At 63.0% G+C, this 54,451-nt stretch carries 55 protein-coding genes and 1 pseudogene (2 of these 56 only partly in view); 18 read left to right on the top strand and 38 right to left on the bottom strand.

Features of this window, described 5'->3' with window-relative positions; genetic code table 11:
- Window positions 1-31 carry the 5' portion of a TetR/AcrR family transcriptional regulator gene (locus tag ACTORR_RS26335; RefSeq protein ID WP_054887295.1) on the bottom strand. The gene continues 641 nt to the left of window position 1, outside the view, so the window shows 31 of its 672 coding nt (coding positions 1-31); its start codon is at window positions 29-31; its stop codon lies off the left edge, out of view.
- A 273-nt stretch (window positions 32-304) separates the two neighbouring features.
- On the opposite strand from ACTORR_RS26335, the gene ACTORR_RS26330 reads away from it, so the two are divergent.
- Window positions 305-553 (top strand): CsbD family protein, encoded by a 249-nt coding sequence (locus tag ACTORR_RS26330; protein WP_054887296.1) that lies wholly within the window; start codon window positions 305-307, stop codon window positions 551-553.
- A 78-nt stretch (window positions 554-631) separates the two neighbouring features.
- Here ACTORR_RS26330 and ACTORR_RS26325 read toward each other — a convergent pair whose 3' ends face one another.
- Together ACTORR_RS26325 and quiC are read right to left on the bottom strand one after the other, a co-directional pair.
- Window positions 632-790, bottom strand: a complete 159-nt coding sequence (locus ACTORR_RS26325; protein WP_082433687.1) for a DUF2256 domain-containing protein — start codon at window positions 788-790, stop codon at window positions 632-634.
- Window positions 791-1,146: 356 nt separating this feature from the next.
- Window positions 1,147-3,054: a 3-dehydroshikimate dehydratase QuiC gene (gene quiC / locus ACTORR_RS26320; protein WP_054887297.1), complete on the bottom strand. Its 1,908-nt coding sequence runs from the start codon at window positions 3,052-3,054 to the stop codon at window positions 1,147-1,149.
- A gap of 476 nt (window positions 3,055-3,530) precedes the next feature.
- On the opposite strand from quiC, the gene ACTORR_RS26315 reads away from it, so the two are divergent.
- Window positions 3,531-4,904, top strand: coding sequence for an MFS transporter (locus tag ACTORR_RS26315; protein ID WP_099814570.1), 1,374 nt, complete (start codon window positions 3,531-3,533; stop codon window positions 4,902-4,904).
- Between the two features lie 121 nt (window positions 4,905-5,025).
- Here ACTORR_RS26315 and ACTORR_RS26310 read toward each other — a convergent pair whose 3' ends face one another.
- The 4 genes from ACTORR_RS26310 to ACTORR_RS26295 all read right to left on the bottom strand — a co-directional run bounded on the left by ACTORR_RS26310 (window position 5,026) and on the right by ACTORR_RS26295 (window position 9,874).
- Window positions 5,026-6,438, bottom strand: a complete 1,413-nt coding sequence (locus ACTORR_RS26310) for a DOPA decarboxylase (protein WP_441344072.1) — start codon at window positions 6,436-6,438, stop codon at window positions 5,026-5,028.
- Between the two features lie 202 nt (window positions 6,439-6,640).
- On the bottom strand, window positions 6,641-7,585 hold the full coding sequence (locus ACTORR_RS26305) for a LysR family transcriptional regulator (RefSeq protein ID WP_313364987.1): 945 nt from the start codon (window positions 7,583-7,585) through the stop codon (window positions 6,641-6,643).
- 136 nt (window positions 7,586-7,721) lie between these two features.
- A complete protein-coding gene (locus tag ACTORR_RS26300; RefSeq protein WP_054883200.1) occupies window positions 7,722-8,432 on the bottom strand; it encodes a YebC/PmpR family DNA-binding transcriptional regulator in 711 nt (236 codons plus the stop codon).
- Window positions 8,433-8,557: 125 nt separating this feature from the next.
- Window positions 8,558-9,874 carry an MFS transporter gene (locus ACTORR_RS26295; protein WP_441344071.1) on the bottom strand — a complete coding sequence of 439 codons (1,317 nt, stop codon included), beginning with the start codon at window positions 9,872-9,874 and terminating at the stop codon, window positions 8,558-8,560.
- Window positions 9,875-10,118: 244 nt separating this feature from the next.
- On the opposite strand from ACTORR_RS26295, the gene ACTORR_RS26290 reads away from it, so the two are divergent.
- Together ACTORR_RS26290 and ACTORR_RS26285 are read left to right on the top strand one after the other, a co-directional pair.
- Entirely contained in the window at window positions 10,119-10,988 is an 870-nt protein-coding gene (locus ACTORR_RS26290) for a LysR family transcriptional regulator (protein ID WP_054883202.1), read from the top strand.
- Window positions 10,989-11,305: 317 nt separating this feature from the next.
- A complete protein-coding gene (locus ACTORR_RS26285; RefSeq protein ID WP_099814567.1) occupies window positions 11,306-11,671 on the top strand; it encodes a DUF2784 domain-containing protein in 366 nt (121 codons plus the stop codon).
- Here ACTORR_RS26285 and tam read toward each other — a convergent pair.
- Window positions 11,668-12,444, bottom strand: coding sequence for a trans-aconitate 2-methyltransferase (gene tam / locus ACTORR_RS26280; protein WP_054883204.1), 777 nt, complete (start codon window positions 12,442-12,444; stop codon window positions 11,668-11,670). The genes ACTORR_RS26285 and tam overlap by 4 nt on opposite strands.
- Window positions 12,445-12,540: 96 nt before the next feature.
- On the opposite strand from tam, the gene ACTORR_RS26275 reads away from it, so the two are divergent.
- Complete coding sequence (locus ACTORR_RS26275) at window positions 12,541-12,720, top strand: hypothetical protein (RefSeq protein ID WP_054883351.1); 180 nt, start codon at window positions 12,541-12,543, stop codon at window positions 12,718-12,720.
- Between the two features lie 3 nt (window positions 12,721-12,723).
- Here the strand turns inward: ACTORR_RS26275 and ACTORR_RS26270 are convergent, their stop codons facing one another.
- Entirely contained in the window at window positions 12,724-14,133 is a 1,410-nt protein-coding gene (locus ACTORR_RS26270) for an amino acid permease (protein WP_054883205.1), read from the bottom strand.
- A gap of 325 nt (window positions 14,134-14,458) precedes the next feature.
- Between ACTORR_RS26270 and ACTORR_RS26265 the strand changes: the two genes are divergently transcribed.
- Window positions 14,459-15,883, top strand: coding sequence for an aminotransferase-like domain-containing protein (locus ACTORR_RS26265; RefSeq protein WP_186604397.1), 1,425 nt, complete (start codon window positions 14,459-14,461; stop codon window positions 15,881-15,883).
- 367 nt (window positions 15,884-16,250) lie between these two features.
- Here ACTORR_RS26265 and ACTORR_RS26260 read toward each other — a convergent pair whose 3' ends face one another.
- From ACTORR_RS26260 to ACTORR_RS26250, 3 genes are read right to left on the bottom strand one after another with little or no spacing between them, the layout of a single operon-like run.
- Window positions 16,251-17,273: a histone deacetylase family protein gene (locus ACTORR_RS26260; protein WP_054883207.1), complete on the bottom strand. Its 1,023-nt coding sequence runs from the start codon at window positions 17,271-17,273 to the stop codon at window positions 16,251-16,253.
- On the bottom strand, window positions 17,273-18,514 hold the full coding sequence (locus ACTORR_RS26255; RefSeq protein WP_313365667.1) for a Zn-dependent hydrolase: 1,242 nt from the start codon (window positions 18,512-18,514) through the stop codon (window positions 17,273-17,275). The genes ACTORR_RS26260 and ACTORR_RS26255 overlap by 1 nt, the downstream gene beginning before the upstream one ends.
- A 30-nt stretch (window positions 18,515-18,544) precedes the next feature.
- Window positions 18,545-19,849, bottom strand: coding sequence for an MFS transporter (locus ACTORR_RS26250; RefSeq protein WP_313365668.1), 1,305 nt, complete (start codon window positions 19,847-19,849; stop codon window positions 18,545-18,547).
- 288 nt (window positions 19,850-20,137) lie between these two features.
- Between ACTORR_RS26250 and ACTORR_RS26245 the strand changes: the two genes are divergently transcribed.
- Window positions 20,138-21,058, top strand: a complete 921-nt coding sequence (locus ACTORR_RS26245; protein WP_054883210.1) for a LysR family transcriptional regulator — start codon at window positions 20,138-20,140, stop codon at window positions 21,056-21,058.
- Here ACTORR_RS26245 and ACTORR_RS26240 read toward each other — a convergent pair.
- Both ACTORR_RS26240 and ACTORR_RS26235 read right to left on the bottom strand, forming a co-directional pair.
- Window positions 21,055-21,336, bottom strand: coding sequence for a type II toxin-antitoxin system RelE family toxin (locus tag ACTORR_RS26240; protein ID WP_054883211.1), 282 nt, complete (start codon window positions 21,334-21,336; stop codon window positions 21,055-21,057). The two genes, ACTORR_RS26245 and ACTORR_RS26240, sit on opposite strands and share 4 nt — an antisense overlap.
- On the bottom strand, window positions 21,326-21,571 hold the full coding sequence (locus tag ACTORR_RS26235; RefSeq protein ID WP_054883212.1) for a type II toxin-antitoxin system Phd/YefM family antitoxin: 246 nt from the start codon (window positions 21,569-21,571) through the stop codon (window positions 21,326-21,328). The genes ACTORR_RS26240 and ACTORR_RS26235 overlap by 11 nt, the downstream gene beginning before the upstream one ends.
- Window positions 21,572-21,786: 215 nt before the next feature.
- Here ACTORR_RS26235 and ACTORR_RS26230 point away from each other — a divergent pair, with 215 nt between their 5' ends.
- Together ACTORR_RS26230 and ACTORR_RS26225 are read left to right on the top strand one after the other, a co-directional pair.
- Window positions 21,787-22,329: a WYL domain-containing protein gene (locus ACTORR_RS26230; protein ID WP_099814564.1), complete on the top strand. Its 543-nt coding sequence runs from the start codon at window positions 21,787-21,789 to the stop codon at window positions 22,327-22,329.
- 207 nt (window positions 22,330-22,536) lie between these two features.
- Window positions 22,537-23,988, top strand: a complete 1,452-nt coding sequence (locus ACTORR_RS26225) for a catalase (protein ID WP_262110390.1) — start codon at window positions 22,537-22,539, stop codon at window positions 23,986-23,988.
- Here ACTORR_RS26225 and ACTORR_RS26220 read toward each other — a convergent pair.
- Window positions 23,957-25,003, bottom strand: coding sequence for an AraC family transcriptional regulator (locus ACTORR_RS26220; RefSeq protein WP_099814562.1), 1,047 nt, complete (start codon window positions 25,001-25,003; stop codon window positions 23,957-23,959). The two genes, ACTORR_RS26225 and ACTORR_RS26220, sit on opposite strands and share 32 nt — an antisense overlap.
- Window positions 25,004-25,171: 168 nt before the next feature.
- Between ACTORR_RS26220 and ACTORR_RS26215 the strand changes: the two genes are divergently transcribed.
- From ACTORR_RS26215 to ACTORR_RS26205, 3 genes are read left to right on the top strand one after another with little or no spacing between them, the layout of a single operon-like run.
- A complete protein-coding gene (locus ACTORR_RS26215; protein ID WP_313364820.1) occupies window positions 25,172-26,356 on the top strand; it encodes an acetyl-CoA C-acyltransferase family protein in 1,185 nt (394 codons plus the stop codon).
- Between the two features lie 11 nt (window positions 26,357-26,367).
- On the top strand, window positions 26,368-27,216 hold the full coding sequence (locus ACTORR_RS26210; RefSeq protein ID WP_054883217.1) for a 3-hydroxybutyryl-CoA dehydrogenase: 849 nt from the start codon (window positions 26,368-26,370) through the stop codon (window positions 27,214-27,216).
- A 12-nt stretch (window positions 27,217-27,228) separates the two neighbouring features.
- Window positions 27,229-27,810 (top strand): TetR/AcrR family transcriptional regulator, encoded by a 582-nt coding sequence (locus tag ACTORR_RS26205; RefSeq protein ID WP_054883218.1) that lies wholly within the window; start codon window positions 27,229-27,231, stop codon window positions 27,808-27,810.
- 103 nt (window positions 27,811-27,913) lie between these two features.
- Here ACTORR_RS26205 and ACTORR_RS26200 read toward each other — a convergent pair whose 3' ends face one another.
- The 5 genes from ACTORR_RS26200 to ACTORR_RS26180 are packed head-to-tail and all read right to left on the bottom strand — an operon-like array spanning window position 27,914 to window position 34,413.
- Window positions 27,914-28,291, bottom strand: coding sequence for a response regulator (locus ACTORR_RS26200; RefSeq protein WP_054883219.1), 378 nt, complete (start codon window positions 28,289-28,291; stop codon window positions 27,914-27,916).
- Window positions 28,292-28,335: 44 nt separating this feature from the next.
- Window positions 28,336-29,562, bottom strand: a complete 1,227-nt coding sequence (locus ACTORR_RS26195) for a hybrid sensor histidine kinase/response regulator (protein ID WP_313364819.1) — start codon at window positions 29,560-29,562, stop codon at window positions 28,336-28,338.
- Window positions 29,556-30,131: a chemotaxis protein CheB gene (locus ACTORR_RS26190; protein ID WP_054883221.1), complete on the bottom strand. Its 576-nt coding sequence runs from the start codon at window positions 30,129-30,131 to the stop codon at window positions 29,556-29,558. Before ACTORR_RS26190 ends, ACTORR_RS26195 begins: the two co-directional genes overlap by 7 nt.
- Entirely contained in the window at window positions 30,128-30,949 is an 822-nt protein-coding gene (locus ACTORR_RS26185) for a CheR family methyltransferase (RefSeq protein WP_082433368.1), read from the bottom strand. Before ACTORR_RS26185 ends, ACTORR_RS26190 begins: the two co-directional genes overlap by 4 nt.
- Window positions 30,946-34,413 carry a response regulator gene (locus ACTORR_RS26180; RefSeq protein WP_099814557.1) on the bottom strand — a complete coding sequence of 1,156 codons (3,468 nt, stop codon included), beginning with the start codon at window positions 34,411-34,413 and terminating at the stop codon, window positions 30,946-30,948. Before ACTORR_RS26180 ends, ACTORR_RS26185 begins: the two co-directional genes overlap by 4 nt.
- A gap of 254 nt (window positions 34,414-34,667) precedes the next feature.
- Between ACTORR_RS26180 and ACTORR_RS26175 the strand changes: the two genes are divergently transcribed.
- Window positions 34,668-35,018, top strand: coding sequence for a response regulator (locus tag ACTORR_RS26175; protein ID WP_054883224.1), 351 nt, complete (start codon window positions 34,668-34,670; stop codon window positions 35,016-35,018).
- 96 nt (window positions 35,019-35,114) lie between these two features.
- Here ACTORR_RS26175 and cobF read toward each other — a convergent pair whose 3' ends face one another.
- Window positions 35,115-35,864 (bottom strand): precorrin-6A synthase (deacetylating), encoded by a 750-nt coding sequence (cobF, locus tag ACTORR_RS26170; protein ID WP_054883225.1) that lies wholly within the window; start codon window positions 35,862-35,864, stop codon window positions 35,115-35,117.
- 21 nt (window positions 35,865-35,885) lie between these two features.
- On the bottom strand, window positions 35,886-37,175 hold the full coding sequence (locus tag ACTORR_RS26165) for an OprD family porin (RefSeq protein ID WP_313364818.1): 1,290 nt from the start codon (window positions 37,173-37,175) through the stop codon (window positions 35,886-35,888).
- Between the two features lie 357 nt (window positions 37,176-37,532).
- On the opposite strand from ACTORR_RS26165, the gene ACTORR_RS26160 reads away from it, so the two are divergent.
- The 3 genes from ACTORR_RS26160 (at window position 37,533) to ACTORR_RS26150 (ending at window position 38,987) form a co-directional block, all read left to right on the top strand.
- Window positions 37,533-37,892, top strand: a complete 360-nt coding sequence (locus ACTORR_RS26160; protein WP_054883227.1) for a histone-like nucleoid-structuring protein, MvaT/MvaU family — start codon at window positions 37,533-37,535, stop codon at window positions 37,890-37,892.
- Window positions 37,893-38,120: 228 nt separating this feature from the next.
- Window positions 38,121-38,648, top strand: a complete 528-nt coding sequence (gene gloA, locus ACTORR_RS26155) for a lactoylglutathione lyase (RefSeq protein WP_054883228.1) — start codon at window positions 38,121-38,123, stop codon at window positions 38,646-38,648.
- Window positions 38,649-38,744: 96 nt separating this feature from the next.
- Window positions 38,745-38,987 carry a hypothetical protein gene (locus ACTORR_RS26150; RefSeq protein ID WP_054883229.1) on the top strand — a complete coding sequence of 81 codons (243 nt, stop codon included), beginning with the start codon at window positions 38,745-38,747 and terminating at the stop codon, window positions 38,985-38,987.
- 146 nt (window positions 38,988-39,133) lie between these two features.
- Here ACTORR_RS26150 and ACTORR_RS26145 read toward each other — a convergent pair whose 3' ends face one another.
- The gene (locus tag ACTORR_RS26145; protein ID WP_054883230.1) at window positions 39,134-39,955 is read right to left on the bottom strand and encodes a shikimate 5-dehydrogenase; all 822 of its coding nucleotides are present in this window, start codon (window positions 39,953-39,955) and stop codon (window positions 39,134-39,136) included.
- Window positions 39,956-40,116: 161 nt separating this feature from the next.
- Between ACTORR_RS26145 and ACTORR_RS26140 the strand changes: the two genes are divergently transcribed.
- The gene (locus tag ACTORR_RS26140; protein ID WP_099814553.1) at window positions 40,117-40,458 is read left to right on the top strand and encodes a hypothetical protein; all 342 of its coding nucleotides are present in this window, start codon (window positions 40,117-40,119) and stop codon (window positions 40,456-40,458) included.
- Between the two features lie 94 nt (window positions 40,459-40,552).
- Window positions 40,553-40,735, top strand: a complete 183-nt coding sequence (locus ACTORR_RS26135) for a hypothetical protein (RefSeq protein ID WP_054883232.1) — start codon at window positions 40,553-40,555, stop codon at window positions 40,733-40,735.
- 476 nt (window positions 40,736-41,211) lie between these two features.
- Here ACTORR_RS26135 and ACTORR_RS26130 read toward each other — a convergent pair.
- The 15 genes and pseudogenes from ACTORR_RS26130 to ACTORR_RS26060 all read right to left on the bottom strand — a co-directional run.
- Window positions 41,212-41,511 (bottom strand): annotated as a pseudogene (locus tag ACTORR_RS26130) (hypothetical protein); the annotation flags it as partial.
- Complete coding sequence (locus tag ACTORR_RS26125; protein ID WP_441344070.1) at window positions 41,508-41,801, bottom strand: hypothetical protein; 294 nt, start codon at window positions 41,799-41,801, stop codon at window positions 41,508-41,510. The pseudogene ACTORR_RS26130 and the gene ACTORR_RS26125, both read right to left, overlap by 4 nt.
- Before the next feature lie 75 nt (window positions 41,802-41,876).
- Entirely contained in the window at window positions 41,877-42,101 is a 225-nt protein-coding gene (locus ACTORR_RS26120; protein ID WP_054883235.1) for a hypothetical protein, read from the bottom strand.
- A gap of 12 nt (window positions 42,102-42,113) precedes the next feature.
- Window positions 42,114-42,611 (bottom strand): DUF2514 domain-containing protein, encoded by a 498-nt coding sequence (locus ACTORR_RS26115; RefSeq protein WP_441344069.1) that lies wholly within the window; start codon window positions 42,609-42,611, stop codon window positions 42,114-42,116.
- Window positions 42,608-43,051, bottom strand: a complete 444-nt coding sequence (locus ACTORR_RS26110) for a structural protein P5 (protein ID WP_441344068.1) — start codon at window positions 43,049-43,051, stop codon at window positions 42,608-42,610. The genes ACTORR_RS26115 and ACTORR_RS26110 overlap by 4 nt, the downstream gene beginning before the upstream one ends.
- A gap of 56 nt (window positions 43,052-43,107) precedes the next feature.
- Entirely contained in the window at window positions 43,108-43,650 is a 543-nt protein-coding gene (locus ACTORR_RS26105; RefSeq protein WP_371033958.1) for a tail fiber assembly protein, read from the bottom strand.
- Between the two features lie 2 nt (window positions 43,651-43,652).
- Complete coding sequence (locus ACTORR_RS26100) at window positions 43,653-44,492, bottom strand: hypothetical protein (RefSeq protein WP_441344067.1); 840 nt, start codon at window positions 44,490-44,492, stop codon at window positions 43,653-43,655.
- An 11-nt stretch (window positions 44,493-44,503) separates the two neighbouring features.
- Window positions 44,504-45,364 (bottom strand): hypothetical protein, encoded by an 861-nt coding sequence (locus ACTORR_RS26095; RefSeq protein WP_441344066.1) that lies wholly within the window; start codon window positions 45,362-45,364, stop codon window positions 44,504-44,506.
- 11 nt (window positions 45,365-45,375) lie between these two features.
- Entirely contained in the window at window positions 45,376-45,690 is a 315-nt protein-coding gene (locus ACTORR_RS26090) for a hypothetical protein (RefSeq protein WP_441344065.1), read from the bottom strand.
- The gene (locus tag ACTORR_RS26085) at window positions 45,687-49,322 is read right to left on the bottom strand and encodes a phage tail protein (RefSeq protein ID WP_441344064.1); all 3,636 of its coding nucleotides are present in this window, start codon (window positions 49,320-49,322) and stop codon (window positions 45,687-45,689) included. The genes ACTORR_RS26090 and ACTORR_RS26085 overlap by 4 nt, the downstream gene beginning before the upstream one ends.
- 54 nt (window positions 49,323-49,376) lie before the next feature.
- Window positions 49,377-49,961 carry a tail assembly protein gene (locus tag ACTORR_RS26080; protein ID WP_441344063.1) on the bottom strand — a complete coding sequence of 195 codons (585 nt, stop codon included), beginning with the start codon at window positions 49,959-49,961 and terminating at the stop codon, window positions 49,377-49,379.
- Entirely contained in the window at window positions 49,958-50,740 is a 783-nt protein-coding gene (locus tag ACTORR_RS26075; protein WP_441344062.1) for a C40 family peptidase, read from the bottom strand. Before ACTORR_RS26075 ends, ACTORR_RS26080 begins: the two co-directional genes overlap by 4 nt.
- Window positions 50,741-50,743: 3 nt before the next feature.
- Window positions 50,744-51,445 carry a phage minor tail protein L gene (locus ACTORR_RS26070; protein WP_029885683.1) on the bottom strand — a complete coding sequence of 234 codons (702 nt, stop codon included), beginning with the start codon at window positions 51,443-51,445 and terminating at the stop codon, window positions 50,744-50,746.
- Between the two features lie 34 nt (window positions 51,446-51,479).
- On the bottom strand, window positions 51,480-51,827 hold the full coding sequence (locus ACTORR_RS26065) for a phage tail protein (protein WP_441344061.1): 348 nt from the start codon (window positions 51,825-51,827) through the stop codon (window positions 51,480-51,482).
- Window positions 51,827-54,451 carry the 3' portion of a phage tail tape measure protein gene (locus ACTORR_RS26060; RefSeq protein WP_441344060.1) on the bottom strand. It continues 780 nt past the right edge of the window, so the window shows 2,625 of its 3,405 coding nt (coding positions 781-3,405); its start codon lies off the right edge, out of view; the stop codon is at window positions 51,827-51,829. The genes ACTORR_RS26065 and ACTORR_RS26060 overlap by 1 nt, the downstream gene beginning before the upstream one ends.

Below are 54,451 nucleotides of genomic sequence, written 5' to 3'. Positions count from 1 at the left end.
GCGGGCTGAGGGGGGCTACGGGGTCGGTCATGGGGGCTCACGGGGGTGATTATTGGAATTGGAGAGGGATTATCCGTGAGTGGGGGGATGCAGGGAAGCGGGCTGTTGGTCGAAGGGTCGCAGGTAGCAGGTGTGTGGCCTCTGGGGTATGCAATACCTTGTCGATGGCATCCATGCGCACGTACTGTTGAGCGGCAAGCATGAGGTTCTCCAACCCGCCGTTGCGTCGTTGGAACTAAGCCACAGTCGCTGCCCCCTAACCCTGTGCGATAAGCCCAATGTCATTCACAGGAAGGTTTGATCAATGAAACGTGAACAGATCGAAGGTGTTGCAGAAAAGGTCGCCGGCAAGGCGCAGAGCGCAGCCGGCAAGTGGCTGGAAGATCCGGCCCTGGAAGCGGAGGGAAATGCGCGCCAGGCATCGGGTCAGCTCACCAAGAGCTATGGCGATGCACTGGATAACGTTTCCACATTTGTAAGGGAGAAGCCGCTGACAGCGCTGGCTGTGGCAGCAGGGCTCGCGCTGGTTGTCAGTCGACTGTTGCGGCGCTGAATTGGCGCGCAAAGCGTTCGCCCATCATAGCGGGGCTTGCAGCGCCCATGAGACCGAGCACCGTCCGGCGGCTCGGGCTCATGGGCGCTGGCAGGCGCGGCCGGGCTGCCGTTTCGCTGAACGGCGGCAGCGTTCGGAACAGTAGCGCACCTGGTCCCAGCATCGCGCCCAACGCTTGCGCCAGCTGAACGGCAGGCCACAGGCGGGACATACCTTGCTCGGCAACGGCTTGCGCATACCCACGTGTCACGCAGTACTTGCCGGTCGATGGCCGGCACTGGACGATGGGCAGGGTTTGAGTACCACGGGCGGTGCACCGGGAGGGATTTCCATACAAGAGTAGTATTTTGTATAGATTTTTGAGGTTATTTCTGAAGCCTCCACTGCCCCTGGGGGTCATCACCCAGCCATGTGGCTGCGCTTTCGCAAAGAGAACTGAGTTCGCAAGCGGTCCGCATACGCTGTGGGAGCGGCTTTAGCCGCGAAGAATCCAACGCGGTGCATGACACCGGCTGCGCCGGTGTTCGTAGCTGAAGCCGCTGCCACATTCGCGGGCAAGCCCGCTCCACAGGATGGGGATCAGGCAAGCTCTATCACAACACCGGCTTGCGCGCCGCCCCGCTACGCCGCTTGGCCATCGCCGCCAGGCGCACCGCGACGTTCGCCGCGCCATACCCGGCATAGCCCCCCTTGCGCTGGATGATCTCGAAGAAGAATCGCTCCTCGAACGGCTCGGTATACACGTGGAACAGCTCGCCGCCCTGGGCATCACGGTCGTACAGAACGTTGTAGTACGCCAGTTCGCTGAGGAACTCGTCGTTGAAATCGAACCGCGCCGCGAGGTCGTCGTAGTAGTTCAACGGGATTTCCAGCAACGGCACCCCCGACTCCTTGGCCCGTGCCACTTCGGCGAAGATGTCCGCGCAGTCGAAGGCGATGTGGTGCACACCCGAACCGCGGTAACTGGACAGCGCATGGGCGATGGCGGTGTTGCGGTTCTCCGAGATGTTCAGCGGCAAACGCAGGCTGCCGCACTGGCTGCGCAAGGCGCGGCTCTTGACCAGGCCATACGGGTCGGGCAGCACCACTTCGTCGTCGGCAGCAAAGTCGAACAGGCTCTTGTAGAACAGCACCCAGCTGTCCAGCGACTCGGCCGGCAGCGCCAGGGCCATGTGGTCGATGCGCTGCAAACCGCCAGTGACAGTGGCGGCCGGGTCCAGGCGGAAGTCGGTGTCGTATAGCGACGGCCCTTCCTTGCCCTGCTCCACCAGGTAGATCAGGCTGCCGTCCGGCGCACGCACGGCTGGCACTTCGCATTCGTTGGGGCCGACCAGGCCACGGAATGGCTGGCCGCGGAAGTCGGTAGCGCGTTGCAGCGCGGCGTGCTCATCCTTCACCCGCAGGGCGGTGGCGCACAGCGACGGGCCGTGGGCCTCGAAGAAGTTGTGGCCAAACGAGTACGGCTCGGCGTTGAGCACGATGTTGATGTCGTTCTGGCGCAGCAGGCGCACCTCCTTGCTGCGGTGCTTGCCGGCTTCGGCAAAGCCCAGGCGCTTGAGCCAACTGCCCAGGCGCGCGCCGACGGCTTCGTCGACGGCAAACTCGAGGAACTCCACTCCGTCGTAGGCGCTGGCAGCCGGCGGGGTGAACAGCACGCCCGGCTCGAGAGTGGTGCCTTGCTGTTCCAGGCGCAGGCGGGTCTGCTCTTCGAGGTACAGCAGCGAGCGCAGGCCGTCGGCGGCATTCTGCCGTGGCGGTGCTGCACGGAAGCCATCGTTGAAGATTTCCAGCGACAGCGGGCCGCGGTAGCCGGTGGCCAGGATCGGCGCGAGGAAGCCGGCCAGGTCCATTTCACCCTGGCCCGGGAAGTTGCGGAAGTGGCGGCTCCACTCCAGCACGTCCATGTTCAGGATCGGCGCGTCGGCCATCTGCACGAAGAAGATCTTGTCGCCCGGGATGTCGCGGATCGCCGCCGGGTCACCTTTGAGCGACAGCGTGTGGAAGCTGTCGAGGATCACCCCCAGCGCCGGGTGGTCGGCCTGGCGCACCAGGTTCCACACTTGCTGGTAGGTATTGACGTGGCGGCCCCAGGCCAGGGCTTCGTAGCCGATCCGCAGGCCGCGCTTGCCGGCGTGCTCGGCGAGCAGGCGCAGGTCGTCCACCAGGATCTGTTCATCGCCAAGGGCATCCGCCTGGACGTTGCTGCACACCAGCACCAGGTCGGTGCCCAGCTCCTGCATCAGGTCGAACTTGCGCTCAGCGCGGTCGATGTTCTTCTGCAGGCGGTCGCGGCGGCAGCCTTCGAAGTCGCGAAATGGCTGGAACAGGGTGATGGCAATGCCGAGATCGGCGCACATCTGCCGCACTTCGCGCGGGCTGCCGGCGTAGTACAGCAGGTCGTTCTCGAAGATCTCGACGCCGTCGAAACCGGCGGCGGCGATGGCTTCGAGCTTTTCCGGCAGGGTGCCGCTCAAGGACACGGTGGCTATCGAACGCTGCATGAGGGAGTTCCTTGTTATTGGACGGACGACGAGCCGAGAACCCGTTGGGGTTTCTGGCACTGTTGATTATTCGCAGGTAAAGTCGGGCGGGCAATCTGTTTGTACGAAATGGTTAGTTTTGCGTTCGATTACCGCACAAAACCTATTTTGGCGAATTGATTCACTGCCGACCCTAAGCAAACATGGACCCAGACGCAGGCCCACCGACCGCCCTCTTCTGCCCTGAGGGTCGTCTGGCAGAACCTGCGCAGACAAGCCCAACGTCACAACATAATAAGTTCAATAAACCGGGTACCGACCTATGCACACCTCCATCGCCTTGCGATCCGCACCTGCTCGTTCGTATATCCTCTGCAGACACCGCCTGCGGTCAATCGCGCTATAACCGCCCTACTCCCGAAAAGCGATCGCACCCCTCTGGCCGCCCCTGAGCGACGCCAGCCGTGCGGCGACCTACAAGAACAACGGAGACAACGATGGCTCACTCAAGCTCTCAAGCCAAGAAAGCGACCGCCAGTGGATGGATTGGCTCGGCACTCGAATACTACGATTTCTTCATCTATGCCCAGGCAGCGGCGCTGATCTTCCCGCAGATCTTCTTCCCCAACACCGACCCGAAAATGGCCATCATCGCCTCGTTGGCCACCTACGGTGTGGGTTACCTGGCACGCCCTGTCGGTGCGTTCGTGCTCGGTCACTGGGGTGACACCCGCGGGCGCAAGAACGTGCTGCTGCTGTGCATGTTCCTGATGGGCCTGTCGACCATGGCCGTCGGCCTGCTGCCGACCTACCACGACATCGGCCTGCTGGCCCCGGCCTTGCTGGTGGTGCTGCGCCTGGTCCAGGGCTTTGCCGTGGCCGGGGAAATCTCCGGAGCCAGCTCGATGATCATGGAGCACGCTCCGTTCGGCCGACGCGGCTACTACGCCAGCTTCACCTTGCAGGGCGTGCAGGCCGGCCAGGTATTGGCGGCGGCGGTGTTCCTGCCGCTGGCCTACTTCATGCCGAGTGAGGCCTTCAACGACTGGGGCTGGCGCATTCCGTTCCTGTTGAGCGCCGTCGTCCTGATCGCGGGCTTCATCATCCGCCGGGAAGTGCACGAAACCCCGGCGTTCGTGAAGGAAGAGAAGCAGGACAAGGTGGCCAAATCGCCGATCAGCGAAGCCTTCCGACACAGCTGGAAGCACATGGTGCTGGTGATGTTCATGGCGCTGATGAACGTGATCCCGGTGGTTGCCACCATCTTCGGCGCCGCCTATGCGGTGCAGCCGGCCTACGGCATCGGCTTCGACAAAAGCGTGTACCTGTGGATCCCGGTGGTGGGCAACATCGTCGCGGTGCTGGTGATTCCGTTCGTGGGCAACCTGTCCGACAAGATCGGCCGCCGCCCGACCATGATCGCCGGCTGCCTGGGCTCTGGCCTGCTGGCCTTCGTCTACCTGTATGCGATCAGCATCCAGAACGTGCCACTGGCCTTTGCCACCTCGATCGTGATGTGGGGCATGGTCTACCAGGGCTACAACGCGGTGTTTCCAAGCTTCTACCCGGAGCTGTTCCACACCCGCTACCGCGTTTCGGCCATGGCCATCGCGCAGAACATCGGCACCATGCTCACCGCCATGCTGCCGGCGCTGTTCGCCCTGGTGGCGCCACCGGGTTCGGACAACATCCCGCTGGTGATCGGTGGCCTGGCCTTCTTCATTACCTGCGTGTGTGCACTGGCGGCCTACATTGCGCCGGAGACTCACCGTCTGGCGATGGAAGACCTGGGCAATCCGCTTGCCAAGCCGATGGAGAAAGAAGCTTTCGAGGCCAGCCGCAAGGGTAGCTTTCAGGCGGTGAGCCACTGAGAGATTGCAGGGGGCCGCTTTGCGGCCCTTTCGCGACACAAGGCCGCTCCTGCAAGGCAATCGCGAATCCCTGTAGGAGCGGCCTTGTGTCGCGAAAGGACCGCAAAGCGGTCCCAGGATTTCAGCCTTCAACCACCTCTTGCAGGTGACGCCAAAGCTTCTCGACATGCTCCCGCTCGGTCGGCAGTGCCCCCACCGAAACCCGCACCATCCACCGCCCTTCCAGCGTCGCCGGCGTCACATACGCCACCCCGGACGCGTTCAGCCGCTCAGCCCACGCCCTGGTATGGGTATCCAGCGCCTCCCCTTCCAGCCCCGCCGGCCGATGGCGAATGCACAAGGTCTGCAGTTGCACCGGTGCCAGCACTTCCCACTCCACCGCCGCTGCAACCTGCTCCGCCAGCCAGCGGGCATTCTCAAGGTCACGGCGCAAGCGCTGTTGCAAGGCCTCCACGCCTTCGCTGCGCAACATGAACCACAGTTTCAAGGCACGGAAGCGACGGCCCAGCGGGATCCCCCAGTCACGCAGGTTCTTCACCTCGCCATCCACCGCCGACTGCAAGTAGCTCGGGTTGGTGCTCATCACCCGGATCAGGTGCTGAGGATCACGCACGTAGTAGATCGAGCAATCGAATGCCACACCCAGCCATTTGTGCGCGTTGACCACTACGGAGTCGGCCAGCTCGATGCCATCCCACATCCAGCGGCATTCCGGGAGGATCATCGCCGAACCGGCCATGGCCGAGTCGACATGCAGCCACAGCCCGTTGGCCTGGGCGATTTCGCCGATCGGGCGCAGCGGGTCGAGGGCGGTGGTGGTGGTGGTGCCGGTAGTGGCGACCACCGCACAGGGCTGGTTGCCAGCGGCCAGGTCTTGCTCGATGGCAGCCTGCAGCGCCTGTGGGCGCATGGCGAATTTCTCGTCGGTCGCGATCAGGCGGATGTTGGCGCGGCCGAAGCCGGCCAGCAGTGCAGCCTTGTCCACCGAGCTGTGAGCATGGGCACTGACATACACGATCAATGGCTTGGCCTCGGCCTGCAGGCCGCCGCGGACCAGCGCGTAGTCGGTGGCACGCTCACGGGCGCTGATCAGCGCCACCAGGGTACTGGTGGACGCAGTGTCCTGGATCACCCCGCTCCACTGGGCCGACAGGCCGAGCAACTGACGCAGCCAGTCGAGGGTGGTTTCTTCGAGCTCGCTCAGCGCCGGGCTGGACTGCCACGACAGGCCGAGCACACCAAGGCCGGTACTGAGGAAGTCGCCAAGCACCGACGACAGGGTGCCGTTGGAGGGGAAATAACCGTAGAAGTCTGGGTGCTGCCAGTGCGACAGGCCGGGCATGACCAGTTGGTTGACGTCGTCGAGGATCGTCTCGAACGACTCGCCCTGCTGTGGCGCGGCCTGTGGCAGCTGCGCCTTGAGGTAGCCGGGCTCGACCTGGGCCATGACCGGGCGTTCGCCGACGGATTGGCGGTAGTCGGCGATCAGGTCGATCAGCTGGTGGCCGTACTGGCGGAATTGTTCTGGGGTCACGCGCGGGCTCTCCTGTGGGTGATCAGTCGCCTGCACTGGCCTCTTCGCGGGCTCGCCCGCTCCCACAAGGATTCACAGCCTTCAAGACTTGTGCTGTTCCTGTGGGAGCGGGCGTGCCCGCGAAGAGGCCAGTGCAGGCTATACAATGCCCCCAGTCTAGGCGCCTAGGCCTGCGCGAATAACCCCGCTTCGCGCATACCTGCTATGGCAATTGCGCAACCCCGCCCTGCACCCCGAACTGTGACTGGCGCCACAGCTCGAACACCCGGTTGCGCAACCAGCGGTGTTCGGCCGAGGCCTGCAAGCGCTGATGCCACACCACCCAATAGCGCTGGGTATGCTCGACAAACCCTAACGGCCGCCAGGCCAGCCCATGCAGGCGGCACAGCTGCCGGGCGATGTGCTCGGGCACCGTGGCCAGCGCCTGGCTGTTGCCGATCACCTGCACGGTCGCCGAGAAGAACGGTACTTCCAGGCTGATGCGCCGCTGCAAACCCTGAGCGCGCAAGTGGCGGTCGATAAAGCTGTCCTTGTCGCCGCCACCGGAAATGCGCACGTGCTTGCAGGCCAGGTAATCGTCCTGGCCAAGCACGTCCAGCGCGGCCAGCGGGTGGTCCTGGCGCATCAGGCACACTGCGCGGTCTTCGCCGAGCAGGCGACCGTGCAGGTTGGGCGGCGACTCGTCGAACAAGGTGGTGGCCAGGTCGATCTCGCCGCTGGCAAGCAAGGCGTATTGCCCGGCCTGCCAGGTGCGGTAGTCGATGGACACGCCAGGGGCTTCATGCTCCAAGGCAGCCACCAGCAGCGGCAGCATGTGCTCGGCTACGTAGTCGGAAGCGGCCAGGCAGAAGCGCCGCTCGCAGCGGGCCGGGTCGAAGGTGGCGGGTTGGCGCAGGGCCTGGAGTTCTTCGAGCACCTGGCGCAGGGGCTCGACCAGGGCTTCGGCGTATTGGCTGAGCACATAACCACGGCCCTGGCGCACCAGCAAGGGGTCGTCGAAGGCTTCGCGCAGGTGGGCCAGCTGGCGGCTCAAGGCCGATTGGCTGACGCCCAGGCGATCGGCGGCGTGGCTGAGGTTCTTCAGCTGCAGGAGGCAGTCGAGGGTGCGCAGGTGGGCGAGGCTGAGGGAGGCGAAGGTGGGGTTCATGCAGTTGCCCTTCTGTTGGTTTTGCCGGCCCATTCGCGGGCAAGCCCGCTCCCACAGGGACCTCACAATGCCAAGGCTTGTGATACTCCTGTGGGAGCGGGCTTGCCCGCGAATGGGCCGCAAAGCGGCCCCAGCTTTAGGCGGTAAGGCCTACATATACGTTCTGCACGTCATCGTTCTCGTCGATCGCCTCGAGGAACGCTTCAACCTCGGCCAGCGCTTCAGCACTCAGGCTGGCCGCGCTCACCGGGTTCTTCGGGGTATAACCGATCTTCGCCGAGGTAACGGTGAAGCCATGCTCAGGCAGGGCCTTCTGTACCGCATCCAGGTCGGTGGTGTCGGTGATGAACAAGGTTGACCCCTCTTCTTCACCTTCCTCAAAGTCTTGGGCACCGGCTTCGATGGCGGCCATTTCCGGGTCGGCATCGCCTTCCGGGGTGGCTTCGATCAGGCCGACGTGGTTGAAGTCCCAGGTCACCGAGCCGCTGGCGCCGAGCTGGCCCTTGCGGAACAGCACGCGGATCTGCGCCACGGTGCGGTTGACGTTGTCGGTCAGGCACTCGACGATCAGTGGCACCTGGTGCGGGGCGAAGCCTTCATAGCTGACGGCATGGTACTGCACGGCATCGCCGTCCAGGCCAGCGCCTTTCTTGATGGCACGCTCCAGGGTCTCACGGGTCATCGAGGCCTTCTTGGCCTGGGCGATGGCCAGGCGCAGGCGCGGGTTCATGTCCGGGTCGGCGCCGGACTTGGCCGCGATCTGGATTTCCTTGGCCAGCTTGCCCATGATCTTGCCCTTGGCATTGGCAGCTGTTTCTCTATGTTTGGCTTTCCACTGTGCGCCCATGTCGACTCTCTTTGTTCCAGCGGCCGGTTCAGGAAGCGACCGGCCAAAAGTGGGTGCAGTTTATACGCCCTCGGGCAGTGGATCGACAAGTAATCTCACGCTTCGTCGGCCTTGCGCGCTGCCCTTCAGGTCCGCAGTGGCTTGATCGCCATGCTGGTGTTGGGCACCACGTCGTTGGCCGCGGCGGTGCCGGCCGGGCGGCTGTTCCAGTGTGGCAGCAGCACCAGGGCCGAGAACAACGCGCAGCCGGCAAACACGATGAACACCGTGACGCTGTCGAAGTAGCCCGGCAGCAGGCCGCCGAGCACTGCACCCACCGAGCCGCAACCGTTGACGAAACCTGCTGCCGTGGCGCCGGCCTTGGCCGTGCCGAAGTCGATGGCCGCCGCGCCGCTGATCATCGAGTCGGGCCCGTACAGGGTCAGGCCCATGACGAACAGCAAGGCCACCACCATCGCGATACTGCCGCTGTGCATGGCTGCCATGAACGCTGCCAGGGTCACTGTCAGCAGCACCAGGCTGATCACGCAGGCCGGCATGCGCCGGGCGCCAAACAACTTGTCCGAAGCCAGGCCGATGATGATCGGGCCCAACAGCCCCGCCAGTTCGAAGGCAGTGGGGATGATCGCCGCGCCGACCTTGCCTACCGACGGCATCTGCTCGAAGACGATCACCGGCCCCCACAGCAGGATGGCGTAGCGCGCAGGCTTGAGCAGGAAGTACGCCAGGCCCAGGGTCAGCACCGTGCGGTTGCGCAGGATTTCGCGCAGCGGCGCCCACACGCTGCACAGGTTACCGGCCGGGGCCATGCTCTGCGGCTCGGGTTCGACCGCAGCAAGGCCGACGTCCTCCGGCTTGTTGCGCTGCAGGAAGAAGAACAGCACGGCCACCCCGGCTACCACCGCGGCGCTCGAGAAGAACGCCGCATGCCAGGTGCCGACCAGGGTATAGGCCCACCAGCCGGCGAACGGCGAAGCGACCAGGCCGCCGAAGGCGTAGCACGAACTCCACAGCCCCAGCACCCGGCCGCGCTGCGAAGCCGGGAAGAAGCTGCCGATGTTCTTGCACAGCCCGGCCCAGCCGGTGGATTGCGCCAGCCCCTGGACCAGCATGCACGTGGCGAAGACCGGGAAGGTCGCGAAGCTGCCCATCACCACGGCCGCCGCCGCCGAGATCAGCAGGCCACCGAGCACCACCACGCGCGGGCCGAAACGGTCGGCGAGCATGCCCCAGGTGAACTGGCCCACGGCATAGGCGGCCAGGTAGATTGCGTCGAGGTTGGCCATGGCGGCCTTGTCGAGCATGAACGTCGGGTCTTCACCGATGCCGAGCTTGGCCACCGAGAAAGCCTTGCGGGTGAAGTAGAAGGCGGCGTAGGCCAGCCAGGTGATCGCGAAAATCTGGATGCGCCAGCGTTTCAACGCAGCGAGTGCTTGATTCATTGATTCTGACCTCTTGCTCAAGTGTGCCGGCAGATTGTTAAAAAACGCCTGTCTTGTTGTTGTGTTGCGCACTGCATGACGAAGGCTCGTCATTTGGTCAGATGGCACCGATGTGCGGGCCATGCCCCGGCCATTGCTTGTGGCGTTGGCCTCGGGTTGAAACGTATGGAAACAGTTGCTGACTGATAAAGAAAATCGATTTATCGTATTTCACACATAAGCCCAGCTTGTTACTGGAGGCGGTATGTCGGTGTCTCACGCTCAACTCAAGGCCTTCCATGCAGTGGCCGTGCACGGCAGCTTTACCCGCGCCGCGCAAAAGCTGTTTCTGACCCAGCCGGCGGTGTCCGACCAGGTGCGCAAGCTCGAAGAGCGTTTCGGTGTGCTGCTGTTTCACCGCAACAAGCGCTCGGTGCAACTGACCGACCTGGGCGAGCGCCTGCTGGGCATCAGCCAGCGCCTGTTCGCCTGCGAGGCCGAGGCGCACGACCTGCTGCAGGACTCCCGCGCCCTGCACACCGGCAGCCTGGTGCTGGCAGTGGATGCGCCCGTGCACGTGCTGCCGCAGATCGCACGCTTTTGCCAGCGCTACCCGGGCATCCAGGTCAAGATCGAGACCGGCAACACCGATGAATCACTGGCCAGGCTGTTCAGCTACCAGGCCGACCTGGCGCTGCTCGGGCGCGATGTCGATGACGAGCGGCTTTACTGCGTGCCGCTGCGCCGCGACCCGATGGTGGCGTTCGTCTCGCACAACCACCCGTGGGCCAGCCGCGGCTCGATCACCCTGGCCGACCTTGACGACACACCGTTGGTGTTGCGCGAGCCGGGGTCGGTCACGCGGCAGACGCTGGAAGAGGAAATGCAGCGCGCAGGCTTGCGGATTCGCCCGGCGATCCAGGTGGAAGGCCGCGAAGCGGCGCGCGAGGCGGTGGTGGTGGGGATTGGCGTAGGGGTGGTGTCGGCGGCCGAGTTCGGCGCGGATGCGCGGGTGTGTGCGCTGCCGATTGTCGATTGCCAGCGGCACCTGACCGAGACCCTGGTGTGCCTGAGCGAACAGCGATCGCGGCGGGTGGTGGCCACCTTCCTGCAGATGGTTCAGGAGGAGTTGTAGCGTCTGTACCGGCCTCTTCGCGGCTAAAGCCGCTCCCACAGGTACCCCACCGCTTGCGAAATCTGTGCAACACCTGTGGGAGCGGCTTTAGCCGCGAAGAGGCCATCACAGGCAATACAACCATGCTGGGAATACCTCATTTCCAGGCCCACCCACCATCCTTTTCCGCCTGCTGGTCCTGTTCGGCGGCCTCCCACAGGTATCCCACCGCTTGCGAAATCTGTGTAAAAAACCTGTGGGAGCGGCTTTAGCCGCGAAGAGGCCATCACAGGCAATACAACTATGCTGGGAATACCTCATTCCCTGGCCCACCCACCATGCTTTTCCGCCTGGCCGCCGACGCCCTGGTCCTGCTGCACTTGGCCTTCATCCTGCTGGTGCTGTTCGGCGGCCTGCTGGTGCTCAGGTGGCGCCCCGCCCTGCTCCTGCACCTCCCCGCCCTGGCCTGGGGCCTGGCGGTGGAAGGCCTGCACCTGCAATGCCCGCTCACCGACTGGGAAAACCGCATGCGTCTGGCGGCCGGTGACGCGGGTTATCACGGCGGCTTCGTCGAACACTACATCTGGCCGCTGATCTACCCCGCCGGCCTGACCCCGCAGATCCAGCTGCTGCTGGGCGGCGTCGTGCTGGTGCTGAACCTGGCCATCTACGCCTGCGTCATCTGCCGCTGGCGTCGCCCTTAGCGGGTAGCGACGACAAACAGCCGCGGAAACGGCAGCAACACCTTGCCGTCGGTGGCTGGCGGGTAGTCATGCTGCATGGCCTGCAGGTACATCTGCAGGAAGCTCGCCTGTTCCTGTTCGTCCAGCTTGGCCAGATAAGGCCGCAGCGCCGATCCCTTGAACCATTCCACCACCGCTTCGGCGCCGCCGGTCAACGGGTGGTGATAGGTGGTGCGCCACACGTCCACCCGCGTGCACAGCGGGCTGAGCAGGTCGTAGTAGAACGCCGCGTTGTGCCGCGGTGGCAACTGGAAGTCAGCGAATTTCTCCGCCCACGGGCCCTCGCTGGCAATCTTGCGCAATTGCCGGTGAGCGGGCTCGTCGAGGTTGTCCGGGGTCTGCACCGCCAGGCTGCCGCCCTCGCTCAGCTGGCGCACCAGGTGCGGGTACAGCGAGCCATGGTCAGGCACCCATTGCAGCGAGGCATTGGCCAGGATCAGGTCTTGCGGCTCGGGGGCGGACCAGTCGCTGATATCGGCAATTTCGCAGCGTACCCGTGGAATGTGCAGGCGCTTGCGCTCGCGGGCCTTGTCGATCATGTCCTTGTCGCTGTCCAGTGCCGTTACCTGGGCGTCGGGGCAGCGCTGCAGCAGCACTTCGGTCGAGTTGCCGGGGCCACAGCCCAGGTCGGTGGCATGGCGTACCGGCCGCGGCGGCACGGCGGCCAGCAGGTCACGCACGGCGCGGGTGCGTTCGTCTTCGAAGAGGGAATACTGGGTGGCGGACCAGGCCATGGGCGGCTCCTTTTGGCGGACGATGCAATGAGCATACGCCATGTACCGAAGTGCATGCGCCTGAACTGTCGGTCTATGCTTGAAGTCATTTCCTTTATGCGCATGCCCATGAAGCTATCCATGGCCTTGGCCATTCTGGCGCTGATCGCCGCCGCCGCCCTGCTCGGTTCCCCCTGGATGAACCAGCGCTTTCACATGCCCGCGGACAAACACCAGGCCCAGCAACGCGAAACGGCCGGGTCCCCAAGGGAGCCGGCCGTTTCCAAGAGCAAGTGACGCTTAGTGCTGCTTGCCAGTACGGATCTGGTGCACCACGCCCATCGCCACCACGACAGCCGCGGCGATGCCGGTGGAAATCACCAGGATCTGATAATCAGGCATGAAGGCCATGGTCACCAATGCGGCGATGATGAAGCCGATCACCAGGTAGGTCAGCCACGGGAACAGCCACATCTGCAGGCGTACTTCCTTGCCTTCGGCGATCAGCTTGCGGCGCATGCGCAGCTGCGAGAAGGCGATCACCAGGTACACCAGCAGGGCAATCATGCCGGTGGTGTTCATCAGGGTTTCCAGCACGTCTTTCGGGCGCAGGGTCTCGCTGAAGTTGATCAGCGCGCAGACCACGGCCACGGCGCAGGAGCCGATGATCGCGTACACCGGTACACCCGTGCCGGCACGGGTGATCTTGAAGAATGACGGCGCGTCGCCACGCTGGGCCAGCGAGAACAGCATGCGCGAAGCGGTGTAGTGGCCAGAGATCAGGCAGCTGCTCACCGAGGTCAGCACCACGAAGTTCATCAGCAGTTCGGCGTGCGGCACGCCCAGCAGCTCCAAGGTACGGCGGTAGGCGCCATAGCCGGAAACGCCCAGTTGCGGGTCGTTCCACGGCACCAGGCAGACGATCAGGAAGATCGAGCCGACGTAGAACAGGCACACACGCCATACCACCGAGTTGGTGGCCTTGACGATCTGGGTAGCCGGGTCCTTGGCTTCGGAAGCGGCGATGGTGACGATTTCAGCGCCAAGGAAGGCGAACATCACCCCGAGCAAGGCTCCAATGACCGTGGTGATGCCGTTGGGCATGAAGCCTTCGGCGGTCAGGTGGGTCATGCCACGCACTTCACCGAACTGCCAGATGTTCATCACCGCGGCGGTGCACACCACCAGGAAGCAAACGATCGCCACCACCTTGATCAGCGCGAACCAGAATTCGAACTCACCGTAGTGCTTGACGTTGAAGAAGTTGACGGTGATCAGCAGCAGGGTCGTGGCCAGCACGAAGACGTTGACGCTGACGTCGGGGAAGAAACCGTGCAGGATCTTGCCCGCCACATAGGCTTCCCAGGCCATCAGGATGACCCAGTACCACCAGTACAGCCAGCCGATGGTGAAACCGGCCCAGCGGCCGATCGCGCGGTCGGCGTAGGTGGAGAACGAGCCGGTGTCCGGCGAGGAAGTCGCCATTTCACCCAGCATGCGCATGATCAGGACAACCAGGATGCCGCCGGCCAGATAGGCCAGCACTGCGGCCGGGCCGGCGCTGTGGATCACGCTGCCGGAGCCGACGAACAAGGCGCCGCCGATAACCCCGGCGATCGACATCATCGTCAGGTGGCGCGACTTGAGCGAGGCACTGAGCTTGCTCTCGTGCCCGCTTTTCGCGGTGGTGGTTGTGGATGTTGCGTCCATCAGTTGTGTACCCCGTGCTTCTTTTTATCCAAGGAAAACTGTGAAACCCCGATGGCTCTCGGTTTCACCTGTACATCAGTGCTAATGCGGGCAGGATGGTGTGCGCTAACACACGCAGGCCTTCCGTGGCGGCCTGCTGACGCGCCCCAGGGTTGGCACCTGAGGCGAACTGAACATGCTTTATGTGGCGATATCTGACACCTAATGTAAAAATGTCCGACGTAGAGAGCCATGCACAGTGGCATGAATCTCGCACTGCACTGTACAGGCCGCCAATGCAATACACCCGCTGGCGCTTGGCGTTACGCACTCCTGAAGGCCCCGAATGTTCGAATTACACCCAGACTCTTCCACGCCGCTGGTCAACCAGATCATCGACGGCCTGCGCGAGCTGATCGATAACCAGACCCTCAAGCCCGGCACCAAGGTCCCCTCGATCCGCGCCTTTGCCGCGAGCTATTCGGTGAGCACCTTTACCGTGGTCGAGGCCTACGACCGCCTGGTTGCCCAGGGGCTGCTGGTGAGCAAGGGCAATGCGGGGTTCTTCGTCAATCGTGCGGCGAACGAGCTGCTGGAAAGCCAAAACAGCGAAGCCGAGACCGGCCGCCCGACCTTCAACTCCGAGTGGTACCTGCAGCAGATCTTCGAGATTCGCCAACTGCCGTTCAAACCCGGCTGCGGCTGGCTACCTAATGACTGGATGTACGAAGAAGGCCTGCGCCGCGGCCTGCGCCAGGTCGCTGGCAGCCCGCTGGAATTGTCGGGCTACGGCGACCCGATGGGCTTGCCGGAGCTGCGTGCGCTGACCGCGCAGAACCTGCAACAGGAGCTGTCGATCGTCTGCAACCCGGCGCAGCTGATGCTGACCCACGGTGCCAGCCAGGCGCTGGACCTTGCCGTGCGCACCCTGGTGCGCCCCGGTGACGTGGTGCTGGTGGACGACCCCGGCTATCCCAACCTGATGAGTATCCTGCGGACCCAGGGCGCGACCTTGATCGGCGTGCCACGCACGCCCAACGGTTACGACCTCAATCACCTCGAACAATTGCTGGCGCACCATCGCCCTACCGCGTTCTTCACCCAGCCGCACCTGCACAGCCCGACCTGTTCACGCACCCCGCTGGCGCAGTTGCACCGCTTGCTGCAACTGGCCAGCCAGCACGGTTTCCGCCTGGTGGAGAACAACCTGTACGCCGACATGGTCGCCGAGCCACAGCCGTGCCTGGCCAGCCTCGACCATCTGCAGCAGGTGGTGTACGTGGGCAGTTACTCGAAAAGCATCTCGCCCAACGTGCGGGTCGGCTACCTGCTGGCCAACCCGGAGCTGTCGCAGAAACTGCTGCACCTGAAGATGCGCTCGGGACTGACCACTTCGCAGGTGATGGAGCGGGTGGTGTATGCGGCGATCATCGACGGACGCTGGCGCAAGCACCTCAAGCGCCTGCGCCAGCGCTTGGCCGAGGCGCATCAGGAAGTGGGCCGGCATCTGCATCGACTGGGCTTTGAACTGTTCACCGAGTCGGATGAAGGGATGTACATCTGGACCCGCCACCCGGCGATTCCGGACAGTGCGGCGTTGCTCGATGATGCCTTGGAGAAAGGCATCATGCTCGGGCCTGGGCAGTTGTTCATGGTCGATGCCAAGGCCACCGGGTGGATGCGCTTCAATGTGGCGTTCAGCACCGACCCGGCGATGTGGGAGTTGCTGGAGAAGGTGCTGGTGAAGCATGTGCGGCGGGGTGGGATTTAGGGGTTTTTGGGGGGCCGGGGTGTTCGCCCTCGGTGTTCGCCACAACATCTTCAGCGCCTATAAGATCGAGCGCCGCCCGCGCGGCGCATCGCGGGCAAGCCCGCTCCCACATCTGTTTCGGGCCAGTTATTCCTGTGCCGCCAACAGGATCCGCCTTGTTGGCATAGCGATACATCTCGGTGGGCGCTGATGCCGCTTCACCTGTCTCCAGGCATGCACCAAGGCGGTCCCTGTTGGCTTCATAGGAGAGACTGGCCCGAAACAAATGTGGGAGCGGGCTTGCCCGCGATGCGCCGCGCGGGCGGCGCTCGATCTTATAGGCGCTGAAGATCTCGCGGCATGCACCTGTTAGCCCTCGCGCGTTCAACTATGTCCAATCCGCCTCGTGCGCAAAGAACGCCTGCGCATTCGCCTCCAGGCTCTCCAGGTGATACCCCCCTTCCTGCACGATCAGGCAAGGCAACCGCAACGCCCGAATCCGCTCACCCAATTCAGCAAACCCTTCAGTCGTCACCGCCACCTTGCTCTGCGGATCCAGCTCGTAGATATCGAACCCAAGCGACAATACCAGCACCTCGGCGCCAAAGTCCTGCACCGCAGCCAGCGCAATTTCCAGCTGTCCCATGAAGTCCGCCTGGCTGGCGCCATGGGCCATCGGCAGGTTGAGGTTGTACCCCTCGCCCGCGCCACTGCCGCGTTCATCCTCGAACCCGGCCACACCCGGATAGAAGTTGGTCGGGTCACCATGGGTCGACACGTACAGCACGTCATTGCGCTCGTAGAAGATCTCCTGAATCCCCTGCCCGTGGTGCATGTCGGTATCGAGAATCGCCACCCGGCGGTAACGGCTGCGCAAGGCCTGGGCGGCCACGGCGGCATTGTTGATGTAGCAGAACCCACCGGCCGCATCGAACCGTGCGTGGTGCCCCGGCGGCCGGCACAGCGCGTAGGCTGCGGGCTCGCCATCAACAATGGCCTTGGCCCCGGCCACCGCGCTCTGCGCCGACCAGTACGCCGAACGCCAGGTGTTTTCACCCACCGGGCAGCTGCCATCGGCCAGGTAGCGCCCCGCCTGGGCTAGGATGCCGCGCAGGGCGTTGGGCTCGCGCACGAAGATGTTCGACATCACTTCGTCACCCCAGTCCTCAGGTACTTCCTTCCAGCGCGCATGGGCCTCTTCGAGGAACGCCAGGTAGGCCTCGCCATGCACCGCCTTGAGCGGCGCCAGGCCGGCATCGTCGGGCTGGCGGATGTCGAAGCCCAGGTCCTTGGCCGCCTGCAGCAGGCGCTGGGCGCGTTCGGGGACTTCCTGCGGGGTGCGCATGGCGCCACGCGAGTAGTAGCTGCGCGGATGGTGCAGCAGCTGTTCGGGGTGGAAGTAGCAACGCATCAGGCTTCTCCTTGTTCGACTTGGCCGGCGCGGGCCAGCACGGCGTTGAGCAATACGTCGACGCCCTGGCGGGCATCCTCGGGCAGCACGTCTTCGGCTTCGTTGTGGCTCAGGCCGCCGACGCAGGGGATGAACACCATCGCCGTCGGGCAGTAGCGGGCCAGCAGGATGGCGTCGTGGCCGGCGCCGCTGACGATGGACTGTTGCGCATAACCCAGGCCATCCACCGCCTGCTGCACGGCGGCCACGCAGGCGGCGTCGAACGGCGTGGCCGGGCTGACCCAGTGGCGCTCGATGCGCACCTGCAGGCCGCGCTGGCTGGCGATGGCCTGCAGCTTCTCGGTCAGGTCGCGCTCCATGGCCTCGATGGCTTCGTCACGGTGATGGCGCAGATCGACGGTGAAGCGCAGCACGCCGGGGATGGTGTTGCGCGAGGACTTGGCGATCGACAGTTCGCCCACGGTGGTCAGGCCTTCTGGCGCAAAATCCGCCGCCAGTTGCTCGACCGCCTGGATCATCCGCGCGGCGCCATACAGGGCGTCCTTGCGCAGCGGCATCGGTGTGGTGCCGGCGTGGGCGGCCATGCCTTCGACGGTCACGTCCAGCCAGCGAATCGCCTGGCCACCGCTGACCACGCCGATGGCCTTGGCGTTGTCTTCAAGGATCGGGCCTTGCTCGATATGCGCCTCGAAGTAGGCATCCACCTGGCCACCCAGCGGGCGCTGGCCGGCGTAGCCGGTGCGCCGCAGTTCGTCGGCGACACTGACGCCATCGGCATCACGGATGGCCAGGGCCTGGTCCAGCGCCAGGGTGCCGGTGAACACCGCCGAGCCGAACATGGCCGGGGTGAAGCGGGCGCCCTCTTCATTGGTCCAGACGGCGATCTCCAGCGGCTTGCGGGTCTGAATGTTCAGGTCGTTGAGGCGGCGCACCACCTCCAGGCCGGCCAGCACGCCATAGACGCCATCGAAGCGGCCGCCTTCGGGCTGAGTGTCGAGGTGGCTGCCCATCATCACCGGAGCAGCAGCCGGATCGCTACCGGCGCGGCGGGCGAACAGGTTGCCGATGGCATCCACGCTCAGCGTCAGGCCGGCCTCGCGGCACCAGTGGCTGAACAGTTCACGGCCGGCCTTGTCTTCGTCGCTCAGGGCCAGGCGGCAGCTGCCGCCGCGGGCGGTGGCGCCGATTTCGGCCATGGCCATCAGGCTCGCCCACAGGCGTTCGCCATTGCTTTTCAACATGTGCGGGTACTCCACAATCAGAGGAATCGATCAGGCCAGTTCCAGGCGCTGACTTCGGGCGTACTGGCGTGCCAGGGCCAGCACGCAGACCAGCGAAATGCTGGCGATGAGGCTGTAGAACGCCGCCATCGGCCACCATTGGCCGGTAAAGGTGTGGGCCAGCCAGGTGCCGATCAGCGGTGTCAGGCCGCCCGCGAGGGCGCCGCACACTTGGTAGGCCAGGGAAATCGCGGTGTAACGTACGCGGGTGTCGAACATGCCGCTGACGTAGCCCGCGATCACGGCGTAGAACGAGGCCATGCAGGCCGCCGCCAAGGCGATGCCGAGCACTATCATTGGGCCTTGGCCAGAGCTGACCAGCACGAACATCGGGTACGGCGAGCCCATCGCCAGCAGCGCGACCAAGGCCAGGAAGCGGGTGGCGCCGAGCTTTTCCGACAGCCACGCGGCCAGCGGCTGCACGCAGAACTGGATGATCGCCACGAAGAACAGGCATTCGAGGATCAGCGAGCGCTCCAGGTGCAGTTGCTGGGTGGTGTAGCTGATCATGAAGGTGTTGGTGAAATAGACCCCGGCAATGCCCAGGGTGTTGGCACCGATGCAAAGCAGCAGTGGGCGCCAGGCGGTGCGCAGCACTTCCAGTACCGGCGCCTGCTCCTTGCGCTGAGCCCTCGCCGCCTGCTCGCGGCTGGCGATGAATTCGGGCGACTCGTTGACCCCCAGGCGAATCGCCAGGCCCACCAGCAGCAACAACGCGCTGGCCAGGAACGGCACGCGCCAGCCCCAGCTCATCAGGTCTTCCTCGGGCAGACGGGTCACTGCGCCAAAGGCCAGCAGCGACAGGATCAGGCCCGCCGGGCTGCCCAGCTGGGCGAACGAGGCAAAGAAATTGCGCCGGCCCTTGGGCGCATGTTCACCGGCCATCAGCACCGCCCCGCCCCACTCGCCACCCACGGCGATGCCCTGGATCACCCGCAGGATGATCAGCAGCACCGGCGCGGCGACACCGATCTGCGCGTAGGTCGGCAGCAGGCCGATGCACACGGTGACGATGCCCATCATCAACAGGGTGATGACCAGCGACTTCTTGCGTCCGATGCGGTCACCCACATGGCCGAACACGATGCCGCCCAGCGGCCGGGCGAAAAAGCCCACGGCGAAGGTGCCGAAGGCGGCCATGGTGCTGAACAGGCTGTCGTCGGAGGGGAAGAACAAGGCACCGAACACCAAGGCGGCGGCGGTGGCATAGATGTAGAAGTCGTACCACTCGATCATGGTGCCGATGAACGCGGCGGCGGCGGCACGGCGCGGCTGGGGCGAAGCGATGGGCTTCATGGGGGCTCCTTTGCTTGTTTTTCTGGCAGGAGTTAAGGGTCACGGCGGCGCTCTGGTGGCGCATGGCCTTTTGATCGGTTTTTGGCTTCTTCGCGGGCTCGCCCGCTCCCACAGGGATTGCGCAAGGCCCGCAAACGCTTCAGTACCTGTGGGAGCGGGCAAGCCCGCGAAGAAGCCAGCACCGATACAACAAGCCTCAATGACTGCGATTTATCGTCCCCGGGCTATGATTAGTCAATTTTCTATTTATTATTCGCACTATTAGCCCTGCTTATCATCGAGCCAGCCATGTCCGACCGCCTGCTCAACGACCGCCTCGACTGGAACCTTCTGCGCACTTTCCGGGTAATCGGCCAGGAGTTGTCCATCAGCCGCGCCGCCGCGCGCCTGCACTTGACCCAACCGGCCGTGAGCCAGGCGCTCAAGCGCCTGGAGGAACAGCTTGGCCGCCAGCTGATTGCCCGCCGCGGGCCTCGCTTCGTGCTCACCGACATGGGCGAACAACTGTTCCAGCTGGCCGGTGAGGTGTATGGGCAGATGTCGCAGATCAGCGGCCTGCTGGAGCAGCCGGCGGATGAACTGGTGGGCAAGGTGCGCTTGCTGATGATCAGCCGCATCGTCAGCGAGCGGTTCGATGATCTGCTGGCGGACTTCCATCGCCAGCACCCACGGGTGGACCTGGAAATCGACGTGATGCGCAGCTCGGACATCGTCGCCGCCTTGCAGGAAAAGACTGCCACTGCGGGCCTGAGCCTCAACCGCCGGCCCCAGCCACGCCTGGAGCAGCGCCTGTTCCTGCGCCAGCGCTACGCGTTTTTCTGCGGCAAGCACCATGCCCTGTTCGGCCAGGCCGAGGGCGATCTGCAGCGGGAAAATTTCGTCAGCTTCACCAGCGACCAGATTGGCGGCATGTTGTCGCCGCTGACCATTTTCCGTGACCAGCAAGGGTTTTCCGGGCGGATCGTGGCGTCGTCGCCCAGTCTTGAAGAGGTGCGTCGGCTGGTGATCGCCGGGTTCGGCATCGGCTGCCTGCCCGAGCATGTGGTGGCGCCGGATGTGGCGGCGGGGCTGCTGTGGAAGCTGCCGCCTGCAGAAGGGATTGCCGATGTGGATATTCACCTGCTGTGGAACAGGGAACAGCGGTTGAGCCGGGCTGAAGAGGTGTTTATCGAGGCCTTGCAGGGCGGCCTTTTCGGCGCGGTCACCTAACGCGTTTTAGCGGCTCGGTAAACCTCGCTACGCTCACGTTTGCCAACCGACACCACCACTACAACGATCCGCTCATCTTCGACTCTGTACACCAGTCGATAACCTGAAGCTTTCAGCTTGATCTTGTAGTGGTTCGGCAGGTCACGCAGTGCATCGGCCTGGACCTTGGGGGACTGCAAGCGTTCGCCGAGCTTTTTCTTGATCTGCTCGCGCACGGTGTGCCCAAGCTTGCCCCACTCCTTCATCGCAGAAGGCAGAAACTCGAGCTTATAAATCATCCAGAGTTACCGGTACGCCCTTTTCACCCAGCCTCGACTTGGCCAGCTCGGTTAATTCAAGATCCTCCAGACGCTCCATCATGGCTTCGTACAGTTCGGCAGGCACCATGTAACCCATAACACGATTGTGATTGAGCACAGCGACGGGCATACCCGCAGCACCTGTCATCACCGCGGATGGGTTCTTTTTCAGCTCCGACACGCTTACGGCCACGTCAGCGAAAATATTCTGCATGAATTCAAACCTCAATAAAGAACGATATTTTGGTCTATTTACAGGACACAAACAAGTCTCAACTGTTCAGAGAGCTGTCGTCGGCGGGCTTGCTATGCGTTCCTACAGCCTTTGAAAAACACACTTGGATCCCATCCATTGACAGAGTATGCTCTTGAGATAGCTCTGTGCCATCACCCAGGCCGTCATACCTGGTCTTCAAGGACGAAACTCCCGTGCCCAGCCACCCGACCCGCCACACCATCGCCCGACAATGGCAGTTACTGAAACTGCTGCCTGACCGCCACCCCGGGATGAGCTCCACGCAATTGCAGGCCGCACTGGCCAGGGCCGGCCACAAGACCAGCAAGCGCACGGTCGAGCGCGACCTCAACGAGCTGGCAACGCTGTTCCCGCTGCACTGCAACAGCAAGGGCATGCCCTATGGCTGGTACTGGCAGCCAGGCCTGAGCCTGGATGAGGCCGAGCAACTGCAACCCGATCAACTCACCCCCTCGCAGCAGATCGAACTGCAGGCCTGGGTCGACGATGGCCTCGCGCGTCGCTTGGAAGACCAGCCGCTGTCCGAGGACATGCGCCTGGCCCCGCATGACAAAGGCGGTGCGATGCTCGCGGCCACAGTCGAAGACAGCCGTGCGCTGATGGGCTGGCTGCTGTCCCAGGCCGGCTCGATCCGGGTCAAGGCACCGGAAACATTGCGCGTGTCGATGGTCGAACAGCTGCGCCAGAGCCTGGCGTTGAACGACGATGGCTATTGACGCTGCCGCACATCGGTCCAGCGGCTCTCTGCTCGACATCTCCCACAACATGAGATGAGCCGCCTTACAGTGAGGTTCCTGCAGGATTACTAGCATCGGCACTCCCTTGATCAAGCGAGTGCCCCGACCATGCTTTCGACCCGCCCCCATCGCCCGGCATTGACGCTGCTGTGTGCAACCGTTCTTGCAAGCCCCGTGCTGTTCGCCATGCCCCTGACCCGCGACAACGGCGCAGCGGTCGGCGACAACCAGCACTCCCAGACTGCTGGCAACACTGGCCCGACCTTGCTGCAGGATGTGCAGCTGATCCAGAAGCTGCAACGCTTCGACCGCGAACGCATCCCCGAACGCGTGGTGCACGCCCGCGGCACCGGCGCCCATGGCGAATTCACCGCGTCCGAAGACCTGTCCGCGCTGACTTCGGCGCCGCTGTTCACGCCGGGCGAAAAAACCCCGGTATTCGTGCGTTTCTCGTCGGTTGTGCATGGCCTGCACTCGCCGGAAACCCTGCGCGACCCGCGAGGCTTTGCCACCCGGTTCTACACCACGACGGGCAATTGGGACCTGGTCGGCAACAACTTCCCAACGTTCTTCATCCGCGACGCCATCAAGTTCCCGGACATGGTCCACGCCTTCAAGCCCGACCCGCGCAACAACCTGGGCAACGACGCCCGGCGTTTCGACCTGCTCTCGCACATGCCGGAGGCTACCCGCACCCTGACCCTGCTGTACTCCAACGAAGGCACGCCAAAAAGCTATCGGCACATGGATGGAAACAGCGTGCACGCCTACAAGTTCGTCAACGCCAACGGTGAACCCACCTACGTGAAGTTCCGCTGGAAAAGCCTGCAAGGGCAGGAAAACCTCGACCCCAAGGCTGTCGAGCAGATCCAGGGCAAAAGCTTCAGTCACATGACCGAGGACCTGGTAGGTGCCATCGCCCGTGGCGACTATCCCAAATGGGACCTCTATATCCAGACACTACGTCCTGAGCAGCTGGCAGCCTTCGACTTCGACCCGCTGGACGCCACCAAGGTCTGGCCGGATGTGCCCGAGCGCCGGGTCGGGCAGATGGTGCTCAAGCGCAATGTCGACAACTTCTTCCAGGAAACCGAACAGGTCGCCTTGGCACCGTCCAACCTGATCCAGGGTATAGAGCCCTCCGAAGACCGCTTGCTGCAGGGCCGACTGTTCTCCTACGCCGACACCCAGATGTACCGAGTCGGCGCCAACGCCAGCAGCCTGCCGATCAACCAGCCGCGGGCGGCGGTCAACAATGGCAACCAGGATGGCGCACTCAACCCCAACCGCACCCGTGACATGGTCAACTACCAGCCCAGCCGCCTGCAGCCTCGCAGCACCACCGACTCGGCACGCTACAGTGAACTGGCCTTGAGCGGCCCCACCCAGCAACGGGGCATCACCCGGGAGCAGAACTTCAAGCAGGCCGGTGACCTTTACCGCGCCTATTCGAAAAGCGAGCAGCGCGACCTGGTCAACAGCTTCGGTCAGTCGCTGGCTGTCGCCGATGAGCAGAGCAAGCACATCATCCTGTCATTCCTGTACAAAGCCGATGCCGATTACGGGAGCAGGGTTACAAGAATTGCGGGAGGTGACCTGAAGCGGGTCAAGGCTCTGGCTGCCGAACTGCAGGATTGAAGTTTGCAAGCCCGGCCAGCCTCGCCCGATAGCTGCCCGGGCTCTGCCCCGTCCACTTCTTGAACGCCCGGTGAAATGCACTGGGCTCCTGGAAGCCCGCCTGCTCGGCAATCTCGGCGATGCTCAAGGTGCCTTCGCGCAAGCGCTCGAAGGCCATCGCCCGGCGCACTTCATCCTTGATCTGCTGGTACGAATGCCCTTCACGCTCCAGTTGGCGGCGGAAGGTGCTGGCACTGATCCCCTGCTGCTCGGCCATGGCTGCAAGCGTCGGCCATTGCCCATAGCGGCGTGCGCGCAAATGGCGATAGACCTCGGCCACCAGCCCGTTCTGATTGCGAAAACGGATGACCAGGCCCTGGGGCGCGCTGCGCAGGAAAGTCTTCAGGCCTGCCAGGTCCTGCACCACCGGCAAGCGCAACCAGGCGCTGTCGAACTCGACTTCGGTACGCCCGCTGCCCAGGCGCAAGTCCGGCCCCCACAGCAGCGGGTCGTCGTCCTGGGCCGGGCGCGCCACCGCCAGCTCCGTGCGGTCGATGGCGATGCGCCGCCCGGCCAGCCAGCACAGCAGGCCGATCACCAGCACCAGGTAAGTTTCCTCGGCATACACCTGGGTCAGCGGGTCGGCAATCGTCGACTGTACGCTGATGACCGCACGCCCACCGCGCAGCGTGAGATTGCCGCGCAGGTCACGCAGGAACAGGGCGAAACTGCTCATGCACTGGCGCAGCGCCTTCTCCAGGTTGGGTTCCTGGATCAAGCCACGGCAGATCAGGGCAAAACTGCCCAACGGCATGCCGTGGCTGTCGAGGCGGAAGAACTCGTCTTCCAGCAGCTCGATCAATTCCAGCCACAAACCGGCGAAAGCCTTGGCCGGCACCCTCGCCTGTGGCTGGCTGAGTACGGCCGGGTCGATGCCCACGCCGCGCAGCCGCGCCTCCAGCACGTCGGGCTGGCCGCGCAGGGCATGCAACATGGCATTGAGAAAGTACACCGCGACCGAATCGCTATCGCGCATGGCGGAATTCGCTGTCTATGCTGAGTGGCAAAAAATGCCAGGTTGACTGAACAGATCCGGCATAGGCTGCAACAGAGCCTTTGCCTAGACTCGAACCCACCTTGGGATCGCCGGCCATTCTCGCAGAGCCTGGCCCGCTCCCGCCATGCCTTCGCAATCGGAGCCTCTATGAGCAGCGCAGAAATCTACGTCGTCAGTGCCGTCCGTACCGCCATTGGTGGTTTCGGTGGTTCCCTCAAGGACCTGCCACTGGCCGACCTGGCCACCGCCGTGACCCGCGCCGCCATCGAGCGTGCGGGGGTGGCCGCCGACCAGATCGGCCACGTGGTGATGGCCAACGTGATCCCCACCGAACCACGCGATGCCTACCTGTCGCGGGTCGCAGCGATGAACGCTGGCATCCCCAAGGAAACCCCGGCCTTCAACGTCAACCGCCTGTGCGGTTCGGGCCTGCAGGCCATTGTCTCGGCCGCCCAGTGCCTGCTGCTCGGCGATGCCGACGTGGCCCTGGCCGCCGGCGCCGAGTCCATGAGCCGCGGCCCGTACCTGCTGCCCCAGGCGCGCTGGGGCGCGCGCATGGGTGACCTGCAAGGCATCGACTACACCGTCGGCGTGCTGCAGGACCCGTTCGAACACTTCCACATGGGCATCACCGCAGAAAACGTCGCCGCCCAGCAGGGCATCAGCCGCGAAATGCAGGACGAACTGGCCCTGACCAGCCAGCGCCGCGCCGCCCGCGCACAGGCCGAAGGCCGCTTCGACAGCCAGATCGTGCCGCTGGAGCTGAAAACCCGTAAAGGCACCGTGCAGTTCGCCGTCGACGAGCATGTCCGCGCCGATGTCACCGCTGAACAACTGGCCGGCATGAAGACCGTGTTCAAGAAGGACGGTACCGTCACCGCCGGCAACGCCAGCGGCATCAACGATGGCGCCGCCGGCCTGGTGCTGGCCACCGGTGACGCTGTGCGCCGCCTGGGCCTGAAGCCCCTGGCGCGCCTGGTGGCCTATGCCCACGCCGGCGTCGAGCCGGAGCTGATGGGCCTTGGCCCGATCCCGGCGACCCGCAAGGTGCTGGAAAAGGTCGGCCTGAACGTTGCCGACCTGGATGTGATCGAGTCCAACGAAGCCTTCGCTGCCCAGGCCTGCGCCGTGGCCCGCGAGCTCGGTTTCGACCCGGAGAAGGTCAACCCGAACGGCTCGGGCATCTCGCTCGGCCACCCGGTCGGTGCCACCGGCGCGATCATCGCCACCAAGGCCATCCATGAACTGCAGCGCATCCAGGGCCGCTACGCCCTGGCCACCATGTGCATCGGCGGCGGCCAGGGCATCGCCGTGGTCTTCGAGCGCGTCTGAGGGGCTGAACCATGACGATTGAACAGATTGCCGTAATCGGCGCCGGCACCATGGGCAATGGTATTGCCCAGGTGTGCGCGGTGGCCGGCTACCAGGTCCTGCTGGTGGACGTTTCCGACGCCGCGCTGGAGCGTGGCGTGGCCACCCTGAGCAAGAACCTGGAGCGCCAGGTCAGCAAGGGCACGCTCGAGGCCGAGCGCGCCGAGGCCGCGAAAACACGTATCCGCACCAGCACCGACTACGCCCAGTTGAGCCGCGCACAGCTGGTGATCGAGGCTGCCACCGAGAACCTGCAGCTCAAGCAACGCATCCTGCAGCAGGTAGCGTCCAACGTGGCCGCCGACTGCCTGATCGCTACCAACACCTCGTCGCTATCGGTGACTCAACTGGCGGCCAGCATCGACCACCCTGAGCGCTTCATCGGCGTGCACTTCTTCAACCCGGTGCCGATGATGGCCCTGGTCGAGATCATCCGCGGCCTGCAGACCAGCGACAACACCTACGCCCAGGCGCTGGTGGTCACCGAGAAGCTCGGCAAGACACCGATCACCGCCGGCAATCGCCCGGGGTTCGTGGTCAACCGCATCCTGGTACCGATGATCAACGAAGCGATCTTCGTGCGCCAGGAAGGCCTGGCCAGTGCCGCGGACATCGACACCGGCATGCGCCTGGGCTGCAACCAGCCGATCGGCCCGCTGGCCCTGGCCGACCTGATCGGCCTGGATACCCTGCTGGCGATCATGGAGGCCTTCCATGAAGGCTTCAACGACAGCAAATACCGCCCTGCCCCGCTGCTCAAGGAAATGGTCGCGGCCGGCTGGCTGGGGCGCAAGAGCGGCCGCGGCTTCTTTACCTACTGAGGAGCGCACGCCATGCCCCCGCTCAATGCCGCCATGCGCTGTGCCAACTTCGAAGAGCGACGCGACCGGGCCATGGCGCTGTTCGCCGAAAAGGGCTTTGGCCAGGTCAGCATGCGCGAACTGGCGGCGCATGTCGGCCTGACTGCCGGCTCGCTGTATCACCATTTCCCCAGCAAGCAGGACCTGCTGTTCGACCTGATCGAGGAGCTGTACGAGGAGCTGCAGGCGACCCTGGAGCAGGGTCGCCGAGCCATGGCCCGAGGCGGCTCGGCAATGGCCTGCCTGATTGCCGCGCACTGGCAGCTGCACGCCGAACGGCCGATGCAATTTCGCCTGGCGGAGCGGGACCTGTGCTGCCTGAGCGAAGCACAGCAGGCGCGCCTGGGGTTGCTGCGCAAGCGCTATGAGGCGGGGTTGCTGCGCCTGATCGCACCGCGGGCGACGTTGCAGGGCGAGGTATTGGTGGCAACCGCGCATGTCGTGGCGACACTGCTGAACCAGTTGCCGGGGATGCTCAAGGGCTTGCCAGAGGAACAGGGGCTGGGTTTGATGGAGAGCCTGCTGGTTGGCGGGATCGAGCGGACCCTGCGTTGAACCTGTACCGGCTTGTTCGCGGGTAAACCCGCTCCCACAGGTACTGCACCACCTTTGAAATCGGTGTAGGAGCGGGCCTGTTCCGCGAAGAGGCGGGAGCAGGCTAACGCAACAGGGCCTGGATCTGCTCGTGCAGGGTATCGAGGTCGAATGGCTTGGCCAGGATCGGCGCCTTGCGCGCGATCGGGCTGCCGGATTCGAGGATCTCGGCCGGGTAGCCACTGATGAAGATCACCTTCAGGTCTGGCCGCAGCTTCACCGCAGGTTCGGCGATGTCCACCCCGGAAATGCCACCCGGCAAGCGGAAGTCGGTCACCATCAGGTCCAGGTGCGGCTTGCTCGCCAGAATGGCGAACGCCTGTTCACCGTCCTCGGCCACCAGCACGTGGTAGCCCTCACCCGCCAGGTAGTCGTGCAGGATCATCCGGATTGCCGGTTCATCCTCGACCACCAACACTACATCTTGTGCATCTTCACTCATGTTAACGCCTTGAATGCTTGCCGTTGGCCAATGTGACCTCAGGCTTACGCGGAGGTTGCCCGCACCTGGTCGATTTGTTCTTTCACCCCTGCCAGCGGCAACAGCAGGGTGAACGTGGAGCCTTTGCCGACATCGCTTTGTACCTTGATCTGCCCGCCATGGGCCTGGACAATCTGCTCCGAGATATACAGGCCCAGCCCCAATCCATTGCTGGCTTGCTGGGTGGCCACACGCTCGAACTGCTGAAAGATCCGTTGCTGGTTGCTGGCGCTGATGCCGATGCCGTGATCGCGAACCTGCACCGCTGCCATGCCATCGCACTCGAACACCTGCACGTGGATGGGTCGTCGCTCGCCGTAACGCAAAGCATTCGACAACAGGTTGGCCACTACTTGCTCAATCCGGAATTCGTCCCACTCTCCCGTCAAGGGTTCACACTGCAGTAGCTCAATGGTGGTCTCCAGTGCCGTGGCCTGGGCCGAGAAGTTTTCTACCAGGCCGCGTACCAACTGGCTCAGGTCGAACGCCCTGGGCCGCAGCGACAGCTTGCCGGTGCGAATGCGCGATACGTCGAGCATGTCTTCGATCAGGCGGATCAGGCTGTTGATCTGGCGCTCGTCACGCTCGACCATGGCCTGCAGTTTGTCGGCGCTGAATGCCTCGAGATTGCCACGGGCCAGGTGCATCCTGCGCAGCTGGGTTTCCAGGATCAGGCCGTTGAGCGGCGTGCGCACCTCGTGGGCAACGATCGACATGAAGTCGTCGCGCATACGTACCGCATGCTCCAGCTCGCCTCGCGCCACCTGCAACTGGCCCAGCAGCAGTTCCTGCTCCTGGCGGCTGCGCTCGAGCGCCTGCAGCTGCCGGTCGAGCACCTTGCGCTGGCGGTACAGGTCGACGAATACCGACACCTTGCTCTTCACCGCCAGGGTATCGAGCGGCTTGTGCAGGAAGTCCACTGCACCGCTCTCGTAGCCTTTGAAGGCATAATTCATTTCACGCGCGGCAGCCGAGACGAAGACGATCGGGATGTTGCGGGTCTTTTCCGTGCCGCGCATCAGCTCGGCCAGCTCGAAGCCATTCATGCCGGGCATCTGCACGTCGAGAATGGCCAGGGCGAACTCGTGTTCGAGCATCAGCGACAAGGCCGCTTCCGCCGACAGTGCCTGGTACACCTCGCGGTCTTCGCCCTGGATCAGGGCGGCGAGCGCCAGCAGGTTTTCCGGCAGGTCATCGACGATCAGCAGTTTGGCAATGGTGTGGCTTAGCATGCGCTGGGTTCCAGGGTAGCGAGCAACTGCCCGATACCGCTCAGAGAAAGGATAAGGTCGGGCGTATGCCGGGCCAGTGCGGCCTCCGGCATCAGCGCCACCTGTGCATCGCGGGGATCCTGGACCACGGTCCGGCCGCCGCTGTTCTTGATGTAGGCAAGCCCTTCGGCGCCATCTTCGTTGGCCCCGGTCAGCAGCACGCCGAGTAATCCAGGGCCGTAGGCATCGGCCGCCGAGGTGAACAGGAAGTCGATGGCCGGGCGCGAAAAATGCACCGGGTCCTCCTGGCTCAGCGACAGGCTGAAGTCAGCTTCCACCGACAGGTGATAACTCGGCCCGGCCACGTAGATCTGCCCCGGGGCAATGACTTCCTTGTCGCAAGCCTCGCGTACCGGCCGCTGCAAGCGCCGCTGCAACACCTCGGCCAACTGGCTGTGCCGGTCGTCTGGCAGGTGCAGCACGCACAGCACCGGAATGGCAAAACCGGCCGGCAACGCACCGAGCACCGTGAACAGTGCCGTGACGCCGCCCGCCGAGGCGCCTATGACCACCGCGCGCACGCCGTTCATGATTTACGGTAGATCCGTTCGGGCTTGACCAGTGGCTCGAAGCGCTCGCTGTAGGCCGAAAAATCTACTGACTCCTTGCTGCCGAGCACCAGGAAACCACGGTGGCACAAGGACTCGTGGAACAACCCGAGGGCGCGGTCCTGCAGTTCCTTGTTGAAGTAGATCAGCACGTTGCGGCATGACACCAGCTGGGTCTCGGAAAACACGCTGTCGGTGGCCAGACTGTGGTCGGCGAAGGTCACGTTGTCACGCAGGCTGCTGTCCATGATGGCGTTGCCGTAGGCTGCGGTGTAGTACTCGGCAAAGTCCCGGCGGCCCCCGGCCAGGCGGTAGTTTTCTTCATACTCGCGCATGCTCTGCATCGAGTAGATGCCTTGCTTGGCGCGGTCCAGCGAATGCGGGTTGATGTCGGTAGCGTAAATGATGGTGCGTTCGAGCAGGCCCTCTTCACGCAGCAGGATGGCCATCGAGTACACCTCTTCACCGGTGCTGCAGCCTGCGATCCACACCTTGATCGACGGCCAGGTGCGCAGCAGCGGCACCACCTCCTGGCGCAGGGCCAGGAAGTGGCCAGGGTCGCGAAACATCTCGCTGACCGGGATCGTCAGGTACTGCAGCAACTGCATGAACATGCCCGGGTCGTGCAGCACCCGTTCCTGCAGCGCCGACACCGTGAGGCAGCCGAACTGGCGCAGGGCATGGAGGATCCGGCGCTTGATCGAAGCGCCGGAGTAGTTGCGGAAATCGTAGCTGTACTTGAGGTAGATCGCCTCGATCAGCAGCCGGATCTCGATGTCGGTGTTGCGTTCGCTAGTCAAATTCGCTCCAGTTGCGGCAGCCATACACGGATCAACGAGAACAGGCGGTCCAGGTCGATCGGTTTGGCCAGATAATCATTGGCGCCAGCCTGCAGGCAACGCTGCTGGTCATCCTTCATCGCCTTGGCGGTGACGGCGATGATCGGCAGCTTGCGCCAGCGCGGCTGCTGACGGATCAGGCGAGTGGCCTCGAAACCGTCCATCTCCGGCATCATCACGTCCATCAGCACCAGGTCGATGTCATCGTGCTGTTCCAGGCGCTCGATGGCTTCACGCCCGTTGCGGCCGATCTCGACCATGGCGCCCTTGTGCTCCAGGGCGCTGGTGAGGGCGAAGATGTTGCGCACATCGTCGTCAACCAGCAACACCTTGCGCCCCTCGAAGACCTTGTCGCGGCTGCGCGCGGTCTTGAGCATGCGCTGGCGCTCGTGGGACAGCTGCGATTCTACCTTGTGCAGGAACAGCGTCACTTCATCGAGCAAGCGCTCCGGCGAGCGCGCACCCTTGATGATGATCGAGCGCGAATACTTGAGCAGGTCGGCTTCTTCTTCGCGGGTGAGGTTGCGCCCGGTGTAGACGATCACCGGCGGGAACGAACGGATGTCCTCGGCAGTCATGCGCTTGAGCAGCTCGTTGCCGAGCATGTCGGGCAGCTTGAGGTCGATGATCATGCAGTCGTAGATGTTCTCGCGCAGCAGCGCCAGGGCATCCTGGGCCATGGCCACGGCGGTGATTTCGACATCCTCGTCGCCGATCAGGCGGGCAATGCTCTCGCGCTGCAGGTCGTCGTCCTCCACCAGCAGGATATGCTTGAGCTTCTGAGTCAACTTGGCTTCCAGGCGGGCGAACACTTCCTTGAGCTCTTCGCGGCTGGTCGGCTTGACCGCATAACCCACCGCGCCCATGTGCATGGCCGCCTCGACCCGGTCTTCGACCGAAATGATGTGCACCGGGATATGCCGCGTGGCGGCCTGTTCCTTGAGGCGCTGCAACACTGTCAACCCGGAATGGTCAGGCAGGCGCATGTCCAGCAGGATCGCGTCGGGGATGTACTGTTCGGCCAGCTCGAAGCCTTCATCGGCACACTGCGCGACCAGGCAGCTGTAACCCAGTTCGTGGGCAAGGTCGAAGAGAATGCGGGCGAAGTTCGGCTCGTCCTCGACCACCAGGATGCAGCGGTTGTCGAACGGTGCGCGTTCGCGGTCATCGCTGAAGGCCGGTGCCGGGCGCTTGGCCAGGGCCGGAGCGGCAACCGGCGGCGCCGGCGGCAGGCTGTCGACGGCCGGGCGCAAGCTCAACGGTTCGACCTCCTCGCTCTGCGACTCGTAGCGTTCCGGCATGATCAGGCTGAACACACTGCCGTGGCCCAGGCTGCTGTCGACGCTGATCTGCCCGCCCAGCAGATGCGCCAGGTCACGGGAGATCGACAGGCCCAGGCCGGTGCCACCATAACGGCGGTTGCTGGTGCCGTCGACCTGATGGAAGGCGCCGAAGATCGCTTGTTGCTGGTCGGCGGCGATGCCAATGCCGCTGTCGCGAACCGAGAAGATGATGCCGCTGCCAGCCTGATAGCCGATGTTCAGGCTGACCTGGCCACGCTCGGTGAACTTGATGGCGTTGGACAACAGGTTCTTGAGGATCTGCTCCAGGCGCTGGCGGTCGGTGAACAAGGTGGCCGGCACCTGCGCTTCGACCGTCACCTCGAAGCCCAGGCCCTTGTGCTCGGCCAGCGGCAGGAACATCCCGCGCAGGCCTTCGACCAGGCGTTCGAGCTGAGTGTTTTCCGGGCGCACTTCGAGCTTGCCGGCCTCGACCTTGGCGATGTCGAGGATGTCGTTGATCAGGTTCAGCAGGTCGTTGCCTGCCGAATAGATCGACTCGGCGAACTTGACCTGCTCTGCGCTGAGGTTGCCCTCGCCGTTCTCGGCCAGCAGCTTGGCCAGGATCAGCGAGCTGTTCAGCGGCGTGCGCAGTTCATGGGACATGTTGGCGAGGAATTCGGACTTGTACTTGCTCGAGCGCTGCAGGTCTTCGGCACGGGCCTTCAGCTCTTCCTGGGCCTGGCTGAGTTCCTCGTTCTTGCGGTCCAGCGCCTGGGTGCGGTCGGACAACTGCTCATTGGTCTGTTCGAGTTCGGCCTGCTGGGTTTCCAGATGGGCCTGCGACTCCTTGAGCACGCGCGATTGCTCTTCGAGCTCTTCGTTGGCGGTCTTGAGTTCTTCTTGCTGGACTTGCAGTTCCTCGTTGAGCTGCTGGGTTTCAGCCAGCACTTCCTGCAGACGCTGGCGGTAGCGAGCGCTTTCGATGGAGATACCGAGGTTGCCAGCCACGCGCTCCATCAGTTCGTCGTCACGCTCTTGCAAGGGGCGCAGGAAGCCGAGTTCGATCACGCCGTTGATCTGGCCGTCGTGAGTGGCCGGCATCAACAGCGCGCTGCGCGGCAGACCACTGCCAAGGCCGGAGCTGAGGTGGTAGTAATTTTCCGGCAAGTTGTCCAGGCGCAACAGCCGGCCTTCGCGCACGGCTCGGGCCAGCAAGCCGTCGTGGTCACCCAGCACCTGCTCGCGGGCCTGCTCCTCGGCCCCCAGGCCGTAGCTGGCCACGCGCACCAGGCGGCCGTGCTCGTCACGCACGTAAAGTGCACCGACCACACTGCCCAGGTAGCTGGCGAAGAAACGCAGGATGTTTTCGCCCAGCATCGGCAAGGTCAGCTGGCCCAGCACCTGCTCCGACAGCTGTGTCTGGCCACTGCGCAGCCAGGCCTGGTGCTCCAGGCGCTCGGCGAAGCGCTGCTGGGCCTGCAGGTTTTCGCTGTAGCTGTCCGACAGTGCCATCAGATCGCGACGGCCGAAGTAGGCGAGCAAGGCACTAAGGCCGACAATGAGCAGCACGAAGACGGAAATCGCCGTCACAGTGACTGCGCTGACCTTCTCGTTACGGGCCGTGCGCAACTGCTGCTCGGTGTCGATCAGGTTCTCGAACTGATTGCGTATTTCGTCGGTGATGCGCTTGCCGCGGCCATTGGCCACCGACTCACGGTAATCACCACCATTGCGACGCTGATTGATCATCTCGCTGCCGAAATCGTTCCAGGCGTTCTGCAACGCGATCAACCGGTCGATGCGGTCGACCTGCTGCGGGTTGTCCTCGACCATGCCGCGCAGGCTCTGCAGGCTGCCCAGGATGCGTGGCTTGGCTACCTCGTAGGGGTCGAGGAAGCGTTCGTCACCGGTGATCAGGAAACCGCGCATGCCGGTTTCCATGTCGATCGACAGCTTGACCGTCTCGTTGGCATTGCCAATCACCCGATCGGTGTGCTCGACCCATTGCATGGCCGAAAGCAGGTAGTTGATCACCGCGACAAAGGCCACGGCGCCGAGCAGACCCACCCCCAGGGGCAAGCCGATATTGCGGCTCAACAGCTTGCGGAAGCTCTGCTGGTCCATCGAGGCTGCTTGAATCATCTGATAACGCCCGCGCGAAAAAAGTCCATTGGAAAAGTGTGGCGGCTCAAGCCTGTAGTTGTCTGCCGCTGCGCTCACCGGTTAACAAGCGAGTCTAACCCGCTTGGGCCGCCTCGGCAGGGCATTTAGCCAGTATTTGAAGGCTGCGTGTAAGAATCGTTCCATCGATATGCAACAGTCCGGTATCCTCGGGAACTTCTGTCGCTGCCTGGCGCACAGAGTAGAGACATGCCTTTTTCAACAGGAAACCAACCATGCACCTTCTGGTAGTCGAAGACGACGACATCGTACGTATGCTGATGGTCGAAGTGCTCGACGAATTAGGCTACAGCACCATTGAAGCGGAAAATGCCACGGCGGCGCTGAAGGTGATCGAGGACGCAAGCCAGCAACTGGCCCTGCTGGTGACTGACGTCGGCCTGCCGGATATGCGCGGTGAAGCATTGGCAGCCGAGGCCCGTGCCATGCGGCCGGCGCTGCCGGTGCTGTTTGCCAGTGGCTATGCCGAGAGTTTCGACGTGCCGCAGGGCATGCACATGATCGGCAAGCCGTTCACCATCGACCAGCTCCGCGACAAGGTGGTGCAGATTCTCGGTACGCCTTGATGTCGGCGGCGCTTTCTTCGCGGGACAAGCCCACACACAGGTACGCTGCAAGGCTCGAGGCGTTAGCCGCGAAGAGGCCGGTACAAGCAACCCACCTCACAGCTCCCGCCGCAACAGGTAGGTATCCATGATCCACCCCTTGCGCGCCCGTTCCCGCTCACGCGTTTCCAGTATCCGCGCCTTCACGGCCAGCAAAGGCCCGGCGATCAGCACCTCATCCTCAGTGCCCAGGTAAGCGCCCCAGTAGATCACCAGCGCCGGATCCTCCAGCGCGGCAAATGCACATTGCCCGTCGAGCATCACCACCACATTGTCCACCTGCCCCTGCTCTGCCAGGCGTCGCCCTGGCAGTACGGTCAGCGGCTCGCCTATGCGGTTGAGCGGGACCTGGTGCCGCGCCGCCAGGGCCTGCACACTGCTGATCCCCGGAATCACCTGCAAGCGCAGCGCCACGCCGCGTTGGCGAACCAGGTCAAGCATGCGCAAGGTACTGTCGTAGAGCCCCGGCTCACCCCACAGCAAAAAGGCGCCAATATCCTTGGCGCCCATCTCTTCGCTGATCAACCGGGCATACAGCGTGGCGCGCTGGCGATGCCAGTCATGCACAGCGCTTGGGTAATCGTCCGCCTCGGCATCGCGCTGCGGGTCCGCCACCTGCACCAGGCGGTAGCCGCCCTCGGGCCGATAGCGCTCGAGGATCGCCTTGCGCATGCAGACCAGCTCACCCTTGCCGGGGCCCTTGTCGAGCACGAAGAACACGCTGGCGCGACGCAGTGCCTCGACCGCCTCGACGGTAACCTGCCGCGGGTCGCCTGGGCCGATGCCGATCAACAGAAGGTCTTTCATGACCGCGCCCAGCCTGTCTACTCAGAAGATAGAGAAGTTATAGCTGACGATCACCCGCGTCTCGTCCATGTCCCGCGCCCACCGCTCGTAGTTGCTGCGGTACGTGGAGTTACGCAGGCGCACACTGACATCCTTGAAGGTGCCGCTCTGCACCTGGTACTTGAGCTCGGTGTCACGTTCCCATTCCTTGCCTTCGGCAGTGCTGCCCGGGACCTTGATGTGGTCGCCATTGATGTAGCGGGTGAAGAAACTCAGGCCGGGCATGCCGAGGGCTTTGAAGTCATAGTCGTAACGCAGTTGCCAGGAACGCTCCTGGGCAGCGGCGAAGTCGTTGACCTGGGCGTAGTTGACCAGGTACGGGTTACTGCCATCGAGGTACGGCATGGCACTTTCGCCATACATGCGCTGCCAGCCGGCGCTGACCTTGTGCCCACCCAGGCTGTAACCGAGCATGCCGCTGAAGGCGCGGTGGTCGATCTCGCCAGCGCGGGCATTGCCAATGTCATCGCTCTTGATCAGCCGCAGGTCCGCCGACAGGCTGCCGACCGCGAGCGGCTGATTGGCGACCAGCCCAAGGAAATGCTGACGGTAGATATTATCCAGCTTGGCGACCTGATACTGGGCACTGAGCCGGTCGTTGAAGCGGTAGTCCAGGCCGGCCAGGTCAAAGTGGTCGGCTTCGATATCGCAGGCATAGCGTTTGTTCTTGCAATGCACGCGAATATCCTGGCGATCGGTGGAATCACGCGCCGTGTACTTGTCCAGGCGGGCCAGGGTGAACTTAAGGTCGTGCAGTTCTTCGGAGGTGAGCATCGCACCCTGGAACATAGTCGGCAGCAGGCGACCATCGTTGTACTTCAACAACGGCACGTCCGGCATCATCGAGCCATACTTCAGCACCGTGCTGGAAACCTTGACCTTGGCCGCCAGGCCCATCTTCGCGTATTGATCGGCGGAGTGCCGTGGATCGTGGCCGGATGAAGGCAACAAACCACTGTTACTGTCGGCCGGGCTGGAATCGAGCTTGATGCCTAACATACCCAATGCATCCACGCCAAAGCCGACGGGCCCTTGGGTATAACCCGACTGCACATTGAGAATGAAGCCTTGCGCCGACTCTTCGCGTTTTGACGCGCCTTGGCTGGAACTGCTGTGGCCGTCACGAAAATCCCGGTTGAAATAGACCGTGCGTGATTCAACCTTGGCACTAGCGTCTTCAAGAAAACCGGCGGCCTGGGCATGCGCACCGGTGCACAACAGGAACACGCCGGCAACACGGCGCCCGGGGGCGAGAGGGAGGGGGGAAAACATGCGAGGGAACATCCAGAGAAAGGCGAAAAAAACAAATCGTGACGCCTCTGCGCCACGCGAATGCGTCGCGGCCGAACATGCGTCGGCCATCATCTGAAATCATCGCCCGAACGCGCTGCAACGGGGTATTGGACCATGGTCTAGAACCCCACGTAGAGTCATCGAAAAAACGCCTGCATTACCGCCCGGAAAACTTCAAAAGTTCCCGATTACTTATAAAAAGTTTGCGGTTTACCGGATTCCTGCAAGTGTCTACACTCGATGTCAGCGAACAGTTTTACCCACCCGCGTGGCTGGCGTTTAATCCTTGTCAATGTTCGTCACGCCGTGCCACGAAGACGTACAGGAGTGATTACAGTGTCCAGACTTGCAGAGTTTCGTGCTGCCGAAAAAGCGCTCCAGGAACAAATGGCGCAACTGGAGGCGCTGAAAAAGGATGCCGGCCTCAAACGCGAAATCGAATTCGAGCAGAAACTAGTCGGCCTGATGAAAAGCTATGACAAAAGTCTGCGCGATATCATCGCCATCCTCGACCCGAAGGCGGTTACCCGTGGCACGGCCAGCGCACCGAAACAGCAGCGCCGCCCGCGCGTGGTAAAAGTCTATGAAAACCCGCACACCGGCGAGCTGATCGAGACCAAAGGTGGCAACCACCGCGGCCTCAAGGCGTGGAAAGAACAGTATGGGGCCGCTACCGTGGAAAGCTGGGTTCGCTGATGAAACGTCAACACCCACTTCACACTTTTTTCACAACGGCTGCAGCAGTATCGAGACAGCTAAAGGACTAGCGACCCCATCACGCGCCCGCACATGCGGGCCTCTAATCCCGGCGCCCTGCTCCCCTCGAGCAGGGCGCTTTTATTTGCGCAAACGCTTCACTGCCGTATCATGGCCTCCTGTCTGTTTCGCTGGCACCTGATTGCCAGCCCCGCCTCTGGAGTCCCCATGAGCCTGCACGATTTGCAAACCCTGCCTGGCGTCACCGCGCAGCCAGACGCCGCCACCGCCCAGTTCGTCTTCAACCACACCATGCTGCGGGTCAAGGACATCGAGAAATCGCTCGACTTCTACACCCGCGTGCTGGGCTTCCGCCTGGTCGACAAGCGTGACTTCCCTGAAGCGGCCTTCAGCCTGTACTTCCTGGCCCTGGTCGACCCGGCGCAAATCCCTGCCGACGACACCGCGCGCCACCAGTGGATGAAGTCGATCCCGGGCGTACTGGAACTGACCCACAACCACGGCACCGAAAACGACCCGGAATTCGCCTACCACAACGGCAACACCGACCCGCGCGGCTTTGGCCACATCTGCATTTCGGTGCCGGACGTGCGTGAAGCCTGCGCCCGTTTCGAAGCCCTCGACGTACCCTTCCAGAAGCGCCTGCAAGATGGCCGCATGAATCACCTGGCCTTCGTCAAGGACCCGGACGGTTATTGGGTGGAAGTGATCCAGCCGACCGAACTGAAGGGCTGATCGCCGTCAGCTCGCGCTCGTCGGGCCGGGAACTCCCGGCCCCTTGCTGTGGTATATGAAGGTAACTGCTTCACATGCCACAGCGAGGTAAGGACGATGCAATCTCTTCACTGTGAATATCGCGACCACACCATCACCGCCAGCGTGATGCCCCACCCCGACTCTCCCCTGCCCTATGCCGCCGGTTGCCTGATCACTGACCCACAGGGGCATACCAGCAAGCGCATGTCCATGCCCATGAAGTTCTTCTCGGACCTTGAGAATGCGCAGCATGTGTCGCTGGCCCATGGCCGGGCACTGGTGGACGAGCAGCTGGATAAAGGCCACAAAGCCTTCTGACGACTTGCGCGGTCCTTGTAGGAGCGGCCTCGTGTCGCGAAAGGGCCGCAAAGCGGCCCGGCGATTCCAGCATTTTCGCTGATACCCAGGGGCCGCTTAGCGGCCCTTTCGCGACACGAGGCCGCTCCTACAGGAGATCGGGGACATCAGGCATCCCGTGCATAGGCTACCGCTGCGTCAACCTGCTCGCGGGTTGGTCGCACCCCGGTGTACAGCACAAATTGCTCCAACGCCTGCAACGCGATCACTTCCAGCCCGGTGATCACCGGTTTGCCCAGTGCCTCGGCGCGCTGGATCAATGGCGTGCGCGCCGGCATCGCCACCACGTCGAACACCCGCTCGGCCGCCGCAATGGCATTCTCGCTGAACGCCAGCTGATCGGCCTCCGGCCCACCAGCCATGCCGATCGGCGTCACGTTCACCAGCATCGGCGGGCACAGGTCGCCCAGCTCGGCCACCCAGCGATAGCCGCAGACATCCGCCAGCTGCCGACCGGCCTGCTCGTTGCGGGCGACGATGAGGCCTTCGCGAAACCCGGCATCGCGCAAGGCACTGGCCACGGCCTTGGCCATGCCGCCACTGCCACGCAGGGCGAACGCGGTGGCGGGGTCGACCTGATGCTCGGCCAGCAGTTGCCGCACGGCCAGGTAATCGGTGTTATAGGCCTTCAGATGGCCGGCGTCGTTGACCAGGGTATTGACCGACTCGATCGCCGCAGCCGACGGGTCGATTTCATCGACCAGCGCCATGCACGCTTCCTTGTACGGCATCGACACGCCACAACCGCGGATGCCCAGGGCGCGGATGCCGGCGACGGCTGCCGGCAGGTCGTCGGTAGTCATGGCCTTGTAGTAGAAGTCCAGCCCAAGCTGTTGGTAAAGGTGATTATGAAAACGCACGCCGAAGGTGCCAGGCCGCCCGGCCAGGGAAATGCACAGTACGGTGTCTCTGCTGGGAGTTGCCGCCATGACCCGCTCCTTTTTGATGACTGAAACGTTCGTGCAGGGTACCAGACGCCACCACTGGTCGCCCCTTACATAACCTTTACCGTTCCCCTGTGCTCGGCTGACAGAGACCGGGCTCATACTATCAGGGCCCCGAGCGTGGGGTTACCTTGTGAGGAAGTCTCATGATCCGTCATCTCCCCGGAATCGCCCTGCTGGTCGGTGCCCTGGCCATCAGCGGGCAAGCCTCTGCCCACGGCGGCGGCGGCCATGGCTGGTATGGCCCAGGCCCACTGCTCGGCGCTGCCGTGGTCGGGGCCGTGGTCGGGGCGACGGTGTACGGTGGCCACGACCGCACCGTCTATGTCGAACGCCAGCCCGCCTACTATGGGCCACCGCCCGTCTATGTACAGGCCCCGCCGCAGCCAGTGTATTACCAACCGTACTACGTACCGGCGCCCCCACCGCCAGCGTACCGCCCTTACTACGGCCCGCCACCGGTGTATTACGGCCCGCCACGCTGGTGACCGTTGATAAAACTGATGAGCACTATTGAGCATGTTGATTTCAAACCGTGCCGGCGGCTGCGTAAGGTGGGCACATGTTTCACAGGAGGTCCCCATGGCCACTATTCAGATCATGTCCGTCGTCGGCACTGCTGTCCCCGTCACACTGCGTGAGCAAGGCCTGCTGGCCTGCTGGTACCTGGTAAGCAATGGCGAGGCCGTCAGCGGCCCGCTGGCTACTCGGGCCTCGGCGCTGGCCCTGGCTGAACAGCTCAAGGCCGACTGCCTGATCGCTTGACCGGATTTTGTTGCGCGTTGCTCCCAACGTCCCTTCCGACCCGCTACCTGGCGGGTCTTTTTTTGCCCCGGCGAACCGACGAATGGCGGCAGGAAAACCGATACAGCATGAAGGTTTTTTCATTTCGTGGGGTCGGCTCAACGAGCAATCGACAGCACTTCGGCCATACTCCACAGATGATTTTCACGTTTTGAAGAGTTTTCGAAAGTGAGGAAAGCCCGTATTTACGGGCCTTCCAGCCCTCCCCGTAACGCTCCATCCCCCTCCAAAACACAGCCATTGGTACAAAAATTGGTACGAGCCGGCTGTACGTCTATCCAGCACTTTATGGTAATGCAGCAGTAGCGTAAGAAACACCGCTCAGGCCGCGTAGTTCGCGGCCTATGCATCGACCCTGTCTAAAACACATCGCCGACTTTGGGCAGGTTTAGCCCAGCAAAACCGGAGTTCACCCGCTTAGTTTTAGACGGCAAGAATCCCTCCCTTGGCGCCCCGCCAACCACGATCCGTCCTGGGTCGTCCTTCCCCCACTCGTCCGCTGAATGATAGTGAAACAGGCCAAGGTGCCAGGCCTCCTCATGCTCGGTCAGCGCCCAATACCTTGCAGCCTCTGCAAACTCCAGCATTTCGACCAGGGTTTCGGCGTTTACCTCGCGTCGACGATGAGCGGCATAGGCCATCTCATCAAGAACGGCGGAACGCCCCTCAGGGTCCGTGACTAGGGCGAATTGGTCGTTCAGCTCATCCAGCCATGCTTGCGGTATCCCGACCATCATTCCTTCCTGCACCACCAGGACTGTGCGTACAGCACGCCGTCGATGTCCTCTACCCCGTTGATGTTCATTCCGAGCTGGGCCATACCATTGACCTTGGCATCGTGCAGCCGGGGGATGATGTCTGGTCCAGGGGTTGGGTTGAACACCCAGGCCTGCGTGGATACCCGGCCCAGTGGCTCGCTGTGGTGGTCACCAATATGGATGTCGGCGCGCAGGGGCTGGATCTTCCCGAGCTGCTTCGTGGGGATGGCCACGCCATTGACGCGGCGTCGGACGAGAAGGAAGTACATAGGGCACCAATACTGTATATCGATACAGTATCGTATAACCCAGATCGCGCTGGCGGCAATAACCGGCCGGCGGCATCAGTGGAGAGGCGGGAGTTTCTGGCCACGCGCTTTGGCCACCACACGCAGTTGGTAATCGCACACCACTTGGAATAGGGACTCGGCCAGGAGGTGCAGCCGCTCGACTTCCTCAGCGGGCTTCCCTTCATCCTGCGCCTGGTGATAAGCACGCATGGCATCCAGGGCCTCTTTCAACAGGGGTTCTCCTGCCTCAATCATCCCGATAAAGGTGCGCTTCTCCATTACCCGCTCCGATCAGTTGATCAGCGCATTATAGGACCTCTCGCACAGCTGGCCCGCTATTCGGGCTTGGTCATAAGCTTTCGCCAGCTCTCCCGCTCGAGCATCAGCCCGTGCGAACAGGTCGGAGAGCACCATGGCGGCGCGGGTGGCTGCCTGGCCTCGAGCGACAGCGGCGGTATCCGGGCCGGGGCAACTGACGGTGGCGGCGAGCTTTCCAGCTTCGTCGCGCAGCCGCTGGCCAGCAGCATCGGCGCCAGCAGCACCAGCATCAGCAATGGTTCTTTCTTCGTGGGCATGGGCTCTCGCCTCCTCCTGCGCCTGGGCGCGTCGTTTTTCTTCCTGGCGGGCCGTGCGCTCACCGATCACCTCGGCCAGCCGGTCGCCGCTGTCTCGTTCTGCTGATGCCTGGGCGGCATCGGCCCTCTCCACTGTCCTGCCGTGCTGGTACACGCCCCAGTAGGATGCGAGCAGCACCAGCAGGATCATCGATCTGATTGCCCACGATTTCATGCCAAGGCCCTCCGCACGCCCTCGTCGATGATTGCCGGCGGGTATGGGTTGCTGCCGTTCTCGTGGATGATGATGCTGACGACCATCCCGCGAAGGGTGGCCGGGTCTTTGATGTTGATCGGGTCGGTGGTACGCACGCCAATGCGCTTGGCCACGGCGGCTGCATAGGCCTGGGTGTCGTTCTCGTTGCTCGGCGCCCAGCGGTTGATGGTTTCCAGTACCGTATCGATCCCCTTCCCGCCCACGCCGGGCATACCGTCCTTGCCCCGGTAGTTGATCAGCAGCTTACCCAGGGCACGAATGCCGTTCTCGGGCGTGTCGAAGATGGCGAAGCGGCCACCAGGTTCCTTGCCGATCTGGCCCTGCCAGTCGTTGCGCGGGTTGAAGTCGATATTGCCAGGGTTGCGGTTGCGCACGCCCCGGGGCTGGGATTGGGTCATGGGTATTCTCCAGGCAAAAAAATACCGCCAGGCGGCGGTTGTGGGTTCGGTGCTGATCAGGCCGGCGGCGAGGGCCAGTCGATGGTTGCTGGGTAGCCCGCTTGCTCAGGCAGGCGGTTCAGCGCCACGCGGAATCGCTTCCATTCTTTCAGCAGCGCGATCTCTGCCTCGGTCGCCTCCTCCAGATCGACAGCATCTTGCAGCGGCGCAATGGCGGCGTCGGCGATCGCCCGCAGCCTGGCGACTTCCTCCTGTGCTTGCTGCAGCGGATCTGCCGGTATCGGCTCAGGCGGCAGTGGAACCGGCGCCTCTTCCACCGACACATGCAGGGTGATGCTGTGCAACAGGTCAGCTGGCTCGCCGTCCTTGGCCACGCTCACCAGCAGCACGTCGTCGGCAAAGGTGGTGGCCACCGAGGCGCCAGCGTCCATCTGGTTGATCACATACCCCCAGCCTTCCGGCGGCGGGCACATGCCCAACGTTCCGGCGACCAGGTACTGGCCGGGGCCTGGATGTTCGACAGTGATATCCGACTTGCCGAGCGACGTGATATCGAGGATCGAGCCGTCGCCCTTGATGTTGATTGCTGCTCTTGCCATGGTCAGATCGCCTTCAGAGTGCCGTCAGCGGCGCGAGTGGTGTTGTTGGAGTGGTAGATCATCGACCAACCAGTAGCCGCAGACTGATCGACAGCCACGGTCTTGAACGCGAGCCGATAGCCGTTCACTTCTTGAGCAAAGATGGTGGTCCACCGAGCGTCGACGCCTGCTCGGATATGCATAAGGTTCCAGTAGCCATCCCCACCTGGTGGCTGGTTCGACGGAACGGCCGCACTGCGGAACTCGGTATTGAGTACGTTATGCAGGTTCGTAATCTGGGGAGCCACGCCAAGCAGGCCGCCGGCTCCAACCCCCATGACTTGGCCAGCAGAGGTGCCGACGTTCTTCGTCGATGCGTCCCCGAGTTCAAGACCCGATCTGGCTGCCGCAGCTGTTGATCCACCTGTCCCCCCTCTGCCTACAGGGACGACCGAATCTGTCGCCACGGACCCAAGGCCAAGATTTGTCCTTGCGTCCGAGGCCGTGGTGCCGCCTGTCCCTCCCTTCGCAACTGGCAAGATGTCGTAGTTTCCCGTAGTACCAAGGGCGGCTAGCTTGTTGCCGTACTGGTTGACGATGGATCGTAATGCATCTGCCGAGTCTTTGACGTAGCCCTGCATCGGAGCTAGGCCATACCCACCAGCGGATACGGTCGCACCTTGATAGGCCGGCAGGATGCTCATCACTGTCGCGCTCGCGATGTTGGCGACCTCATACCAGCGACCGTCAGGCCCCTGGAACGCGTCCCCGACCCTGGCATTTGCAGCGAAGTCGGTGTTCGTGCCGACGACTGCTGTTTGTCCGGCCGTGATCGCGACCGTGCCTGATCTGTACCATGGCATAAACACACCTATTAATTAAATGGGAAAGGCAAAGTCGCAGTACTAATAACTAGCGCTTCAGGATATCTATCCGTTGGTATATCAAAATATCTATTCGCTGACGTATTGCTGGGATACATCGTTGTTCTGGCAGCGTCACATGCCATGAAATAGATTCCGCCATTTGCCCCATAAGCGCCATCCATGTGGGCTTGCATATATACAATAGCGGGAAACGGATTACCCGGCGCTGACATGGAATCCATCTTCCCTTGCCCGATAGACCTTGAAAAGGTTGTATTTACAGCAAGTTCACCTGAGCCGACCGGTATGAAAACCTTTGCCACACAATAATATGGACCACTGTTCACAAATCGTTCTGCGCTTTTCGCAGCTCCGGCAAATGGGACGCCATAGGTTGTTGTTCCACCTACCACAATTGGAGGTGGTGGAGCTGGAGCGGCGATCGATGCGATAACGTTCAAGGGATACTGCAATGAATTGAACGTGATGTTCCCGGACGTATCATAACACTTAAGCCCTGCACCACTGGCACCAGCTCTCATTGTGTCGAAATAGTAAAATTTAGTTGAAGGGCTAGCCGCAAGGTAATAAAACGTAGTGACATCCCCTGACTTCGACGACCCACAACTTATTCCAGAACCAACAATGAACACAATGGGCGCAACCGCCCCTACCACGCTAAACCCATGAATGGGGTCAGATGTTGAAGACTCCGCGTAGCTGCTGCCCTCGTTCGGGGGCAAGTTGAGCGAACGATAGTCAAGCCTTGGCCAGTTCAACTGGTATGACAGATAGCCGCTCTTGAGCAAACCGTATGTGATTTTCTCGGTGTCGAACAGGAGACTGCCGTCATCCTTGTAAACTTTCATTCCTGCTGACATTAGCGATATCCGTAGTGAATGCGACAATTCAGGGAGTAAAAACCCCAACCCGCGGGGTATGAGTACTGCCAGGACAGTGTTGCGCTGGACACCCCGACCGCCAGCGTCACACCAGGTCGTTTACCCAAGTACTTGTTCTGGGCAGAAAGCTCAGTGATGGCGTAGAAGAGCGTTTTCCCCACAGGTGCCAGTGGAATCGAGAGCGACCCGTTGGCCGCCCCCGTGTCCACGTAGCCGATCATCTGACTGATCGAGCTGGTCATGTCGAGCAGCAACAGGCCGCTCGGGTCATAGACCTTCAGCCCTGCCGTCATACGTTCACTCCCAAGTCGATCGCCAGATTGCCGTTGCTGTGATAGATGCGCAGCCGCTGGTTGTTGATCAGTAATCGACCCTGCCCTGCAACGCTGCCGTTGATTTCGAAGGCGCCATCCTTGCTCAAGATCCATCCCAGCTGACCAGCCACATAGTTGGTCGAGCTGATGTAGCTACCGATCTTGGCGTTGGTGATCGTGCCATCCTGGATGAACGTAGAGCCCAGAAAGTTCTGCCCGTTGGTAATGATGAATGGATAATCAAGAGCGCCTGGAGTGGTGGGGTTGGCGAAAGCGATCTGATTGGCGGTGAACAACAGCGTTGACTGGAGTCCACCGGGGCCGTTCTTGATACCTGCACCAATGCCCGCGTAGGCCAACTGTCCGCTCGCATTCAGCTGGAACTTCATGCTCCACATCAAACTGAGGTCGCCGGACAGATCAGCCGTAACCTTCGACGTTTCTTGAATGGCAGCCGTGTTCTGGCCAACGGTCACGCCCATCTGGGAAATCTTCAAAGCTGTCGCTTTTTCGTTCGTGGCGACAACGCTTTCAAGCTCAGTGAGATTTGCCTCATTTGTTCCGACGCGAGCGTCGAGTGCTGTCGTGCGCTGTGCCTGCGCAAAGTCAGCCTCAGCCCGGACCTTGACTTCCTGGGCATAGCTCGCTGTGCTGTCCCAGCCCTTCATAGCGTCCAGCAGGTCACCCTCACCATTGTCGTCGCGGGCCGAGGCTCGCAAAGCCTGGAGGCTTCCAGCAGTTGCCGTAACCTTCCCGTCTACTTCGGCGATATCAGCGGTGTTGGTCGCGACCTGTTGAGCCAGGCCGTTGGCGGCTTCAATGGACTGGCCCACGTCATCCCACAAGTTGGGATTCGGGGGCGCGCTCGCCCCGGTTGGGTCAGCAGGGATGTTCTGTTTGGCCTGGTAAATTCGTCCATCGCCAACAACCATCTGCCCCTTTTGGTACGGCTGCTCTTTGACGTAGGACTGAAGCCCACCGAGCGCGTCGATCTGATCCTGTAAGCCCGGGATCTGGGAAATTAGCTCCAGAATATCCTGACCCAATTCGCTTTCAGTGATACGCCCTCCCAGCAAGCTCAGCACAGGACCGGCGTCAGATCCTGATTGACCCAGCACGCCATTACCGACTGGGTACCAGGGGCCAATGTTTCCTGTCCGGTCGACGAGTCGCGCCCAGAAGAAGAACGATACCCCCGCAGCCAAGCCCTGCATCACGTACTCGGTCTGAGGGAAAGCCAGATCGGCCAACTTGGCAGCCGCCTCCAAGCTGTTAGTTGGGCCATACCAGATCTCAGTGCGCTGGGTATCCTCGGCCCCCGACGGTATTCCCCATTTCAAAGATATTCCTAAGGTCAGCGGTGTGGTCGTCAGGTGCGTCACTGCTGGCGGCGGCGTGGTCTTGCCTTCCACGTTGGTCAGCACCGACGTGGTCGGTATCGACGAAACATCCATGGCGCTGACCGCGCGCACGCGGGCCAGGTACTGGCCTGCATAGACGCCACGGATATCGACGGCCAGTTCGCCGGTTCTCGGCACTTTCACCCAGTCGCGAGAGCCCCAGCGCCATTCAACGTCATAGGCCACGGCTCCGGGGGCTGCATCCCATGAAATCGTCATGGTGGTGACAGCGATGCCCTGATCCACGGCGGAATGGCTGCTGATCAGCACCCGCGCCGGTGCATCCTGAACGCCTGGTGGCAGCACGCTGATTGGCCGGTCATCGATCACCGTACCGTAGTCAATGGCGTCGAACTTGCTCGGCTCATACTGGATGCATTCGAGCTGGAACTGATGCCACTCTGGCCGCGTGACGTTGCGGACATAGAACTGCATGAGCTTAAGGTCGTCGAAGTCCAGCACCCAGCCGCATTCGGCTTGTGGCACTTCGCTGAAATCCGCCATGACGGTGATCTGGCGGCCCAGCACTGAGCGAACCTGCCGTGCCTCGGACTTACCACTGGGCAAGTTGACCAGCAGGCGTGCGCCAGTTGGCACATCAATGTCACGGTCAACTGTCACGACGCGCCCAGCCACGGCGGCAATACGCCCACCATTGGCGCGGCCCGCTAGCATTGGATCGGAAAGGGTGATCACCTTCCCGGGCTTCGGGATGTAGCCATCCAGGCCGACGCGGAAGCTGGCACCGCGTAGTTGCAGTTGCTCAGTCATCAGCGCCCACTGGCCGGCGCGCTGGGCCTGGCCTCGAGAGGTGCAACCGACAGCTTCGACGGAGATTTCGCGCACGCCATACTCAGCGATGGCATCTTCATCGAAGACCGGCTCTTTGTCGGTGTCGTAACCGCGATCCGGGTCATCAAACGACACCATGGCCTGGCTGTGCCGTTCGCGCAGTTTGCTGCCCGTGTACTTCACCGCGCCGTCGTCGAGGATCTGCGACAGGGTGTAGTTGTACACCGGGTCCTGTGGCATATCGGCGTTGACGGTGATCTGGCTGCCGTCCCAGAAAGCCAGGCCGTGGAAGATGGCAGCCAGGTCTTGCAGCACCGCCCAGGCCTCGGCCTGCTTCTGTAGGTACAGGTTGCAGGTGAAGCGAGGCTCCTCGCCACCCTTCCCGTCCGGCACCATCTGGTCGCAATACTGCCCGATGCGGTAGAGCGACCAGCGATTGACCATGCTCGCGTCGATACGGTCGCCCAGGCCGTAATATGGGTGCAGGGCCAGGTCGTAGAACACCCAGGCCGGGTTATTGGTGTAGGCCTCCTTGTAGGTGCCGTCCCACACGCCATTCGTGGTGCCGGGGCCACCGGTGGCGTAGGTGCGGGTCTCCGGGTCGTAGTTCATCGGCACCCGCACGATCCGCCCGCGCATCAGCACGGCGATCTTGGCGATATCACCGCCGAACTGCTCGGCGTCGTACTCCACGCAGCTGACGGCGGTCAGCGGGTACTCCTGATCGCTGTCGACCACCTCGGCGATGGCCTCGACGTACATCCCATCCTGCACCAGCGAGCTATTTGCCTCCGGCGTGATCCGGCGTGCACGGATCGCCCAGCGCGAGCCCGCCGGCAGCTCGATGCGGTGCGAGCGTTCGTACTTGGTGACGTTCTTGCGATTGACCTCGGAGGCCAGCACCTGCTGATACGGGCCGTTGTCGGTGGACACGTCAACCGCATACTCGATGCGCACGCCATCGATGTTGCCGCCGGAGTCCTGGGACTGCAGCTGCGGCCACGAGAAGCGCAGGCGGACGGCATCCAGCATCGAGTTGGTGATGGTGTAGACGTAGGGCGTGGTGCTGAGCAGCTGCTGGCCGACCGCGATTTCGTTGCTCGACTCGCTGATGCCGGTCATGCGCTCCTGGTTCAGCTCGCCGGAGCGGAACTGCCATTTCACACCCGGATAGTTCACGGTGCCGTCTTCGGCCATCACTGGCGTGCCGTCCAACTTCACCGACCGCAGGTCGTTCACCGGGCCGATGATTGGCCCCCAACTCCACAGGTACACCATGCGCACCGTGGCGAGCGACGGCACGCTGTTGGAAGCGATGCTGGGCTGCTTCTGTTTGCTGCTGCCGCCTTTGCTGCCGACCACCTGGCGCCGCTTGTCTGCATCGCCGCGCCGGGGGGCGCGCTTCAGTGCTTGACCCATTCCACTCTCCAGAAACGAAAAAACCCGCCGAAGCGGGTCAGGTGATGCCGGCAATCACAGCCGGTCTTGCGTGTAGATCCCCCCGGATTCGACGGCGCCGCCTATCTCACGCTCGCCGTACAGCACCGGGTAGGGGTTGCCCTGGGCGATGGTGGTGACGGCGCTGCCGAAGCCGTAGCTGGGGTTGTTGCCATCCTCGTTGCGGTCCAGGCTGCCGGTCTTGGGTGTTGGCGACAGCATCTGCACGACGCCAGAGGCTGCCATGGCCGCGCCGCCGGCGATCATGGCGACGCCGTAGGCTGAGGTGGTGCCGAACGTGAAGTAGCCAGCGACGATCAGCACCACGCCGAGAATGGTCGTGAACAGGCCCGCCTGCTTGCTGCCCTGGATGATCGGCGCGATACGGATATCCCCGGCATCGGCGCCCTTCAGGTCCAGGTCATCGGCCGTCAGGTTGCGGGAGCCCGAGAAGACGGTGAACACCAGGCCGCGCTCCTCGCCGTTGGCCAGGAACTTCTCGAAGCCCGGGACCATGTTGCACAGGGCGTGGATGGCGTCCCGCGTGCTGCTCACGTCCAGGTCGAATTCCCGCCCGAAGTGTTTGCGCAGCACGCCATACAGCTTCACCTTGCGCTTCATGGGCGGTAGTCCTTGTGCCGCAGGATCAGCCGGCAGCGGCTGGCCATCGACCAGCCATAGACCTCGCGAGTCGAGGCCCGGCCGGCCATGTGGTGGTAGATGAAGGGCCCGCTGCCGCCAAGGCTGGTCGCCGGCTCGCTGACCAGGTCAGGCTGGCTGCCCAGGTAGATGGCCGCGTGGTTCGGGTGGAAGCACGGCCGGCCCGGGGACGGCACCATGAATACCAGCATGTCGCCACGCTGCGGCACGTCCACCTGGTAGAAGCCGGCGCCAGCGAAGTTCGCCTCGTACAGGCTCGGCCCATCCTCCTGCTCCCACCACAGGTCATCCCGCTCGAAGTTGGGCAGCACCAGGCCGGCCTCGCGGGCGTACCAGTCGCGGCAGGCGCCCCAGCAGTCGAGCAGGCCGTGGGCGAACTCGCGGCCCAGCAGCGGGGCCTGGTAGCCGGACGGCTTGAACCACTGCATATCGCCGCCGGGCCAGCCGACGATGCCCCACGGCACTTCATGGAGCTCGCAGCTGACCAGGTCAGCCATGCTCGGCATGGGCGCGGCGTCGGGGTGGCTGTGCACGATCGCCAGCAGCTCGCCCTGGTCTTCGGCGTTCGCCAGATCCTCGTGGTGCAGGCGGAAGTTCTCCCGCGGCGTCTTCGCCAGGTTGCGACAAGGCACGTAACTTCGGCCCTTGTCGGTCTTGATCAGCACCCCGCACGCTTCGGCCGGGTACTCGCGTTCGGCATGCTCGCGGATCGCGGCCTGCAGTGTCTGGTTGATGCGCATCGATTACCTCGAACTGGCGATCAGGCTCGCGCCCATGGAGCCGCCGAAGCGGCGGGTGTTGCCGCGGAGCTTGCAGCTCTTCCAGCGCCCCGGGCAGCGATCGAGCGCCGGGTTGTCGGTGGGCTCGTCCTGCTTGGTGTACATGGCCGCGCCGGTGTAGGCGCAGGCCTCGCCGCGGTACTGCCCTCGGCAGGCCCAGCGGCACAACTTGGTGATCTGCTGGCTCGGCAGCATGATGCCGCCCATATCCAGCGGGCTGGACAGCTGGAACGTCACCTGCTGGCGGTCTTCATCGGTCTTCTGCTCGATGTACCAGAGGTTTTCCCGCGCCTGGTTGGACGCCTCCGGGTTCCCATCGGGGAAGTTGGCCGCATCGAGGAAGTGCCGGAAGGTTTCGATGACCTTCACCTTGGAGCCGACCAGGTCCTTCAGGGCCAGGCACAGCGCGGTGACCGCGCCCCTCACCCCGTTGATTTCGTTGACCAGCTGCAGCGTCGGCGTGGCGGGCCGGCCGTCGCCACGGATGTCGAAGCCCTTGGCTTCCAGCTGCATCGCCGAGTACAGCTGGCCCTGCCAGATGATGTCGGCCTCTTGGGCGTGGCCGTGGAAGCGCATGATGTTGCCGCCCAGGCGCGTCGCGTCCACTTCGAACAGCCGGATCTGGTTGCCCGGCTCGAGCTTCTGGATATCGGATTCGAATGTCATGGGGCCTCAAAAAGAAAAACCCCGCAGTGCGGGGTCAGTAGGGGGTGAATGTCTGCTTCATGGTGAAGCTGATCTCGAAGAGCCCGGCGCCCTTCGGGTCGAGCTTGTAGCCGTTGGCCTTGTACCGGCCCTGCGTGCCGCCCGGCGGCGTCCAGAGGAAGGACTTGTAGCCTTCGTGCCGGTCGAGGAAGTCGCGCATCAGGCGCAGTTCTTCGCCGGCGTCAAGGCTGCCCACCGCCTTGTGCGACCACTCCTGGGTCTTGGTGTTGATCCCGGTACCGCCGGCCTGGGTGTAACCGTCACCGAAGTCGTTCTCCCACACCCGCTGCTTGATCTCGCCAGTCGCACCCACCCGGGTGCAGAAGCTGAACGTTTCCGCCATCACCGCCTCCAGAGAATGCCGCCCTGCTGGGTGGCCTTGTAGATCGCCTGCTCCATCTGCTCCTCCAGTCCCTTGGCCATCATTTCACCCTGCCGGCGCGCGGCGTCGTCGCTCATGCCGGGCTGCGCCTGGACAGTGACAGGGGCGTTGATGGTGACACCGCCACCCCCGCCGCCCGAGCCTGCGCCAGCATCGTTCGCGTTGCGCAGGTACTGAGTCAGGTCGCGGTTCTGGTTCGGGTTCAGCACCCGCTCTCCGCCGTCGAGCAGCCAGGTGCCCTCTCGCGGAATGTTGTCGAGGCCGTTGTGAGCCATACCCATGAGGGATGTGGATGCTACGCCGGCCACCATCGGCGCCGTGGCCATGGCTGCGGCCATCGCGGCACCAGGCGCCAAGGCCGGACCGACGATAGGGATCGCGGCAGTGGACGCATAGGCAGCGAGCTGGGCCTGGAACGAGGTCGCCTGCGCGTTGGCCACCATGCCCATAGCTGCAACCGACTGTGTGCTCTTACCGACCAGCAACTGCACTGCCTGGTACACCAGCCACTGCGCGGCCATGTCCGCCAGGGTATCGATCATCGACTTGGCGAAGCCGGTGACCATATCCATAAGTGCATCACCAGCATCCTCAGACCCCGTTGCCACATCACTCAAGAACGAACCGAGCTCGCTCCTAGCGCTGCCAAGAACCGAGGTAGTCGCATCTGCAGCAATGGCCGAATAGTTCGTCGCGGCATCCGCGAAGTTCTCCCAGGCACTGGTGACACCATCCATCCAGTTGCTCTGCGCTTCGTCGAGCCGGCTGTAGTAATCGTTCTGCAGCTCCAGGCGCTCGGCAAGGGCATCACTCAGCACCTGGGTTTCCTGGTCGTACAGGTCCTGGCTGATATCGCCGCTGTTGCGCTGCAGCACCAGCTCGCGCTGCTGGCGGTTGAAGTCTTCCTCGATCGCCAGGCGCTCTTTCAAGCGTTCCTTGTACTCATCGCCGCGGCCGGCGCCAGCAAGTTCCTGATCGAACCCGCTTTTCGCGGTCTGGTAGTCCTCGTTCACGCTGGAGCGGAAGGAGGCAAGCTTTTTGGCATCCTCCTCGGCCTGCTTCAGCTTCTTCAGCGCGTCGAGCTCAGCCGCCAGTCCTTCCAGGCGCTTGCGCTGCTGAGCGTTGATACCCTCCAGCTTGCCGGTGGAGACCTCGAAGGCCATCTTCTCCACTTCGGTGGCGTTCTTGCGCTTGTCGGTTGAGGTGTTGATCAGCTCGATCTGCCGCTGATACCCCTCCTCCATCTCCTCGAAGCGCCGGCTCAGCGCCTTGCTGTCCTTATCTCCAGCCTTCGATTCCTTCAGGGCCTTGTTTGCCTTGTCGATCGCGGCCGCGGCGTTCAGGGCCTTCTTCTCGTCGTCCGGCGAAAACTTCACTGCGCCGGCGGCGATCTGCGCCCGCAGCTTCTCGACCTCGGTCAGCTTGCCCGCGACAACTGCCTGTTTTTCGAGGTTCTTGAGGTAGGTGCTGCCCTCCTTGTCAGACGCCAGGCGGGAACTATTCAGCTCCTTCTGCACCGACTGGATGGCCAGCTTGAGCGCATCAGCCTTCTCCTTCGAGGCGTCGAGCGACGTTTCAAACGGCACATCGCTCTTGTCGTCGACGCCCTTCTGGAAGCGCTCCTGCAGCTTTTCGGTTTCCTTGAGTTCGGCCTGGAGCCCCTTCAGTCGATCCTGCAACTGGTCGTAGGACTGAGTGCTCAGGTTCTCCGGCAGCATCGACCTTGAGGCCTGGCGGATGCGGGTCGAGGCATCCTCGAAGGCGTTTGCCGCCTTGCCGGCGCCCTCCTCGGCTTTGTCGCCGAAGTCGATGAAGGACAGCGCCAGCGCGCCGACGGTCAGAATCAGGCCTGGCCATCCGGCGGCCATTCGCAATACCGCTGCGCCAGCTGTGCGCAGCGTAACGAGAGCAGCGCCCATTGTTGTAGCGGCCGAAAACCATGCCCCCATAGCCACAGTCGATGCCGTCTGGGCAACGGTAACCTGCGTGGTCGCCACGGCCAGTGCTTCCTTGGCCACCGTTTGCTGATTTATCGCCGCAGTGACCTGTGCGGATGTTGCCAGCGTTGTCGCTGCCAGCTTCGCCTCTGCCGCCGCAAGCTGATTGGTAATCGCAACCTCAGCCAGGCGCAACTCAGCCATCCTGGCCACCGCCTGCTGACGGCCAACGTCGGTTATCTGCGCCTGAAGCCTCTGAGCTTCCAGAACTTTCTCAGCAGCCAGTGCCGCCTGAACTGACTGCAGCCTCGATACATCCGAAACCAGGACCTGGCGGTCGGCGCTGACCCTGGCTTTAGCGCTGGCAACAGCTCTCGCCGCGGCCTCTACATCGGCAGCAGCCCCGATACGAACTGCCTCGGCCCTGCGGAGCTCGCCAGCAGCGGCAACCGAGGCCATGTAGGTCTGTTCCCTCGTGGCCTGCACATCAGCCACTTTGGCAGCAGTAGCATTAACGAAACCTGTAGCAACCCGCGCGAGGGCAACATAAAGCCCGGTTTTCAGCAGTTGTGTGTAGGTTTCAATGCCATGTGTATCCCAGGCCTTGGACAGTTCGAGGACCGTACTCACAAAGGTCTTGGTAACGCC

The organism is Pseudomonas sp. SAR267 (genome assembly GCF_052077595.1).
Classification (GTDB): Bacteria; Pseudomonadota; Gammaproteobacteria; order Pseudomonadales; family Pseudomonadaceae; genus Aquipseudomonas; species Aquipseudomonas vlassakiae.
The sequence above is the reverse complement of the archived record's forward strand: the minus strand, read 5'-3'. Positions and strand labels throughout refer to the sequence as shown.

Coding starts and splice junctions, on each gene's coding strand:
- ACTORR_RS26330 (WP_054887296.1), top strand. CDS start 305: ATGAAACGTGAACAGATCGAAGGTGTTGCAGAAAAGGTCGCCGGCAAG.
- ACTORR_RS26325 (WP_082433687.1), bottom strand. CDS start 790: ATGCGCAAGCCGTTGCCGAGCAAGGTATGTCCCGCCTGTGGCCTGCCG.
- quiC (WP_054887297.1), bottom strand. CDS start 3,054: ATGCAGCGTTCGATAGCCACCGTGTCCTTGAGCGGCACCCTGCCGGAA.
- ACTORR_RS26315 (WP_099814570.1), top strand. CDS start 3,531: ATGGCTCACTCAAGCTCTCAAGCCAAGAAAGCGACCGCCAGTGGATGG.
- ACTORR_RS26305 (WP_313364987.1), bottom strand. CDS start 7,585: ATGAACCCCACCTTCGCCTCCCTCAGCCTCGCCCACCTGCGCACCCTC.
- ACTORR_RS26300 (WP_054883200.1), bottom strand. CDS start 8,432: ATGGGCGCACAGTGGAAAGCCAAACATAGAGAAACAGCTGCCAATGCC.
- ACTORR_RS26295 (WP_441344071.1), bottom strand. CDS start 9,874: ATGAATCAAGCACTCGCTGCGTTGAAACGCTGGCGCATCCAGATTTTC.
- ACTORR_RS26290 (WP_054883202.1), top strand. CDS start 10,119: ATGTCGGTGTCTCACGCTCAACTCAAGGCCTTCCATGCAGTGGCCGTG.
- ACTORR_RS26285 (WP_099814567.1), top strand. CDS start 11,306: ATGCTTTTCCGCCTGGCCGCCGACGCCCTGGTCCTGCTGCACTTGGCC.
- tam (WP_054883204.1), bottom strand. CDS start 12,444: ATGGCCTGGTCCGCCACCCAGTATTCCCTCTTCGAAGACGAACGCACC.
- ACTORR_RS26275 (WP_054883351.1), top strand. CDS start 12,541: ATGCGCATGCCCATGAAGCTATCCATGGCCTTGGCCATTCTGGCGCTG.
- ACTORR_RS26270 (WP_054883205.1), bottom strand. CDS start 14,133: ATGGACGCAACATCCACAACCACCACCGCGAAAAGCGGGCACGAGAGC.
- ACTORR_RS26265 (WP_186604397.1), top strand. CDS start 14,459: ATGTTCGAATTACACCCAGACTCTTCCACGCCGCTGGTCAACCAGATC.
- ACTORR_RS26260 (WP_054883207.1), bottom strand. CDS start 17,273: ATGCGTTGCTACTTCCACCCCGAACAGCTGCTGCACCATCCGCGCAGC.
- ACTORR_RS26255 (WP_313365667.1), bottom strand. CDS start 18,514: ATGTTGAAAAGCAATGGCGAACGCCTGTGGGCGAGCCTGATGGCCATG.
- ACTORR_RS26250 (WP_313365668.1), bottom strand. CDS start 19,849: ATGAAGCCCATCGCTTCGCCCCAGCCGCGCCGTGCCGCCGCCGCCGCG.
- ACTORR_RS26245 (WP_054883210.1), top strand. CDS start 20,138: ATGTCCGACCGCCTGCTCAACGACCGCCTCGACTGGAACCTTCTGCGC.
- ACTORR_RS26240 (WP_054883211.1), bottom strand. CDS start 21,336: ATGATTTATAAGCTCGAGTTTCTGCCTTCTGCGATGAAGGAGTGGGGC.
- ACTORR_RS26235 (WP_054883212.1), bottom strand. CDS start 21,571: ATGCAGAATATTTTCGCTGACGTGGCCGTAAGCGTGTCGGAGCTGAAA.
- ACTORR_RS26225 (WP_262110390.1), top strand. CDS start 22,537: ATGCCCCTGACCCGCGACAACGGCGCAGCGGTCGGCGACAACCAGCAC.
- ACTORR_RS26220 (WP_099814562.1), bottom strand. CDS start 25,003: ATGCGCGATAGCGATTCGGTCGCGGTGTACTTTCTCAATGCCATGTTG.
- ACTORR_RS26215 (WP_313364820.1), top strand. CDS start 25,172: ATGAGCAGCGCAGAAATCTACGTCGTCAGTGCCGTCCGTACCGCCATT.
- ACTORR_RS26210 (WP_054883217.1), top strand. CDS start 26,368: ATGACGATTGAACAGATTGCCGTAATCGGCGCCGGCACCATGGGCAAT.
- ACTORR_RS26205 (WP_054883218.1), top strand. CDS start 27,229: ATGCCCCCGCTCAATGCCGCCATGCGCTGTGCCAACTTCGAAGAGCGA.
- ACTORR_RS26200 (WP_054883219.1), bottom strand. CDS start 28,291: ATGAGTGAAGATGCACAAGATGTAGTGTTGGTGGTCGAGGATGAACCG.
- ACTORR_RS26195 (WP_313364819.1), bottom strand. CDS start 29,562: ATGCTAAGCCACACCATTGCCAAACTGCTGATCGTCGATGACCTGCCG.
- ACTORR_RS26190 (WP_054883221.1), bottom strand. CDS start 30,131: ATGAACGGCGTGCGCGCGGTGGTCATAGGCGCCTCGGCGGGCGGCGTC.
- ACTORR_RS26180 (WP_099814557.1), bottom strand. CDS start 34,413: ATGATTCAAGCAGCCTCGATGGACCAGCAGAGCTTCCGCAAGCTGTTG.
- ACTORR_RS26175 (WP_054883224.1), top strand. CDS start 34,668: ATGCACCTTCTGGTAGTCGAAGACGACGACATCGTACGTATGCTGATG.
- cobF (WP_054883225.1), bottom strand. CDS start 35,864: ATGAAAGACCTTCTGTTGATCGGCATCGGCCCAGGCGACCCGCGGCAG.
- ACTORR_RS26165 (WP_313364818.1), bottom strand. CDS start 37,175: ATGTTTTCCCCCCTCCCTCTCGCCCCCGGGCGCCGTGTTGCCGGCGTG.
- gloA (WP_054883228.1), top strand. CDS start 38,121: ATGAGCCTGCACGATTTGCAAACCCTGCCTGGCGTCACCGCGCAGCCA.
- ACTORR_RS26150 (WP_054883229.1), top strand. CDS start 38,745: ATGCAATCTCTTCACTGTGAATATCGCGACCACACCATCACCGCCAGC.
- ACTORR_RS26145 (WP_054883230.1), bottom strand. CDS start 39,955: ATGGCGGCAACTCCCAGCAGAGACACCGTACTGTGCATTTCCCTGGCC.
- ACTORR_RS26140 (WP_099814553.1), top strand. CDS start 40,117: ATGATCCGTCATCTCCCCGGAATCGCCCTGCTGGTCGGTGCCCTGGCC.
- ACTORR_RS26135 (WP_054883232.1), top strand. CDS start 40,553: ATGGCCACTATTCAGATCATGTCCGTCGTCGGCACTGCTGTCCCCGTC.
- ACTORR_RS26125 (WP_441344070.1), bottom strand. CDS start 41,801: ATGTACTTCCTTCTCGTCCGACGCCGCGTCAATGGCGTGGCCATCCCC.
- ACTORR_RS26120 (WP_054883235.1), bottom strand. CDS start 42,101: ATGGAGAAGCGCACCTTTATCGGGATGATTGAGGCAGGAGAACCCCTG.
- ACTORR_RS26115 (WP_441344069.1), bottom strand. CDS start 42,611: ATGAAATCGTGGGCAATCAGATCGATGATCCTGCTGGTGCTGCTCGCA.
- ACTORR_RS26110 (WP_441344068.1), bottom strand. CDS start 43,051: ATGACCCAATCCCAGCCCCGGGGCGTGCGCAACCGCAACCCTGGCAAT.
- ACTORR_RS26105 (WP_371033958.1), bottom strand. CDS start 43,650: ATGGCAAGAGCAGCAATCAACATCAAGGGCGACGGCTCGATCCTCGAT.
- ACTORR_RS26100 (WP_441344067.1), bottom strand. CDS start 44,492: ATGCCATGGTACAGATCAGGCACGGTCGCGATCACGGCCGGACAAACA.
- ACTORR_RS26095 (WP_441344066.1), bottom strand. CDS start 45,364: ATGAAAGTTTACAAGGATGACGGCAGTCTCCTGTTCGACACCGAGAAA.
- ACTORR_RS26090 (WP_441344065.1), bottom strand. CDS start 45,690: ATGACGGCAGGGCTGAAGGTCTATGACCCGAGCGGCCTGTTGCTGCTC.
- ACTORR_RS26085 (WP_441344064.1), bottom strand. CDS start 49,322: ATGGGTCAAGCACTGAAGCGCGCCCCCCGGCGCGGCGATGCAGACAAG.
- ACTORR_RS26080 (WP_441344063.1), bottom strand. CDS start 49,961: ATGAAGCGCAAGGTGAAGCTGTATGGCGTGCTGCGCAAACACTTCGGG.
- ACTORR_RS26075 (WP_441344062.1), bottom strand. CDS start 50,740: ATGCGCATCAACCAGACACTGCAGGCCGCGATCCGCGAGCATGCCGAA.
- ACTORR_RS26070 (WP_029885683.1), bottom strand. CDS start 51,445: ATGACATTCGAATCCGATATCCAGAAGCTCGAGCCGGGCAACCAGATC.
- ACTORR_RS26065 (WP_441344061.1), bottom strand. CDS start 51,827: ATGGCGGAAACGTTCAGCTTCTGCACCCGGGTGGGTGCGACTGGCGAG.